Below are 56,484 nucleotides of genomic sequence, written 5' to 3'. Positions count from 1 at the left end.
ACGGTCAAGGAGGACGGCGGCCTGCTGTGCGCCATGCTCGGCCTCTACGCGCTGCTCAACCGGCGGTGGAAGCACGGCGGGTTCCTGATCGCCTGGGGCGCCTCGTGGTTCCTGGTGACCCTCAAGTTCATCATCCCGAACCTGAACCCGGGCGGCTTCACCTACGCCAAGGACTACCAGGCGAGCCTGCACGCGGACGGGATCTTCGCCGGCATCCCGTACATGATCACGCACCCGCTCGAGATCCTGAACCTGATGACCGACCAGCCCGCCAAGCTCACCACCTGGGAGCAACTGTTCATCCCGGTCGGGTTCGCGGCGCTCGCCTCCCCGCTGATCCTGATGATCGCGCCGGTGATGCTGAGCCGGATGCTGTCGTCGCGCGACACCCAGTGGTCCTCCGAGCTCTACTACGACATGCCGCTCATCCCGATCATGTTCGCCGCGGTGGCCGACGGCTTCCGCCGGATCGGCAGCCTCGTCGACCGGGCCCGCGGCCTGGGCCCCGACCCGGATCTCGCGATGGCGCCCCGCAGCGCGCCCGTCGAGGAACCGAAACGGCCCTGGTACCAGTTCCGCACCGCGACCGTGATGGCCGCCATCGCCGCGCCGGTGTTCATCTTCTTCGCCGTCCAGGACCTTCGAGATCACAAGATCGTCGACTGGTACGAGGGGACGGCGGCTCCCTTCAACAACGCCACCGTGGTCGGCGAGGCCACCGACGCCCTCGAGCGCATCCCCGAGGGCGTCACCGTCCGGGCCACCAACAACCTGCTGATCCCGCTGCTGCCCACCAACGAGGTCACCCTGATCGGCTCGAACGTCGACAAGGGCGACTGGGCCGTCGTCGACACCTGGAACCCGAGCTGCCCGATCGGCCGCACCGAGATCCCCCAGATCATGAAACAGCTCGACCAGATGGGCTTCCGCCAGGTCTACAACGGCGGCCGCATCATCGTCCTCCAGCGCACCGCCCCCGCCACCCAGCCGATCCGCGGCACCGGCACCGCCAGTTGACGCCGGAGAAGTGTCGTAGGGGCGTGCCAGGATGGCGGACATGAAGCGGAGTGCGGTGCTGGACCGGCTGCTGGCCGAGGCGGAGGCCGACGCCGGCGTGCGCGGGGTGGTGCTGACCGGGTCGCACGCCCGCGGCATGGTCACCGCCCACTCCGACTGTGACGTCACCGTCGTGGTGGCCGGCCCGGCGCTGGCCCGGTGGCAGCGGGTGCGGTCGTCCGAGCTGGACCAGGCGGTCGTCACGGTCGAGGCGCTGGCCGACACGTCGATGCACTGGCCACGCTACGGCTACCGCGGCGCCCGGGTCCTGCTCGACCGGCTCGGCGGCGGCATCGCCGACCTGGTCGAGCGGCAGGCCACCCCCACCGACGCGGAGGCCCGCACCTGGTCACGCGACTTCCTGGACGCGTATGTGAACCAGCTCTACCGGGCGGTGAAGAGCCACCGCGACGGCGCGGCGGCGGCCGGCCTGCTGGACGAGCTGGAGAGCGTGCCGTGGCTGCTGTCGACGGTGTTCGCGCTGCACGGACGGTTGCGGCCGTACAACAAGTACCTGACCTGGGAGCTGGCCACCCACCCGCTGCCGGGCCGGTGGAACGCCGCTCTGGAACCGGGGCGGCTGCCCGGCCGCGCGCTGAGCCTCTTCCCGGCGGTCGCCGACCTGGCCCGCGCCCGGGGCCACGGCGACGTCCTCGACGGCTGGGGCGCCGACATCGCCCTGATCCTGCGGCAGGCTAGGAGGTCCGGTGTCAGCGGTCGTTGAGTCGCCGCGGGTGGTCACGGAAGGCCATCGGTTCCGGCATGCCCGGTCCACCCCGGCAAGGCGGGTCTGACATGAGCACGGTGACGAGGTCGTTCCCGGAGACGTTCGCGCAGCTGCTCAAGGCCCGGTTCCCGGTGCTCTACCTGGAGACCCACGAGGAACAGCGCGCCCTGCACAAGATCTCGCTGATCGCCGGAAACCCGGAACTGGTGCGGGTGCCCCGCCCGGTCTGGTCGTGGACGATCACCGGCGGGCTGATCCAGCCGGACGGGGAGGTCCGCTCGAACACCGGGCGGGTCATGGACGCGCTCAAGATCGTGCACCGGCTCGACGAACCGGGCGTGTTCGTCCTGCGTGATCTGCACCCGCTCACCGTGGACGGGCAGTACCCGCAGAACATGGAGGTGGTGCGCATGCTGCGGGACATCGCGCACGCCTTCCGGACCGGGCGGCACCCCCGGACGCTGGTGCTGCTGTCGCCGGTGCTGAGCCTGCCCGCCGAGCTGGCCAAGGACATCACCATCGTCGACTTCCCGCTGCCGGGCGAGGCCGAGCGGGGCGCGCTGCTGGACGCGATGATCCGCGCCAACAGCGCGAGCGGCCGGCTGCGGGTGGATCTCGACGAGACGGGGCGGGAGCGGTTCGTCGCGGCGGCGGCCGGGCTCACCATGCAGGAGGCGGAGAACGCGTACGCCCGGGCGATGGCCGACGACGCGGTGCTGGACGTCGGCGACGTCGACATCGTCCACGACGAGAAACGCCAGACCGTCCGGAAGTCGGGAGTTCTGGAGTTCATCACCGCCGGCACCGTGCTCGACGACGTCGGCGGGCTCGGCAACCTCAAGTCCTGGCTGGTCAAACGCAACGGCTCGTGGCTGCCCGAGGCCGCCGAGTACGGCCTGCCCGCCCCACGCGGCGTCCTGATCACCGGCGTGCCGGGGTGCGGCAAGTCGCTCACCGCCAAGGCCATGTCGACGGTGTGGGGCCTGCCGCTGCTGCGCTTCGACATCGGCCGGGTGTTCTCCGGGCTGGTCGGGTCCAGCGAGCACAACATGCGGACCGCGCTGCGGATCGCCGAGGCCGTCGCCCCGTGCGTGCTGTGGGTCGACGAGATCGAGAAGGGTTTCGCCGGCGGGACCGGCGACTCCGGCACCGGCGCCCGCGTCTTCGGCACCTTCCTCACCTGGATGCAGGAGAAGAGCCGGCCGGTGTTCGTGATCGCGACCGCCAACGACTTCGACGGGCTGCCACCGGAGTTGTTGCGCAAGGGCCGGTTCGACGAGACGTTCTTCGTCGACCTGCCGAGCCGCGCGGAACGGGTGGATGTGTGGCGGGTGCACCTGCTGCGGGCGCTGCGCCATCCCCGGGTGGCGGGCGAGCTGCCGGTCGGCGCCGACCTGCTGGACGAGCTGGCCGGGCTGACCACCGGCTACTCCGGCGCCGAGATCGAGCAGGCCGTCACGGTCGCCCTGTTCGACGCGTTCTCCGAACGCCGGCCATTGAGCCGCGACGATCTGGTGCGCGCCGTGATGAGCATCGTCCCGCTCAGCGTGACCCAGGCCGAGCGCATCGACGGTCTGCGCGCCTGGGCCCGCAACCGTGCCGTGTCCGCGACCAGCACCGATGACTGGGATCTGACCGACCGTCCCGGAGCACCGGGACGGTAGGGTGTCCGCACACCAACGAAGAACGGGGGGTTCTCGTGAGCGTGTCACTGTTGCTGGTCCCGTTGGCGATGGCCGGCGCGGCCGCCATTCAGGCCCGGGCCGCCGGGCAGTCCGACGGCGTCTGCGACGTCCGGACCCGGATGCGTGACGTCACCCTGCTGGGCGAGGCGCTGCGCGACACCGGCGCCACCGTCGTCACGTCCGGCGAGACGCTGACCGCCGTCTGGGGTGGGACGAAGGCGTCCGCCACGTTCACCCGCGACACCGAGGGCATCTGGGGCGCGCACTTCACCGGCGTCCAGCAGGAGCGGGCGGTCGAGCTGGTCACCGCGGTCGACGAGGCCTACGGTCGCCGGGTGCAGCGGGCGGTTCTGGAGCGGCTGCGCGACCAGGCGCCGGCGGCCGGGCTCCGGCTGGAGTCCGAGTCGGTCACCGACGGCGCCGTCCAGCTGGTCTTCGAGGTGGAGCGGGAGCGGGCATGAGCAGGCCACGGATCGTCGTCACCGTCAACGGCGACGGCACGGTCAGTGCCGAGACCCTCGACATCCTCGGTGACCGGTGCCTCGACTACATCGCCGTCCTCGAGGACCTGATCGGCGGGAAGGTAGAGTCCAGCGCCTTCACCGACGACTACACGCGCCAGCACCACACAGCACAGGAACAGCAGGTGAACCGTGACGTGGACCCCGCCTGACCAGGGTTTCCCACCGTCGAAGCCGCAAGGCCCGGCGCGGCTCTCGTGGCGGCTCGGCCACAGCGCCTGGGTGCTTCTGCCGATCCTCAGTTTCGGCTGCCTGAGCGCCGCCGGGTTCCTCTATGTCGGTGTCCGGGCGCGCCGCCATGCGTGGTCGATCGCCGGCATCGTCTACAGCGTCCTCGCCAACGCCGCGTTCTTCACCGGGCCGACCCTGCCGAAGGACGGGGTGGCCTCCGACCTCACCGTCGTGGCGCTGCTGATCGTCTGGATGATCTCGGTGGTCCACGCGCTGGTCATCAACAGCTCGTGGTTGCAATGGCGGGCCGGCCACCAGCCGTGGTACGCGCAACAGACCGCCGCGCCGTGGGCCGGTGTCCCGGCTCCCGGGCCGGTTCCGCCCCAGGTGCAGGGTCTCGTGCCTCCGCCGAGCCAGTACTACGGCGCCCAGCCGTCGACGCCCCAGCCGTATGCCGCTCCCCCGCAGGCGTCCGCGGCGCAGCAGGCGCATGCGGCGCCGTACGCCCCGATGGCGCCACAGTCTCCTTTCGCGCCGCCTGCTCCTCCCGTGCCGGATGTTCCTTCGGCGCCACCCGCTTCTTCGGCGCGGCTGGAGGTCAACAACGCCACCGTGGCGCAGCTCGCCATGCTGCCGGGTGTCGGTCCCGAACGGGCCGAGCGGGCCGTGGCCGCCCGCGACTCCCGGGGCGGATTCGCGTCGCTCGCCGAGTTCGCGGACGCCGCGTCGCTCGCCCCGCACGAGTTCGTCGCCGTCCGCGACCATCTCACCTGTGCTCCTCCCCCGGCCCCGCAGCACGACCACGACCAGCCGTTCGGGCGCATCGTCGATGTCTGAGACGCCGCTCGTGCGGGTGGCGCGTTTCCTCGACCGGACCACGGCCGAGGGCCCGGGCGAGCGGAGCGCGATCTGGGTGCAGGGTTGCTCCATCCGGTGCGCCGGCTGTTTCAACCCACACCTCTTCGGTCCGCGGGGCGGCACGCCCACCACCCCGGAGAGCCTGGTGGAGCGGGTGGTGGCGGCCGGCACCTCCGGCGTGACGCTGCTGGGCGGGGAGCCGTTCGAGCAGGCCGCGGGCTTGGCGGCGGTGGCGGCCGGGGTGCGGCGGGCCGGGCTCACCGTCATGACGTTCTCGGGGTACGAGTACGCGTACCTCCGATCGTCGGCGGACGAGCATGTGGCCGCCCTGCTCAGCGCGACCGATCTCCTGGTCGCGGGCCCGTTCCGGCAGGACCTGATCGATCGTGACCGGCCGTGGGTGGGCTCCACCAACCAGGAGTTCCTGCACCTGACCGGCCGTCTCGCCGACGTGACCGGGCCGGACCGCATCGAGGTGACCGTCTCCGCGACCGGCGACATCGCCGTCAACGGCTGGGCCGACTCCGACACCCTCGACGCCCTGCTCGCCGGCCTCCCCGCCGGCCGCGCCCGCCCGTCAGCACGCTGACCCGGCTCCGCTCTGCCTTTCGGCCGAGTCGGCTGCTCCGAAATCGTGCTGGAGACAGATCCTCGCCAGGCGCCGGCCCGCCTAGGGTCGGCGCCATGAAGATCAGCCAGGGCGTGGGGACGACGGCTCCGGTCGCGGGTTTCCTCTTGGGATTCCTCGACTTCGTCTGGATCAAGTACGTGCCGTTCCCGTTCGGCGGGCTCGGGAACTCGATCGCCGTCTGGGCCGTGGCCGCGTTCCTGCTCACGTTCCACTCTCGCTGGAGTCTGCCGCGCGCCGTCGCCGGGGCGGTGGTCTTCCTCGTCGTGGCCGTGCCGAGTTACTACGTGGCGGCGGCTCTGATCCAGAACGACGACTGGGCCAACGTCTACTCGTCGTACGCGCTTCTGTGGATGGTGCTCGGCGTGGTCGCCGGTGCCGTGTTCGGCGCGGGCGGCGGCATCGCCCGGACGCCTTCACGCTGGCGGATCCCGGCGCTCGCGCTACCCGCCGCGGTCCTGTTCGCCGAGGCCGTCCTCCAACTGTCGCGTCTCGGCGGTCCCGGCGTCGTGCTCTCGGAGACCCTCGGCTACGTCGCGATCCTGGTGGCGGCGGCGGCCGGGGTCACCCTCGTCGTCGCGCCGGCCTGGCGGGTACGCGCGCAGGTCCTGGCGTGCGCGGTGCCGCTGACCGCGGCCGGAGGCGTGCTGCTCGTCGCGAGCGGATTCCGCTGACCGACAGCGCGGCGGTCCATGAAACCCCGTAAACCACGTCGCCGCGGCCCGCTCTCCTTACCAGCCAGTGAACGCGGCGGGCGCCACCGCCCAGGTGTAGAGGGTGCTTCCCAGGTAGATCAGGGTGACGACGACACCGAGGGCGCCCTCCTTGAAGAATGTGTCCCGGTGCAGCGGGTCGGTCGCCCGCCGTGCCCGGGCGAGGGTCCACACGTTGTGGGCGAATCCGACGGCCGGGACGATCAGACATCCCCAGGCGAAGAGGGTGAGCTGAAGCCGTCCGGTGATCACCATCGTCGCGAGGAGCATCAGCGTCAGCAGGTAGCCGCCGGAGATCAGCCGGGTGGCCCGCTCAACGAGAACCCGCCGAGGGCTCACCGTGTCCGTCTGCCCCATCGGGTCCTCCCTCATCCTCCGCATGTGAGGGTGTACCGGCCCGGCAGGCACCCGGTTCGAGCCATCACGAAAACGGCCCGCCACCGCGAGAAGCAGGTGGCGGACCGTCGGGGGTGGGTGTGTCAGGCGGGGATGGGGCGGCGGCCTACGGAGAGGACGTCGAGGAGGAGGGCGGCCAGGGCGACCACGCCGAGCAGGGCCAGGCCGAGGGCGTACGACTGGAAGTGGCCGTAGATGGCGCCCATGAGCAGCGGCGGGATGAATCCGCCCAGGCCGCCGGCGGCGCCGACGATGCCGGTCACCGCGCCGACCTGGCTGGCCGGGGCCAACTGGGCTACCAGGGCGAAGGTGGCGCCGGAGCCGGCGCCCAGGGCGGCGGCCATCGTCAGGAAGGCGATGGTGCCGAGCGGGGCCAGGTCGGGGGTGAAGGCCTGCATGATCGCGCCGGCCACCACCACGCCCAGGGAGACCGCCAGGACGCGGCTGGGGGCGACCCGGTCGGAGAGCCAGCCGCCGACGGGGCGCATCGCGACCGCCAGGAGGACGAAGCCGGCCATCCGGTTCGCGGCGTCGGTCTGGGTGAGGCCGTAGGCGGTCTTCAGGTAGGCGGGCAGGTAGACGGAGAAGGCGACGTATCCGCCGAAGGCGACCGCGTACAGGGCGGAGGCCTGCCAGGTGACGCGGAGGCGCAGGGCCGAGCCGAGGCGGGCGCCCAGGGAGGTGGTGGGGACCGCCCGGTCGGGGGCGTCGCGCAGCACCAGCCAGGAGACGCCGGCGTAGACGGCCAGGACTCCTGCGGTGATGACGAACGGGGTGGCGGTGCCGTTGGCGTCGACCAGCTTGACGGTGGTGAGGGCGCTGATCGCGGTGCCGCCCATGCCGACGCCGAAGACGCCGACCGCGAAGCCGCGGCGCGACGGCGGGAACCAGGCGTTGACGAACGGGACGCCGACCGCGAAGGCGGTGCCGCCGATGCCCAGGAAGAAGCCGCCGACCAGGAGCGAGACGAGGGCGTCGTGGCCGAACAGTCCCAGGTAGAGGACCGGGACGATGGTGGTCAGGGAGATCAGCGGGAACATGATCCGGCCGCCGTAGCGGTCGGTGAGCGCGCCGACCGGGATGCGTCCGACGGAACCGACCACCACCGGTACGGCCACCAGCAGCGCCTGCTGGAAGGGGGTGAGGTCGAGCGCCGCCTGGAACCTGGTGGCGAGGGGGCTGAGCAGCGCCCAGGCCCAGAAGTTGACGGCGAAGCCGATCGTCGCCAGGGCTAGCATCAGTCCTGCCGGGCGAGGGCGGGCCTGGGGTGCGCTCATGATCCAACTCCGTGGTCCGGGGGTTCCGACAGCTCTCAGCCTTCCGGTCGGCAACCGCCGCGGACAGGGACCTTGGACCCGTTCGGAGTAGGCCCTGCTCCCCGGGCCGGTGGGTCAGCGCAGCACGGCGACCAGGAAGTCGGAGTCGGGGCCGAAGGGCCGGAGGTCCCAGGTTCCGAGCAGCAGGTCGGGGGTGAGGCCGGCGGTGGCCGCGTCGGTGAGGAACTCGTCGAACTCGTAGCCGCGCCCGGCCCCGAAGCCGATCACGGCCCGGCCGCCGTCGGCCAGGTGGGCGGCGAAGCGGCGCAGGATCTCGACCCGGGTGGACGGGCCGGCGAAGGTCATCACGTTGCCGGCGCAGACGATCACGTCGTACCGGTCGGGGAGGTCGAGTTCGCTGAGGTCGCCGACCTGCCAGTGGGGGCCGGGATGCTGCGCCCGCGCCTCGGCGATGAGTTCCGGGTCGAGGTCGACGCCGGTGACGTCGTGGCCGGACGCGGCGAGGTGGCCGCCGACCCGGCCGGTGCCGCAGCCGGCGTCCAGGATCCGGGCGCCGCGCGGGACCATGGCGTCGATCATGCGGGCTTCGCCGGCCAGGTCGTCGCCGCGGGCCGCCATCGCCCGGAACCGGTCGATGTACCACCGGGAGTGGCCCGGGTTCTCCGCGATCTTCTGCAGCCAGAGGTTGTCGGTGCTGGTCATGGTGCGGTGGCTACCTCTTCTATCCAGCCGAGGGCGGCGATCGCGGCCGGGAAGCCGCAGGTGGTGACGGCGGCAAGCGCGACGGCGCGGACCTCGTCGAGGCTCGCGCCGTGCTTCAGTGCCTTGCGAACGTTGGAGCGTACCGCGCCCTCGGCCTCGGCGCCGACCGCGATGGCCAGCTTGATCAACCGATCGGTACGGCCGTCGAACGGGTTGCGTTCCCGGATGGTGCGGGCCAGGTGGCCCTGCGCCTCGGCCACCTCCGGGAACCGTTCGAGGAACTGCTGGTAGATGCCGGGCAGGTAGTCGTCGCTCATGCTTTCACGGTAGGACGATCGGGCTGATCGGAAGGCTGAACGGCGGGCCGGACGGACGGCTGGGCGGATGGGCGGGCGGCGGAGACGGTCCGGACCGCGGACGGGGCGGGCTGCGGCGCGGGGGCGGGCCCACGGCGGCCGCGGTAGACGACGTAGGGCCGCCACAGGTAGGCGAGCGGCGCCGACCACACGTGCACGAGCCGGGTGAACGGCCACATCGCCAGGAACAGGAATCCGCCGATGGCGTGCAGCTGGAACACCAACGGCGCGCCGGTCATCAGTGACGGGTCGGGCTGGAGGTGGAAGATCTGCCGGAACCAGACGGCCAGCGTCTCCCGGTAGTCGTAGCCCTCACCGAACAGGTTGATCACGACGGTGCCGCTCATCCCGAGCACGACCATGGCGGCGAGCGCGGCGTACAGCACCTTGTCCATGGTCGTGGTGACCCGCCGGATGCGGCCGCTGACGAACCGCCGGGCGATCAGCAGCGTCAGGCCGGCGACCAGCATGACGCCGGTGACGACGCCGCCGGTGACCGACACGAGGTGGTAGACGTGCTCGGAGACGCCGAGGGCGTGGGTCCACGAGGCCGGGACGAGCAGGCCCATCGCGTGGCCGGCGATCACCCCGAAGGCGCCCAGGTGGAACAGCGGCGAGCCGAGCCGCAGCAGCCGGTTCTCCAGGATCTGGCTGGTGTGGGTGGTCCAGCCGAACTGGTCGTGCCGCCACCGCCAGATGTGCCCGCCGACGAACATGCCGACGCACACATAGGGGACGACGATCCAGACGAACGTGCTCATCGGCACACCTCCGCGTAGGGAGCGAGGTTGGGACCGCGGCCCACCGTGTCGAGACCGACGGTCTCGACCGGCGGGCCGTCGAAGGCCAGGGCGGTGAGGGCTTCCCGGTCCGCGTCGGTGAGCTGCGGCAACAGCTCGCAGACGACATCCAGGATCGATGCGTACGGCGTACGCGTCTCGTGCAGTGCGGCTCGCAGCAGTTCGATGCCCTGCCGGTGCTGGCGCAGCGGGGCCTCGCCGTCGCCGGGCCCGGCCGTGGCCGCGAATTCGAGCACGATCGGCAGCAGGTCGGGCAGTTCCCCGTCGGCGAGCCGCAGCCCGTGGGCGCGGTAGCGCTGTTTGAGCATGAGCAAAGCCATGCCCCGTTTGCGGGTGTCGCCGTGCAGGTAGTAGGTGAGGTAGAGCCCGGAGCGGCGGCGCAGGTCGAACGTCTGCACGTAGTGCCGCTGCACCTCGATCGGGCTGGTGGCGAGCAGCCAGTCGACGAAGTTCGCCAGGCCGTCGACGCCGGCCGCGGCGGCGCGCAGTTCGTCACCGGCCGCGAGCAGTTCCTCGTCGGGGTAGGTGAGCAGCAGCGACGCGAGCTGGAAGATCCGTGAGCGGTCCATCACTGCCCCCGACGGGTGCTGAGGATGACCGGCACCGGGCCGCCGCCCATGCCGGGGCCGCCGTCGCCGTCGAGCGAGCAGCCGCCCAGGTCCTCGAGGGCGGCGGCGGTCTTGGCGTGGGCGGCCGGGATGACGTACCGCTCGTCGTATTTGGCGATGGCGAGCAGCCGGTACATGGCCTCCACCTGGTCGGCGGTCATGCCGATGCCGTCCAGCAGTTCCCGCGCCACGGTGCCGTCAAGGGTGCGGGCCCGCATGTAGGCGCGCATGGCGGCCAGTTTCATCAGCACTCCCCCGGCCACCGCGGTGTCGCCGGCGGTGAACAGCGACGCCAGGTAGGCGACGGGGATCCGCAGGTCGTCGATGGTGTGGAAGATGTCGTCGGCGTCGGTGTCGTCGCGGCCGGCGGCGCCCGCGGCGTCCAGCACCGGCGAGAGCGGCGGCACATACCAGACCATCGGCAGGGTGCGGTATTCCGGGTGCAGCGGCAGGGCGATCCGGTATTCGCTGATCAGTTTCCAGACCGGGGAGGCCATGGCCGCCTCGATCCACTCCTCGGGGTGGCCGGCGTCGCGGGCGGCCTGCTGCACGGCCGGGTCGAAGGGGTCCAGGAAGACGCCGCGCTGGGCGTCCAGCAGCTCCTCGTCGGGCACGGTCGCCGCGGCGAGGACGGCGTCCTCGTCGTACCAGAGAATGCCGAGGTAGCGGAGGCGGCCGACGCAGGTCTCCGAGCAGATGGTGGGCTGACCGGCCTCGATGCGCGGGAAGCAGAAGGTGCACTTCTCGGCCTTGCCGGTGGCGTGGTTGACGTAGACCTTCTTGTACGGGCACGCCGACACGCACATCCGCCAGCCCCGGCAGCGGTCCTGGTCGACCAGGACGATGCCGTCCTCCTCGCGCTTGTACATGGCGCCGGACGGGCAGGCCGACACGCACGCCGGGTTGAGGCAGTGCTCGCAGATCCGCGGCAGGTGGAACATGAAGGTCTTCTCGAACTCGAACTTGACCTTGTCGGCCAGGCCGCGCAGGTTCGGGTCCTGGTCCATGGTGTCGCCGCCGAGGGAGTCCTCCCAGTTGGCGCCCCACTCGATCGACATGGGTTCGCCGGTCAGCTTCGAGTACGGCTTCTTGACCGGGGTGTCGGTGAGCCCGCCCGGCGCGCTGACCAGGATGTCCTTGTCGAAGGTGGCCGGCTCGTAATAGTCGTCGATGGCCGGCAGGTCCGGGTTGGCGAAGATCCGGCTCAGCCGTTTGGCCCGGCCGCCGGAGCGCAGAACCAGACGGCCCTTGCCGTCGAGTTTCCAGCCGCCCTTCCAGCGTTCCTGGTCCTCGTAGTGCTTGGGGTAGCCGATGCCCGGCTTGGTCTCGACGTTGTTGAACCAGACGTACTCGGTGCCCTCCCGGTTGGTCCACGTCTGCTTGCACGTGACCGAGCAGGTGTGGCAGCCGATGCACTTGTCCAGGTTCATCACCATGGCGACCTGTGCTCTGATGCGCATCAGTACTCCACCTCCTGCGTGCGGCGGCGGATCACGGTGATCTCGTCGCGCTGGCTGCCGATCGGGCCGTAGTAGTTGAAGGCGTAGGTGAGCTGGGCGTGCCCGCCGGCCAGGTGGGTGGGCTTGACCAGCAGCCGGGTCATCGAGTTGTGGTAGCCGCCGCGCCGGCCGGACTTCTCGGCCTTGGGGACGTTCACCGTGCGCTCGGGCGAGTGGTACTGGAAGACGGTGCCCTCGGGCATCCGGTGGCTGACCACGGCACGGGCCACGACGACGCCGTTGCGGTTGTGGGCCTCGATCCACTCGTTGTCGCGTACCCCGATCTTCTGGGCGTCCTGGACGCTCATCCAGATGACCGGGCCGCCGCGGGAGAGCGCGAGCATCAACTCGTTGTCGTGGTACATCGAGTGGATCGACCACTTGGCGTGCGGGGTCAGGAACCGGACGGTCACTCCCCCGTCCACGGCGTCGCCGGGTTTGCCGAAGTGGCGGGCCATGTTCAGCGGCGGCCGGAAGGCGGGCAGCTGCTCGCCCAGTTCGGCGACCCAGTCGTGTTCGACGAAGAAGTGCTGGCGGCCGGTGATGGTGTGCCACGGCTTGAGCCGCTCGACGTTGATGGTGAACGGCGAGTAGCGGCGGCCGCCCTTCTCCGAGCCGGACCACTCCGGGCTGGTGAAGACCGGCTGCGGCGCCTCCTGGGTCTCGGAGTAGGTGACCCGGTCGTTCTCGTGGCCCTCGATCAGGTCGGTGAACCGCTGCCCGGTGCGCTTCTCCAGTTCCTGGAAGCCGGCGTACGCGACCCGGCCGTTGGTGGTGCCGGAGAAGGAGAGGATCGCCTCGCACATCCGGTCGGCGGTGGCCAGCGACGGCCGCCCGTCGATCACCCCGTTCTGGTGCTTGAGGTAGTCGACCTCGGGTTTCACGTCGACCGTGATCGCCTTCGTGGTGGTGCCGAGCTTCTCCATGAGCGGGCCGACCGTACGCATCTTCTGTCCGATGAGGGTGTAGTCGCGCTCGATCTCGATGAGCTTCGGCATGGTCTTTCCGGGGACCGGGTCGCACTCGCCGAACTTCCAGTCGCGGACCCGGCCGCTGGGCATGGCCAGCTCGTCGGGGGTGTCGTGCTGCAACGGCGCCGCGAGGACGTCGGTGCGCACGCCGAGGTGGGTCACGGCCAGCTCACTGACCTTGTCGGCCAGGGCCAGGAACGCGTCGTAGTCGGTGTGCGCGTCGGCGGGCGGGTCGACGGCCGGGCTGAACGCGTGCACGAACGGGTGCATGTCGGTGGTGGAGATGTCGTGCTTCTCGTACCAGGTGGCGGCCGGCAGGACCACGTCGGCGTGCAGGCCGGTGTTGGTCATCCGGAAGTCGATCGCGGTGAGCAGGTCGAGTTTGCCGACCGGGGCCTCGTCACGCCACCTCACGTCGCGGGGCCGGTTCTCCGGGTCGCACTCGGTCGCCGTCTCCAGGGAGGAGACGCCGAGCAGGTGGCGCATGAAGTACTCGTTGCCCTTGCCGGACGATCCGAGCAGGTTGGCCCGCCACAGGGTCAGGCAACGGGGGAAGTTCGCCGGGTCGTCCGGGTCCTCGGCGACCGTGCCCAGAGTGCCGTTCTCCAGGTTCCGGAGCACGTAGTCCTGGACGGTCTCCCCCGCCGCCGCGGCCTGATCGGTCAGGTCGAGCGGGTTCCGGTTGAAGAACGGGTGCCCCGGGCTCCATCCCATCCGCTGCGCGGCGGCCACCGTGTCGGCGAACGCCATCCCGGCGAACCGCCCGGTGCCCAGCGGGGACGCCAGCTCGCCGGCCGGGACCCGCTCGTAGCGCCACTGGTCGGTGTGCAGGTACCAGAACGGGGTGGACGCCTGGTGCCGCATCGGCCGCTGCCAGTCGAAGGCGAAGCTCATGTGCTGCTGGCCGGTGACCGGGCGGGCCTTCTCCTGGCCGACGTAGTGTGCCCAGCCGCCGCCGTTGACGCCCTGGCAGCCGGTGAGCGTGACCAGGGAGATGAAGGCGCGGTAGGTCATGTCGGAGTGGAACCACTGGTTGGCGCCGGCCCCGAGGACGATCATCGACCGGCCGCGGCTGCGCTCGGCGTTGCGGGCGAACTCCCGGCCGATCTTGATGGCGAGCCGGGCCGGGACCCCGGTGATCCTCTCCTGCCAGGCCGGGGTGTTCGGGCTGTCGGCGTCGTCGTAGCCGGCCGGCCACTCGCCGGGCAGGTCGCCGCGACGGACCCCGTACTGGGCCATGACCAGGTCGAACACGGTGGTGACCAGATGTTCCCCGACTCGCCGGACCGGGACGCCGCGGCGGATCGTGGAGCCGCCCTCGGTGTCGCCGACGTCGAAACGGGCCAGTTCGACCTCGACCGCCTCGTCGCCGCCGGCGCTCAGGGCCGGGACGACGTCGCCGAGATCCAGGTTCCAGCGGCCCGGCTCGGCGTACCGGAAGCCCAGCGAGCCGTTCGGGACGACCAGCTCACCGGTGTTCTCGTCGATCAGGACCGTCTTGTGTTCCCCGTCGTCGAAGCCGAGATCCGCGGCGGTCAGGAAACGGTCGGCCTTACCGTCCACGATCGTCACCAGGAACGGCAGATCGGTGAAACTACGGACGTAGTCGGTGAAGTAGTCCACCTGCCGGTCGCGGAAGAACTCGGTCAGGACCACGTGGCCCATCGCCATGGCCAGCGCGCCGTCGGTGCCCGGGTGCGGCGCCAGCCAGTCGTCGGCGAACTTCACGTTGTCGGCGTAGTCCGGCGACACCGCCACGACCTTGGTGCCCTTGTAGCGGGCCTCGGCCAGGAAGTGCGCGTCCGGCGTACGGGTGACCGGGATGTTGGAACCCCACATCATCAGGTAGGTGGCGTTCCACCAGTCGCCGGCCTCCGGCACGTCGGTCTGGTCGCCCCAGATCTGCGGCGAGGCGATCGGCAGGTCGGCGTACCAGTCGTAGAAGCTCAGCAGGGTGCCGCCGAGCAGCGCGTGATAGCGGGTGCCGGCCGCGAACGACGCCATCGACATGGCCGGGATCGGCGAGAACCCGACCACCCGGTCCGGCCCGAACGTCTTCACCGTGTAGACGTGCGCGGCCGCCATCAGCTCGATCGCCTCGTCCCAGGACGCCCGCACGAAACCGCCGCGCCCCCGCTGGCTCTTGTAGGCCATCGCCTTCAGCGGCGTCTCCACGATCTCGGCCCACGCGGCCACCGGGTCACCCAGCCGCTGCCGCGCCTCCCGGAACATCTCGGCCAGAACACCACGGAGGTACGGGTGACGCACACGCGACGGCGAGTACTCGTACCAGGAGAAGGAGGCCCCACGAGGGCAGCCGCGCGGCTCGTAGTCGGGCGCGTCCGGCCCCGTCGTCGGATAGTCGGTGGCCTGGTGCTCCCAGGTGATCAGCCCGTCCTTGACGAACACGTTCCACGAGCAGGAGCCGGTGCAGTTGACGCCGTGGGTGGAGCGCACCACCTTGTCGTAGCGCCACCGGTCGCGGTAGAATGCGTCCCACTCGTTGCCGTCGACCTGGTGCAGCGTGCGCCCGTGGTCACCGATCGTCTCTCGGGTCAGGAAGCGTCGCGCGCCCAGCAGGGGGCCGGTCCCGGGGTCCAGTGACACGATCTTCGTCCTTCGGCCGTGATGGTGGCCGGGCGATCACCCGGCACGCCCCAACCCTGTCGAAACGTGAGGCCCTCCGCCTGAGCCTCCGGTCCCGGAAGGCCCGGGACCAAAGTCCCGGGCCTTCCGTGTTCAATGGCGGGATGACGCGCCCCGATCTCGCCGAGGTGGCCCGCCGCGCCGGGGTGTCGGCCGCGACCGCCTCCCGGGTGCTGTCCGGCCGCGGGCCCGCCTCCACGGCCAGCCGGGACGCGGTGCGCCGGGCCGCCGCCGAACTCGGGTACGTGCCGCATCCGGTGGCCCGCCGCCTGGCCCGGGGCGCCGGCACCCGGATCCTGTTCGCCGTCCGGGACCGCCGGGCCGGCATCCTGCACGACCCGTACGTCGCCCGGGCGGCCGCCGCGATGGCCGCCGCCGTCGATCCCGACGGGCTCGGCGTCAGCCTGCGCCGGCTGCCGCTGGCCGCGACCACCGCGCTGGAGGCCGTCGCCGCCGACCGCAGCGTCGCCGCCGTGGTGCTCGCCGGCCACGACCGGGGCCTGCTCGACCACCTGCCGGCCGGGTTGCGCGGCCGGACCGCGGCCATCGGCGCCGGCGGCACGGACGTGGACAGCGCCGCCGGGATCGGCGCCCTGCTGCGCCACCTGCACGACACCGGGCGGCGGCGGATCGCCCTGGTCAGCGGGCCGCGGTGGCTGGCCGCGTCCGGGGCGCCGCTGCGCGCCTACACCGAGCTGACCCGGGCCGCCGGGCTGCCGTCACGGGTGGTCACCGGGGACTTCACCGCCGAACGGGGCCGGGCCGCCGCGGCCACGGTGCTGCGCCGCTGGCCGGACACCGACGCGATCGCCACGGTCAGCGACGCCACCGCCCTCGGGGTGTTGCAGGGGCTGGCCGCGGCCGGGATCCGGGTGCCGCAGGACGTCGCGGTCACCGGGTTCGACGACATTCCGCTCGCGTCCGCGTACCCCGGATTGTCGACCGCCACCCACCCGGTCGAGCCGATCGCCCAGGCCGCGGCCCGCGCGGCTCTCGGCGCCCCCGCGCCGCGGCGTCTCTTCCCCAGCCGCCCGGTCCTGCGCGCCACCACCTGACCCTTGCGGTGAAAGCGTTTCCACCGGTTAGCGTCGGCGGCGTGCCAGAGATCCGCCCCTACCGGCCCGGCGACCGCCGCGCCCTCTACGACATCTGCGTCCGCACCGCCGACGCGGGCGGCGACGCCCGCGGCCACTACGCGACCGACGACCTGATGGGCGACCTGTTCGCCGGCCCCTACGCCCACCTGGAACCGCACCTGGCCTTCGTCGTCGACGACGGCGGGGAGGCGGTCGGCTACGTGGTCGGCACGTCGGACACCGCCCGGTTCGCGCAACGCTACCGGGACGAGTGGATCCCGCTGCTCGGCGACCGCTACCCGGTGCCGCCGCCCCCGCCGCGCACCCCCGACCAGGACATGCACTGGCTGCACCACCACCCGGAGCGGATGCTGGTGGCCGGCCTCGACGGCTTTCCCGCCCACCTGCACATCGACCTGCTGCCGCCCTATCAGGGCCGCGGGCTCGGCCGCCGTCTGATCGACACCTTCACCGGTACGGTCGGCGCGCCCGGCGTCCACGTCGGCATGGTGACCGCCAACACGAAGGCGCGCGGCTTCTACGACCGGCTCGGCTTCACCGTGCTCCCGGTCCCCGATCCCGGCCCGCTCACCTATCTAGGACTGTCCATCCCGTAGTTCGCGCGATAACGTGGTCCGACCGTTCCATGGCGATCACTGTGTGTCACGCGAGGCATGATGAGTAGACCTGTCCAGATCCAGTTGCCGACCGGCGAGATCGTCTGGGCCCGGCTCGACACCGCGGGCTCCGGGCCGTCCGACGTGTCCTCGGTCAACAAGGTGCTTCAGGTCGATGTGGACGAGTTCCGCAACACGATCCGGGGTGTGTCGCACAGCCTGCGCGCCGCCATCGACGACCTGGTGCCGGATCAGGTGCAGATCGAATTCGGCCTCGAACTGGCCGTGAAGACCGGCAAGATCACCAGCATGCTGGCCGAGGCGGGCGGCAAGGCCACCGTCAAGGTGGCTCTCAGCTGGTCCGGCAAGGCCCCCGCCGAGGCCGTCGTCACTCCCCTGCCGACGGCCGACGACGAGGACGCCTGAGCCTTGACGTCCGCCCGGGCCGAATCGCGGGACGTCCGCCGGTAAGCCCTGTGTCGTTGGCGAAACGAGCCTTCACCGAACAGGTGATGTCGGCGGCAGCGTGTCTCAGCGACGTACGAGGGACCGGGTGTCGAGCCCGACCCGGAACGGCTGCTCGGAGGTCAGGATCGCGCCGGTTTTCACGACGGCTTCTTCGACGTAGCGCTGGTCATCGAGACGGTTGAGCCGCAGTGTCAGCGAGTCCGGTGCCTCGTGCTCGACCAGGAGGTACCACCCGATGCCGGCGGCGGCATAGAGCTGCATCTTGAGCACCCGGTCCATGGCGGCGTTGCTCGGCGAGACGATCTCACCGACCAGAAGCACCCGAGAGGCGTCCGCGGTGACGTCCTCCTCATCCAGGTCCACTACGACCAGGTCGGGGGGAATCACGATGCGTCCGGTGTGCAACCGAACGTTGATCGCCTCATAGACGAAGAGCCCGGCCGGCTCGGCACCCTCCTCCAGCGCGTTCGCCAGACGACGGGAGAGTCGCTGACGGCTCATGCTCGGGGCGGGGCTGACCACCAGGCTCCCATCGATCAGCTCGATCCGGTTCGTCGTCTCACCGAGTGCGAAAAACTCGTCCTCAGTCTATGGACCGACGTGGTCGACCACTCCCACGCTCATCGACGACGTCACCCCCGGCAGCGGCTCATGAGAAGAAGCCTCCGTCCACGTTACGGCATCTCAGGCGGCACGGCGTCGTGGGAGAGCGGCGTCGCGCGTACCGGAAGGAAAGGCCACGGTGGGTGACGGAATCCCCCACCGTGACCAGGCAATCAGTCGCCGGAGAGGTCGCGGCCGATGCGCCAGGCGGCGATCGGCAGGGAGGCGGCCGTCCAGATGGAGACCCAGAGCAGGCCGCGGGTGGAGCCGCTGGCGGCGGCCAGGAAGGCGCTGAAGACCATGTCGCCTTCGAGCTGGTAGAGGATGCCTTCGACGAAGAGCAGCCAGCCCAGCCAGCCGGCGATGAGCCAGAGCGGCTTGCGGACGACGGTCGCGTTGGCCACGCCGAAGATCGCCAGCAGTGGGGAGACCGCGAGGGTGTGCAGGTAGCGGTCGGATTCGCCGGAGGCGACGACCGCGATGCCGCTGACCGCGACCAGGACCACGCCGAGGAGCACCGCGACCAGGGACTGTGCGGCCAGGATCCGGAGGCGGTGGGGTTCGCCGAGGAAGAGCAGCATGGCGGTGCGGTGCTGGTAGTGCTGGCAGGTGACCATGACGGCGATGCCGAAGGTGCCGATGCCGGCCATCAGGGCCCAGAACTCGTCGCTGAGGTAGCCGGCGCTGGCGGCCACGATCCCGAGCCCGATCAGGGCGAGCACCGAGGCGCGGACGGTGGCGGTGCGGTAAAGCTCGCTGCGCAGTACGGCGATCATTTGGCCTCCGCCACGCTCAGGAAGACGTCTTCGAGGTGCTGGGTCTCGGCGACGAGTTCGTAGATCGGGATCCGCTGTTCGAGGGCGATGTCGCCGGCCTGTTCGGGGCTGATCCCGGCCACGTAGAGGTTGCGGCCGTCGGTGGCGATCGAGGCGCCGGCCTGCTCGTACGCCGCGGCGAGCCGTTCGTGGTCGCCGCCGCGGACGCGCAGCTGGGTGCCGGCGCGCAATTCGTCGAGGGGGCCGGCGCGCAGCATCCGGCCCTCGCCGATGATGACCACGTCGTCGACGAGCAGTTCCAGTTCGCTGAGCAGGTGGCTGGAGATGAGCACGGTGCCGCCGGCGTACGCGTGGTCGCGCAGCAGCCCGCGCAGCCAGGCCATGCCGGGCGGGTCGAGGCCGTTCGCCGGCTCGTCGAGGATCAGCACGGACGGGTCGCCGAGCAGGGCGGTCGCGACGGCGAGGCGCTGGCGCATGCCGAGCGAGTACTCGCCGGAGCGTTTGCCGCCGGCGTCCTCGAGGCCGACGTAGTCGAGCAGCGCGACCGCCCGTTCCCGGGATGCGCCGCTCAGTTTCGCCTGGGTCATCATGTGGGCGTAGCCGGTCTGGCCGGGGTGGCTCAGTCCCTGTTCGAGGACGGCGCCGACCTGCCGTAGCGGGTTCTTCAGGTCCCGGTAGCGGCTGCCGTTGATCAGGGCCTGGCCGCGGGTGGGCCGGGTGAGGCCGAGCAGCATCCGCAGCGTGGTGCTCTTGCCGGAGCCGTTGAGCCCGAGCAGGCCGGTCACCCGGCCCGGGGCGGCGGTGAACGTCACGTCGCGGACGGCGTCCACCCGGCCGTAGGTCTTCGTCAACTCACGGGTCTCGATCATCGCGAAGATTATTAAGGACCCTGTCAAGTCACCTAGCGTCACGAATCGGTAACGACTGCTTTCAGGAAGGCGTCGACGATGTCGTCCAGGGTGGGCAGAGCGCCCTCCGTACCGGGGATCCGCGCGATCGTCGTGGTGTCGCGGATGGCGGCCAGCGCGAGCAGCAGCGCCTGCCGGAAGCCGGGGGTGCGAGCGTAGCCGGGCAGGGCCTGCTCCGCGACCCCGACGATCCGGTGCGTGACGGCGGTGAGCGTCGCGGCGGTCATGGCGGCGGTGCCCGGATGGGTGCGGGCGAGCACCAGCAGCTCGGCCACCACGGCCAGCACCGGTGACGAGTAGCTGTCCCACATCCGGCGCAGCAGCAGCTCGGCGCGCCGGCGCTCGGTGGCGCCCTCGACCGGCCGGGACGCCTCGTCGAGCAGCCGGGTGGCGAGCCGGTTGATGGCCGCGTCGATGAGCGCCGTCTTGGTCGGGAAGTAGTGCTGTTGCAGGCCCTGGCTGACGCCGGCGCGCTGGGCGACGCCGCGCGTGGTGGTGGCCGCGAACCCGGCCGTGGCCAGGCTCTCCAGGGTGGCGTCGAGCAGCGCCTCGACGGCCTGCTCGCGGCGCTCGGCCCGGGATGCCATGCGGAGATCGTAGCTTTTCAAGTCACGTGACTTGGTTTAGCCTCCCGGGCAGACTCGTCGAGGAGGAACCCATGGGCGCCGGACTGTCCCGCCTGAGCACCATCTACCGCCAGGGCGCCCTCGGGCGGCGGCCGGCCGTGCCGGCCGACTTCGCCGAACTGGAACGCCGCGCCGAGCGGGCCAGCAGCGCCAAGGCGTGGGCGTACGTGGCCGGCGGCGCCGGTGAGGGCCGGACCATGCGGCGCAACCGGGCCGCCTTCGAGCGCTGGGCCATCGTGCCGCGCATGCTGTCCGGCCATGTCGAGCGGGACCTGTCGGTGGAACTGCCCGGCGGCCGGCACGACACGCCGGTGCTGCTCGCCCCGGTCGGGGCGGGCGCGCTGATGGGCGCCGACAGCGACCTCGCGATCGCCCGGGCGGCGGCCGCCACCGGCACCGCCTACGTCTTCTCCAACCAGGGCTGCAACCCGATGGAGGACTGCGCCGCCGCGATGGGTGACGCGACCCGCTGGTTCCAGCTCTACTGGAGCAAGGACGAGCAACTGGTCGACAGCCTGATCGCGCGGGCCGAGGCGGCCGGGGCGGCGGCGCTGGTCGTCACCCTGGACACCACGGTGCTCGGCTGGCGGCCGCGGGACCTGAACCTGGGATCACTGCCGTTCAGCCGCGGTCAGGGCATCGCGCAGTACACCTCGGACCCCCGGTTCCGGGAGATCGTCGCCGGGCGGCCCGCGCAACCGGCCGGCCAGGTGACCCTCGGCGCGATCCGCACCCTGCTCGCGATGACCCGCAACCACCCCGGCCGGTTCTGGGGCAACCTGCGGTCGCCGGCGCCCCGGGCGGCGGTCGAGACGTTCCTCGACATCTACTCCAACCCCGGCCTGAGCTGGGACCATCTGGCCACGCTGCGGGGCCGCACCCGGCTGCCGATCGTGCTCAAGGGCATCCTGCACCCGGACGACGCGCGGCGCGCCTGCGACGCGGGCGTGGACGCGATCGTGGTGTCGAACCACGGTGGACGGCAGATCGACAACGCGATCGCCTCGCTGGACGCGCTGGTCACCATCCGGGCGGCGCTCGGCGCGGCGCCGACGCTGCTGCTGGACAGCGGCATCCGCACCGGCGCCGACGTCTTCACCGCGCTGGCGCTGGGCGCGAACGCCGTGCTGCTGGGCCGCCCCTACATGTACGGGCTCGCCCTCGCCGGCCAGAGCGGAGTCGAGGACGTGATCCGCAACGTGATCGCCGAACTGGACCTGACGATGGCGCTGGCCGGCGTCCCGGACATCGCGTCGATCAACCGGGACTGCCTGGTCGCAGCGTGACCCGGGACCTCCGGATCGCCCCGGCGCCGGCGGCCACGAACGCGGCCAGCGCCACCGGGATCCACAGCGCGGCGCTCAGGCCGACGACGGTGGCCGCCGCGCCGATGACGATCGGGCCGATCAGGAAGCCGAGGTAGCCGATGCTCACCACGGTCGACAGGGCACGCCCGGCCCGCGCCGGATCGATGCCGGCGGCGGCCGAGAAGAACTGCGGCGCCACACCGGACAGGCCCAGCCCGAGCAGCCCGAACCCGGCCACCCCGGCGGCCGGGCTCCCGGCCAGCAGCCCGGCGCCCAGCCCGGCCGCGGCGACCACCCCGCTGGCGCGGACCAGGGTGACCGGCCCGAACCGGGCGGCCAGCCGGTCACCGAAGACCCGGCCGGCGGTCATCATGATCGCAAAGGCGGCATAGCCGTAGGCGGCGAACGCCTCCGAACCGCCGAGCTCGTCACGCAGGTAGACGGCGCTCCAGTCGGCCGCCGCGCCCTCGCCGACCAGGGTGCACAGCACCACCACACCGAAGAACAGCAGCCACGGGTCGCGGCTCCGCTCCGCCACCGGGGCGGCGGGCGCCGGGGTGGACGGCAGCACCCGGCGGGCCGACCACGCCGCCCCGGCCAGCACCACGAGGCCGACGGTCAGCAGGGTGGCGCCCACACCGGCGCCGAGGTGGGCGGAAAGGCCGCCGAGCAGGGCGCCGGCGAACCCGCCGATGCTGTAGACGGCGTGGAACGACGTCATCACCGGCCGCTCCATGGCGCGCTCGACCTCGGCGGCATTGGCGTTCATCGCGATGTTGAGCGTGCCGTGCCCGGCGCCGAACGCGAACAGGGCGATCGACAGGGTCACCGGGCCGCCCGCGAACCCGGGCGGGATCAGCAGCAGACCCTCCAGGATCGCGGCCGGGACCAGCACCCGGGAGCTGCCGAACCGATCGGTGAGCCGGCCGATCAGCGTCATGCCGGCGATGCAGCCCGCCGCGAAGGCCAGCAGCGCGACGCTGAGCCGGCCGTCGGTCAGCCCGAGCTTCTCCTTGACCGCCGGGATCCGCGCGGTCCACACGCCGAGCGCCACCCCGAACAGCAGGAAGATCAGCGAGGTGGCGATCCGGCCACGGCGTACGCGATCCATGGCCAGCACAGTAGACGGACCCTCCGACAGAATCGCCGCATGCCGACCGGCCGGTCGCTGGCGCCGGTCACCGGCCGCGAGCGGGACGCGCCGCGGCTCACCTCGGCGATCCGCGGACGGGCCGCCCGGCTGTCACATTCCGGGTGATCCACATCGTCCTCCCCCCATGAGACTCTTCTCGATCGGCGCGGGGCCACCGCTGGTCCTGCTGCACGGTCTGGGTTCCACCCGGGCCGCCTGGACACCGGTGCTGGACCGGCTCGCCGCCACCCACACCGTCCACACCGTCGACCTGCCCGGATGCGGCGACTCGCCACCGCTGCCGGCGGGCGTCACGCCGACCCCGCGGCGCCTGGCCGAGGCGGTGGCCGGCCTGCTCGACCGGCACGGTGTCGGCACCGCGCACGTCGCCGGCCATTCGCTCGGCGGCTGGGTGGCGCTGGAACTGGCGGCGCTGCGCCCGGTCGCCTCACTGACCCTGCTGTCCCCGGCCGGCCTGTGGCGGCGGGGCAGCCCGGCCTACTGCACGGCCAGTCTGCTGCTCACCTGGGCCGGCTGCCGGTACGCCCACCGCCCCCTGACCGCGCTGGCCGGATCGGCGTGGGGCCGCCGCCTGCTGCTGTGGCAGTTCCACGCCGCCCCGGGGCGGATCGATCCCGAGGTTGCCCGGCGGGGCATCGCCGATCTGGGCCGCGGCCCCGGTTTCCGGTCCACGTTGCGGGCCACCCGGCGGATCCGGTACCGCGCCACCGAGCCGCTGACCATGCCGGTCACGCTGTCCTTCGGCGCGCGCGACCGGCTGCTGCTGGCCGGACAGTCCCGGCACACCGACCAGTTGCCGGCGCACACCCGCCGGGCCGACCTGCCCGGCGCCGGTCACGTGCCGATGGACGACACTCCCGAACGGGTCGTCGCGGCGATCCTGGACACGACCGGCGCCCGGCGGTGACCGCCGGCCCGGCCGCCGCCTGGACCGCGGCCCGCCCGCGCCTGGTCCGGGTCGCCTACGCCATCCTGGGTTCGGTCGCCGAGGCCGAGGACGTGGTGTCCGAGTGCTGGTTCCGGCTGGCCCGGGCCGGGCCGGTGCACGACGTCGAGGCGTGGGCCGTGGTGGCGGTGGCCCGGGCGGCGACCGACGTGCTGCGGTCCGCCCGGATGCGGCGGGAGACCTATCCGGGGCCGTGGCTGCCGGAACCGGTGGTGACCGCGGACCCGGCCGACCGGGTCACCCTGGACGAGCGGATCGGGTACGCGCTGCTGGTGGTCCTGGAGTCGCTGACCCCGGCCGAGCGCACCGCCTGGGTGCTGCACGACCTGTTCGGCCTCACCTTCGCGGAGGTGGCGGCGGCCGTGGGGCGGACCCCCGCGGCGGTCCGGCAGCTCGCGGTCCGGGCCCGGCGGCACGTGCGCGACCGTACCCCTCGTGTCGACACCGACCCGAACCAGCACCGCCGGGTGGTGGAACGCTTCCTGGCGGCCGCCGCCGGCGGCCGGCTCGGCGACCTGGTCGCCATGCTCGACCCGGACGCCGTGGTGACCAGCGACGGCGGCGGCCGGACGGGCACCGCACGCCGGCCGGTGCACGGCGCCACCCGGGCCGCCCGTTTTCTGCTGGGCCTGGCCGCGAGGGGCGAACCGCTCACGCCGGTCACCGTGAACGGCCTGCTCGGCATGGCGGTGCACCGCGACGGCCGGGTCGACACGGTGATCGCCTTCATGGTCGCCGCCGGCCGGATCCGGCGGGTCGACCTGATCCGGGCCCCGCGGAAGCTGGCCCGGATCGGGGTGCCGGAGCCCGGCCGGCCCTCGCGGCCCCCGGCGATTTGATCTTCGTACACTTGATCGACTAGTTTGCCTGTGTGATTACTGTGCGCATTGCCACCGCCGTTCTCGCCGGCGCTTCCTTGCTGGGTCTGGCCGCTTGCGGCGACGACAAGGCGGCCACCACCGCCGAGCCGGCCGCCCCGGCCGCGACCGCGACCCTTCCGGAGGCTCAGGCCACCACCGCGCCCGCCGCGGCCGCGCCCGCCGACAAGGTGATCTGCGAGGACGCCAACAAGGCGAGCGAGTCGTTCCGGAAGGCGCTGCTCACCATCATGAGCACCACCGGCGGCGACGTGCCGAAGAAGGACGCCGCGCTGATGCTGAGCGACTTCGCCGCCAACCTGGAGAAGGCGGCCGAGGGCTCGGACACCGCGGTCGGCACGGCCCTCAAGGCCAACGCCGCCGAGGCCGCGAAGGCCGCCAAGGCCGACGACCCGGTCAACGCCGCCGACAACCCGGAGTCGGCCAAGGCCGCCAAGGAGTTCAACGCCGCCTGCAAGGCCGTCGGCGTCAAGACCAACCTCTGACCGGTCCCTCACGATGTCCCGGCGTGCGCGGCACGCCGGGACATCGACGTCTCAGGGGTTGGCGAACAGCGGGGTGCTCAGGTAGCGCTCGCCGGTGTCCGGCAGCACGACCACGATGGTCTTGCCGACGTTCTCGGCCCGCCAGGCCAGCTCGCGGGCCGCGTGCAGGGCCGCGCCGCTGGAGACGCCGGCCAGGATGCCCTCGGTGCGGGCCAGCTGGCGCCCGGCCTCCCGGGCCTGCTCCACGTCGACCTTGACCACCTCGTCGTAGATGGTCGGGTCCAGCACCTCGGGCACGAACCCGGCGCCGATGCCCTGGATGCCGTGCGGGCCGGACGGGCCGCCGGACAGCACCGGCGACTCGGCCGGCTCGACCGCGTAGACGCGCAGCTCGGGCCGCTTCTCCTTGAGCACCTGGCCGACACCGGTGAGGGTGCCGCCGGTGCCGACACCGCCGACGAACAGGTCCACCTGGCCGTCGGTGTCGTTCCAGATCTCCAGGGCCGTGGTACGCCGGTGCATGTCCGGGTTCGCCGGGTTGTCGAACTGCATGGGCAGCCAGGCCCGCTGCTCCTCGGCGATCTCCAGCGCCTTGGCGACGGCGCCCTTCATGCCCTCGGCCGCCGGGGTGAGGACCAGCTTCGCACCGTACGCCGCGAGCAGCGCCCGCCGTTCGGCGCTCATGCTGTCCGGCATGGTGAGGGTGAGCCGGTAGCCGCGGGCGGCCGCCACCAGGGCCAGTCCGATGCCGGTGTTGCCGCTGGTGGCCTCCACGATGGCGGAGCCGGGGCGCAGTTCCTCGGTGGCCTCGGCGGCCTCCACCATGGCGAGGGCGATCCGGTCCTTGACGCTGCCGCCGGGGTTCGCGGACTCGAGCTTGGCGATCAGCTTCGCCGGCAGCCCTGGCTCGAAACGGGTCAACCGCACCATCGGGGTGCGGCCGATCAACTCGGTGACGTCGCTGTAGATCATTTCCTCGCTCCTGCGTTCTGTGGGAAAGAGTCGGGGACGATTTCTGCGGCCGGGGCCCGCAGCCGGGCACCGGCCGGAACGTCGGAGACGACCAGGGACATGGCGCCGATCTCGGCGTCCGCCCCGATCCGGACCGGGCCGAGCACCGTGGCGCCCACCCCCAGGGTGACCCGGTCACCCACCTCGGGGTGACGACGGCTGCCCTTGGCGTCCCGCGCCCAGCCGCGCCCGCCCAGGGTGACCTGGTGGTACATGGTGACGTCGTCGCCGATCCGGGCGGTCTCGCCGATCACCACACCGGCGCCGTGGTCGATGAACAGCCGCCGCCCGACGACCGCCCCCGGGTGGATCTCGATGCCGGTGACGAAACGCATCACCTGGGAGAGCAGGCGCGGCAGGAACGGGATGCGGGCGCGGTGCAGCAGGTGCGCCACGCGGTGACCCCAGAGCGCCCACAGGCCGGGGTAGAGCAGCACCTCGGCGACGCGGACGCCGTACAGGGCGGGGTCGCGCCGGCAGTAGGCGCGGATGTCTTCCAGCAAGGGGGGATCCTCGGTCGGAGCGTGCGTGGCGGAGGGCTCGGCTTCAGCGGCCGAGACAGCGCTCGTCGAAGACCCGGCGCACGTGCGGGCCCGCCATCGGCACGGCGAACCGGTATCCGGCCATCCGCCGCTGGGCCTCCCGCTCACTCATGGCGGCAAGGCTAACCGATCGCCCGGGCCGCCGGTCAGAGCCGAAGGTAGTGGCGAGGGTGACCTTCGGTCCTGGGCACGGGTCCCGTCCGGCGCCTAACGTCGGTCCCGTGAGCACCACCTCGACACGGCCGGCCCGCCGCACGATCCGGCAGTTCGTGCCGCCGCAGCACGGCGCGTGGGCGATGCTGCTGCTGCCCTATCTGGCCGGGCTGCTCGTCGCCGGGTTCCGCTGGCCGGACCTGCCGCTGCTGTGCGCCTGGCTGGCCGGCTACCTGCTGTCGTACTACGTGTTCCTGGCGGTCAAGTCGCGCCGGCCGGGCCGCTACCTGCCCCAGTTCCGGCTGTACGGGCTGGTCGCCGTCCCGGCCGGCGCGATCGTGCTGGCCGCCGAGCCGCGGCTGCTGTGGTTCGCGCCGGTCTACGCCGTCCTGCTGGCGGTCAACGCCTGGTACGCCTGGCGCCGCCGGGAACGGGCCCTGCTCAACGATCTGGCCTCGGTCGCGCAGAGCTGCCTCGTCATCGGCGTGGTCACGGTGATCGCCGGCGGCCGGCCCGCCGACACGTGGGCGGCGTCCGTGCTGGTGCTGCTCTACCTCACCGGCACGGTCCTCCACGTGAAGACGATGATCCGGGAGCGCGGCAGTCGCACGTACCGGACGGCCTCGGTCGGCTATCACCTGGCCGCGCTCGCCGCGGTGACCGTGATCAGCATTCCGGCCGCGTTGGTCTTCGCGCTCCTGACGGTCCGCGCGTGGGTGCTGCCCGGCCGGTCGCTGACACCGAAGCGGGTCGGTTTCGTGGAGATCGGCGCGAGCGTGCTGGTGCTGGCGGCCGTGGCTCTGGTGGGGCGGCCGCCGTTCGCGATCTGAGCCGGAGACGCTCTCAGCGCCGCTGAAACCCGGCCGATAGGAAGAGGACGACTGTCAAGCGGGGGCGGCGATGACGACCGGTTACGGGCTTTCCCTGGCCCGGAGCATGTTGTTCGCTCTCGTCTACGCCGCCGCGTGCTACATCGGCCGTAGATTCTGGCTGGGTGACCAGGTGAACCTGGTCTGGCCGGCCGCCGGTGTCGCCGTGGTCTGGTTCTGCGCCCACCGCCGGGCGCCCACCCGGCGCCTGGACATGCTGCTGCTCGCCCTGATCCTCGGCACGACGAACTGGCTGACCGGAGCCCCGGCGGCGGGCTCCGTGGTGGCCGCGTTCGTCGGCCTGATCGAGGTCACCGTCTTCCTCGGGCTGCTGCGCCGGTGGGGCCCGCACCTCTGGGGCACGGGCGGCGACGCCTCACTGCGCAGCCCGCGGGACCTGTGGATCCTGCTCGGGGCCGGGCTCGGCGCGACCCTCGTCGCCAAATCCGTCAATGTGCTGGGCCAGGGGCTGGTCTCCCCCGACGGGTTCCCGGTCCTCGTCTCGGCCATGTCGATGGCCCGGCACATGGCCGGCATCCTGATCATCGGAGCCGCCGGGATCTACGCCGGCGCCGCGGTCAGCCGGTTCCGGGCCGGGAACGGCTCGATCACCGGCAAGTGGCGCCGCCCCCGCCCCGTCTCGCTCTGGCGGATCGCCGAGGTCACCGGCATCGCCGTTCTCGGCATCGCCGCCTACCTGACCGTGTTCGCGTCCGACAGTCACCTGCCCCTGGCGTTCACCCTCCTCGGCTTCACCGTTCTGGTGGGCACCCGCCTCAGCACCCCCTGGGTGCTGGCGTACAACGCCGTGGTCTACGTCGTCGTGTCGTGGTGCACCCTGGCCGGTTCCGGCCCGTTCCCCCTGGTCGGCGTCCCGGTGGTGCGCGCGGGTGTCATGCAGCTCTTCGTCGCCCTGGTGGCCCTGGTCGGGCTGGTCCTGGCGCTGGGCCGCGACGAACGGCGCACGCTGCTGGACGCCCTGGCCCAGGAGAAGGCCGAGCTGGCCGCCCGGCAGGTGCAACTGGCCGCGCAGAAGGCGGAGATCACGCACCACGCCGACCTGCTCGCCGCGATCATCGACTCGATGGGCGACGGCCTCGCGGTGATCGGCCCGGACGAGCGGGTGACACTGCGCAACCCGGCCGTCGTCAAGCTGTTCGGTGACGGCGCCGGCTGGGCCGGCCTCCACCACGTCGACGGCACCCGGCACGCCGAGGGCGAGCCGGCCTACCTGCGGGAACTCGCCGCCGAGAGCGACCCCAAGGTGGACATGCTGGTCCACCACGAGGAGACGCCGGACAGCCGGGTGGTTCAGGTGACCGCCACGAACCTGCCGCACCCCGACGGCACCGTCAGCACGGTGGTGCTCTTCCACGATGTGACCGCCGAACGGCGGCACCGCGACGAGCTGATCAACTTCGCCGGCGTGGTGGCCCACGACCTGCTCAACCCGATCGCCAGCGTGGACGGGTGGACGATGGCGGTGCGGTACTCGCTGGACGGCGTACCCGATCATCCCGATCTCGCCGAGGCGCGCGGCGGCCTGGACCGCCTGGCCCAGGCCTCCGCGCGCATGCACGGCCTGATCGACGGTCTGCTGTCCTACGCGACGGCGCGGGAGGCGACGGTCGTCCCGGTCCGGGTGGACCTGGGCGAGGTGATCGCCGACATCGCCCTCGCCCGCGCGGACGCGGCGGTGGCGTCCGGCCGGCCGGAACCGCGCTTCAGCATCGGCGAGCTGCCGTCGGTCCAGGCGGATCCGGTGCTGGTCCGGCAGCTGATCGACAACCTGGTCGGCAACGCCGTCAAGTACACGGCGCCGGGCGTGGTCCCCGCTCTGCGGATCACCGCGGAGCAGGGCGAGACGATGGTCACCGTACGCATCGCCGACAACGGCATCGGCATCCCCGAGGGCCAGCACGAGGCGATCTTCGGCAACTTCCACCGGGCGCACGTCGGTGGCGGCTATCAGGGCACCGGGCTGGGGCTCGCGATCTGCCGGCGCATCGTGGAACGGCACGGCGGCACCATCACCGCCACCGACGATCCGGCGGGCGGCACCTGCTTCACCTTCACGCTGCCCAACGGTCTCGCCGCCGTCCCCGCGGCGGCCGCCGCACTAGGACAGTAGGGTCCGCACGCCGGACACATAGGTGTGCCGGTCGGTGCCGCCGAGCAGCACCTTCTGCAGGATGTAGCCCTGCACCAGCCCGAAGAACGCCGCGCCGGCGCCGGTGACGTCGGCGTCCGGCGGCAGCCGCCCGGCCGCCCGGGCCCGCTCGGCGATCAGCACGGCGCGGTCGCGGACCCGCCCGTAGATCTGTGTGACCAGCGCGCCGACCTCCGGATCGTGCACCGCCTCGCCCCACACCTGCACGGCGATCCGCACCGTGCCGTCGTGGTCGGCCGCGGCGTCGACCAGCTCCAGCAGGCGTTCCAGGATCTCCGGGATCGGTGGCATCGGGTCGAGGGCGAGCAGAGCGTCGAGCAGCCCGGTGGCCTGCGAGATCTTCTCCCCCGCGATGGCCGTGATCAGCTCGTTCTTGCTCTTGAAGTAGCGGTAGAAGGCCCCGACCGAGAGCTCGGCCTCCTTGATCACATCCTGCATGGACGTCTGGTGGAACCCGTTGCGCACGAAACACCGGGCGGCGGCGTCGAGGATCTGCCGGCGGCGGGCGGCGAGGTGGGCTTCGGAGACGCGAGGCACCCCAAAACCTTAAACAACCCCTTTCCCGGTACGCGTGACCCCGTCCCGCCGGACGGCGGCCGTCCCGCCCGGCCGGCGCGAGCCGGCTGCCACCGCGGCCTGTGCCGCGCCCGCCGGGCGTAGATCGGTGGCCGGGCGGATCAGGTACGGGCCGGCTCCGGATGGTCCGTGCCGCCGGGGACTCCGGTGAGGTGCGCCCGGCGGGTGAGCAGCCCCAGCGTGAGGGTGCTGCCGACCATGACCGCGCCGGCCAGCAGGAACGGCACGCCCAGGCCCAGCCGGTGTGCGATCGCGCCGCCGCCGATCGCGCCCAGCGGCAGCGAGCCGAAGCCGATCAGCCGGTAGATGCTGGTGACCCGGCCCATCAGGGCGTCCGGGGTGATGCTCTGCCGCAGCGAGCGGCCGACGATCGAGAACGACACCCCGCAGAACCCGGCCAGGAACTGGAAGACGCCGATCAGCCACACCGAGCCGGTGAGCGCGACACCGGCCGTGGCCAGCCCGGCCACCAGGCTGGCGGCGATCATCGTGGGGACCCGGCCCAGCAGCCGGACGGTGTGCGACACGGCGGCCGCGCCGGCCAGCCCGCCGACGCCCGCGCAGGTCAGCAGCAGACCGTAGGCGCCGCCGCTGAGGTGCAGCTTCTCGACCACGTAGAGGACCAGGGTGGCGTTGGCGGCGGCCACCCCGAGGTTCATGGCGGCCGCCCACACCGCCTGGGTCCGCAGGGTCGGCTCCCGCAGCAGATAGGTGAGCCCGTCCCGGGCCTCGGCGGTCAGCGACCGCCGGACCGCGGGCTCGGCGACCCGGCCGGGCACCCGCAGCCGGGTCAGGAAACCCCAGCTGGCGGCGAGCGTGCCGGCGACCGCCACGAAGGGGGCGAGCGGGTTCCAGGCGAACAGCACGCCGCCGGCGGCCGGGCCGGCGAAGTCCTCGCCGACCGACTGGGAGGCGGTCAGCCCGGCGTTGAGCTTCTCCAGCCCGGCGTCCCGGACCACGACCGGGGTGAGCGCCTGCACCGCGGTGTCGGCCGCGAGTTCGGCGGTGCCCAGCAGGAACGCCGCGACCAGCAGCATCGGCAGCGTGGCCTGGTCGACGGCGACCGCGCCGACCAGGACGAGCATGAGCGCCAGCCGGATCAGCTGGGTACGGCGCAGCAGCCGCACCCGGTCGAACCGGTCCACCACGGCGCCGACGTGGAAGCCGAACAGCAGGTGCGCCGCGGAGAGGGCAGCCGCGACGGCGGCGACGCTGACCGGGTTCCTCGTCACGTGCACGGCCAGCAGGGGCATGGCCGCGTAGCGGATGCCGTCGCCGAGGCTGGCCGCGGCCCCGGAGGCGAACAGGTAGGTGGACGGCTGCCACCTCATGACGCGACCCAGACGGGCGAGGGAGCGTACCCGGAGAAGGGGTTGATGTTGATCGTCCCGGTGTTGTTGACGGCGTAGCGGCGCAGCACCGCCACCGCCGCGTTCTCCACGATGAACACGCCGTTGACCGAGGGGGTGACGATGCTGGTGACGCGGGCGTGCTCGTCGGTGAAGGCGACCGGCAGCGGATCCGGGTCGACGAGCTCCTGCACGATGTACGGGTGATCGCCCGCCCCACCGCGCACCCCGGCGGCGAGGACCTCGGCCCACACCTCGGGCGACACCTCACGGCCGACGGTGACGCCCTTGCCGGCGTGGCCGCGGACCGGTTTCACGATGAGCCGGTCCTTCTCCCGTTCGGCCCACGGCAGCAGGTCGACCTCACGGCCGTCGAACAGGGTCCGGCGGGGTTCGAGGATCCGGGTCCACGGCACGTGTTCGGCCAGCCGGGCCCGCAGCGACCGCGGGATCCCGGTCGCGGCGGACAGCACCGCGAGCGCCGCCTTGGACGCCAGCACCTCGGCCCGGTAGCCGGTGAACAGGCCGACCCGGCCGCTCTCGGCGATCCGGAACAGGGTGTCGAGCACGGCGAACTCGTCGTCGGCGCCCGGTTCCGGTGACTCGAAGTAGCGGTAGACGACGCTGACCTCGCGGCCCTCGTGCCGGACGCCGTCGTCGGAGAGTTCCAGGTCCTCCAGCGCGCAGTGCACCGCGTCGATGCCGTGGCGGCGCAGTTCGCGGGCGAACAGCTCGTACTGCCAGTCGACCGGCCCGGCGGCCTGCTCGTGCCGCCAGTAGCAGATGGCCACCATGCCGTCGAACGCGCCGAAGCTCTTGGTGAGCCCGGCGAGCAGGCCGTGCATGGCCACGGCGGGCCGGGCCAGGGTCGCCGACGGCGGCAGGAAGGCGGTCTGCGCGCGGGTGATGATGTCGTGCAGGCCGAACAGCCCGGCCGGCGAGTCGCCGTTGATCTCGATGACGACCGTGCGGCCGTCGGAGGAGATGACGTCCGGGCGGGCCACCGTGGACCAGTTCTGGTGCGGCTGGCGGGTGAGGAACCGCAGCTCGGGCGCGGTGGCGCGGCACAGCCGGGCCATTCTCGACACGTCGCCGCCGCAGAGGTCGCGCAGCACCGCGTCGAGCCCTTCGAAGACGGTCTGGCAGGCCTGTTCGAGCTTGCGCACCCGCTCGGCGCTCTCGATCGGCGGTTGGAAGATCAACCGCTCCCTCGCGTACGGGGCGGACAGTTCCCGCAGCTCGGCGGTGGCGTCCCGGAACCGTTCGGCGGTCGGCGCGACGAAGCCGGTCATGATCCCTCCGTGAACTTGCGGATCAGCGCGTGGGTGGCGTCGGGTGCGTCCCAGATCGCCTGGTGGCTGGCGCCCGGCACGACGTGCAGCTCGCCGGTGCCCGCGGGCAGGCTGTCCACGGTCTCGGCGGCCACCTCGTACGGGATCAGCGGGTCGTACTCGCCGACCAGCACCATCACCGGGCGGCGGGCGGCGGCCAGGTCGGGCCGCAGGTCCAGGCCGGACAGTTGGGAGATGAACCCGGCGTTGATCTCCGGCGTGCTGATCCGGTCGCGGACCGCCCGCTGGTAGTCGTCGTCCGGCGCGCGGCGGATGGCGAGCGGCCCGCACACCTCGGCCCATTCGCGTTCCGCCTCCGGCGAGTGGTCGGTGAGCGAGCGGCGCATCACGTCGGCCGCCCGGTCGCCGCCGAGCACCCGGTGCCGTTCCACGATCTCGTCGTGGCTGGCCTGCCGGGCGCCGGTGCCGATCAGGATGGCGCCGGCGAGGGTCTCCGGGTGGCGCGACAGGAACCGCTGCACCACGAAACCGCCGAACGAGGTGCCCAGCAGGTACGGGTTCGGCAGTCCCAGGGTGTCGACGAGGGCGGCCAGGTCGTCGGCCCACACGTCGAGGTTCCAGTCGGCCGGTTCGCCGCGGTCGCTGCGGCCGTGCCCGCGCAGGTCGGGGACGATCACGTGGGCGTAGTCGGCGGCCGGCCGCATGGTCAGGCGCAGCATGGAGCCGTCGATGCCGGGGCCACCGTGCACGGCGATGATGTCGGGCCGCCGCGACCCGTCGTGCCACTCGTTCCCCAGGGTCGTCACGTGCAGGCGTACGTCTCCGGCCCGAACTCGCATGTGCAGTCCTTCCTCAGTCGGTGCGGGCCACGCTCAGCGCCAGGCCACGCGGGTACATCGTGGAGTCGGTGTCGGCGACGACCACACTGGACACATCCTCCAGCCGGAACCTCCGGAACACCTCCACGGCGGTGGTGAGCTGCGCCTTCGCCAGGTGGGTGCCGACGCACCAGCGCGGTCCGCCGCCGAACGGCAGGTACGCGCCGGCCGGCAGCCGGGCGCCCGTCCAGCGCCGCGGGCGGAACTCCTCGGGGTCCGGGAAGTGGCGCTCGTCGCGGTGGATCGCGTACGGGCTGATCATCAGGGCGGCGCCGGCCGGGAACCGCCACCGGCCGCTGACCTCCTCGCCGTGGGTGGCGCGGTGCATCAGCCAGGTCGGCGGGCGCAGCCGCAGCACCTCGTCGACGATGTGCGACGGCTCCCCGTCCGGCGCGTGGACGGCCAGCGCGTGCAGCAGCCAGCCGTTGGCGGCGGCCGGCACCAGGCGGGCGGCGATGGTGGCCGACACCAGGATGCGCACCAGCGGATCGGTGGGCACGCCGGCGTCGCGCAGGATCGCGATCAGGCCGCCGTCCGGCGGCCGGTTCACCAGCGCCCGCAGGGCCGCGTCCAGACGATGCTGGGCCCGGGTGGCGCGCCGGCGGCGGGCGGTGAACCGGTCCAGGAACCAGGGCAGCTCGAACGACGAGCGGACGATCGGGTTGAGCGCGCCGAGCAGGTCCGCGACCAGGGCGGAGAGGCCGTCGCGGGTGTGCCGGGCGGTGCCGGGGCCGACGCAGAGGCGCAGGAAGGCGTCGGTGCTCAGGTGCACCAGCGGCGGCATCGGGTCGCCGGTGCGGCCGGCGTCCGCCCAGGTGTCCATGAGGGTGGTGAGCTCGGCGTCGTACCACCGAAGGTGTTCCTCGACGAGGCCGCCGGAGAGGGCCGACAGCATGGCGCGGCGCGCGTGCATCCAGCTGTCGAGGGCGTCCTCGCCGCGGCGGCTGCCGGTGGGTCGCCAGGCCCGGTCGCGGTCCATCAGGAAGTCGCGGTTGGTGCGGCGCAGCACGTCGTGGGCGATCTCGCCGTCGCTGATCAGCACGGTTCCGGGGCTGAGCTCCACCACCGGCCCGTAGCGGCGGGCGGCGCGCAGGACGAAACCGGCGCGGTCCCGGTCGTAGTCCTCCAGCAGGTCGGCGCGGGACAGTCCGGCCTGCACCGGCGGTGCGACGCTCACCGGCCACCTCCCTCGGGGTGTTACGAGGGGGCCGGAACCGTTCGGGTGGTTCCGGCCCCCGTCATCGATCAGTGCCAGGGGTACGCGCCCGCGAGGGCCTTACGCGCGAAGCGCGCCTTGATTCGCTGGATCATGCAGAACACCTCCACTCCTCGTCGACAGTGATGTCCATGGCGGTACGGACCACCAGGTCTGGGGGGACGTCGCGCAGGCTGCTCACACCGAGCTGCCTCGCCACGTCCAGGAGTTCCTGCCGGAGCACGTCGATCACGTGGAACACGCCGTCCTCGCCGTCGGCGGCCAGGCCCCACACGTACGGGCGGCCGATGCACACGGCCGTCGCGCCCAGCGCCAGCGCCTTGATCACGTCGGCGCCGCTGCGGACGCCGCCGTCCATCAGCACGGGTATCCGCCCGGCCGTGGCGGCGACGATCGCGGGCAGGGCGTCGATCGCCGCGACCGTGTCGTCCAGCTGCCGGCCACCGTGGTTGGACACGATCAGCGCGGACACCCCGCGAGCGGCCAGTTCGCCCGCGTCGGCCGGGTGCAGCACCCCTTTGACGACCACCGGCAGGCCGGTGCTGTCCCGGATGAAGTCCAGCTGCTCCCAGGTGAGCGGCCAGCGCGGCAGCCGGGTGTCGGGTGGCACCCAGCCGTCGGAGAAGCCACTCTCGGAGTGGATGCCGAACCGCACCTCCGGCGGGGTGGCGAACCCGGCCCGCAGCATGGCGAGCCGCCGCGACGGATGGCTGTTGTCGACGGTGACGACCAGGGCGCGGGCGTCCAGGGACTCGGCGAGCCGGATCGTACGGGTGACGTCGTCCCGGCTGCCGTAGCAGTACAGCTGGAACCAGAACGGCCCCTGCCCGGCGATGTCGGTGAGGCTGTGGTGGCTGTCGTTGCTGACGATCGGCAGCACCCCGGCCCGGTCGGCGGCCCGGGAGACCGGCAGTTCGGCCTCCGGGTGGAACAGCCGCAGCGGGCTGGTCGGCGCCAGCAGCACCGGCAGGGTGGCCTCGAACCCCAGCACGTCGGCGCCGGTGTCCGGGTCGGCCACCCCGTTGAGCGGGCGCGGCCGCAGTTTCCAGCGGCGCAGGGCGGCCTCGTTGTGGCGGACGCCGTCGTCGCGGCCCGCGCCGCCGGACAGGTAGGCCCAGCGGGCGTCGTCCAGGACGGTCCGGGCGGCGCGCTCGAAGTCGTCGAGGTTCAGCAGGCGATCGGTGATCATGAGGCCACCGCCTCGGCCAGCGTACGGATCCCGGCGCTGTCGGGTTCGAGCCCGTAGCGGGACATCAGCCGGGTGACGTCGCGCAGCACGTAGGTGCGCAGCAGCCAGCGGTCGCGGGCGTCGTAGCGGGCCGCGAACGAGTCCCGGCCGTGCAGGCAGCGGCTGTTGGAGAAGGCCACCAGGCTGCCGGGGCCGAGCCGCACATGGTGGGCGACGCTTTCCGCGGACTCCAGGAAATCGGTGACCGCGGCCCGGCGACGGGGATTCTCCGCGACGATGGAACTGTGCCAGCGAATCGTCGGCCAATCGCCGGATCCACCGATCGGGACGACGTCGCCGATGATGCCGGCCTGCGCGAAACTCTCCGGGGCGGCGATCCGGAAATGCTGCTCGCGCAATTCGCGAACCGTCTCCGGACGGCATTTCCGAATGGCGTCGGCGATCCGGACGAGGCGGGTGGCCGGCCGCGGCTCCGGACTGCGCACCCCGTAGAGGACCACGAAATCCGGGCGGATGTCGTGGAAGGCCACCTCGGTGTGCAGCGACAGGTCCACCGCCGAGGACGCGTTCGACTGGGTGGCCGCGCCCTCCGGGCGGGGCCGGACGTCGTGGACGAGGTCGCCGTCCTTCTCCGCCCGGTACCCGTACTCGTGGCCGAGCCGCCGGGTCACCATGCCCAGCCAGGTCCAGCCCAGCACGGGCACGGCGGGCTCGTCGGCCGGCAGGCCGTGGACGACGACCGCGTCGGCGGCGCCGTCGCGCAACCGGTCCAGCGCGTCACGGACCCGCTCCGGCAAAAGCGTGTCGTTCAGCGCGGCGACCCGGAAATGCTCGCCGGTGTCCCGGCGGTCGGGGTGCCCGGAAACGCGGCCGACGACCCGTTCCCGTGCCCGCCGGGCCATTTCCGTGGCCTCGGAAACGGAGATCGATTCCGTCAGCACACCGTTCGGTGACGCGGTCACGCCCTCCACCTCCCTCGCATTTCCGTTGTCCCGTCGCCGAGAACGTTACGGATGCGAGGAATGGCTGGGCAATATCGGACGGCCGGGATAGGGGTTCTTGATCGAGAACCCCTATCCCGGCCGCCGGATTCTCGTCAGGGGCGCATTTCGTACGCGTCGACGAGGCCGAGGACGTGCTCCCAGACGGCCCGGGTGGTGTCCGCGTTCTCGACCGGCCGGCGGATGTGGGCCAGCGCCCAGGCCGCCTGCGCCTCGGTGGTGGCGGTCTTGCCGTGCAGCTCGGTGGCGTAGGCGGAGAAGTCACGCACCAGGATCCCGAAGATCGCGTCCACTCGCTGGTCGTCCAGGCCGGTCAGGGCGGCCTGCTCCAGGATCAGCTGTCCGTAGACGATCAGCGCGAACAGGTGGCCGACGGCGAGCAGGAAGTCCAGGTCCTTCTGCTGCTCCGCACTCGGGGCGTGCTCACGCAGCAGCGCGCAGAACCCGTCGGCCTGCTCCCGGAACCGGGCGACGTTCGGAATCGCGGCGGCGGCGTCGTACGCGGTCCGCCAGTCGTGGAAGCGGATGGCGCCGAGCCCGCGCGCCGGGCCCTGCCGGAACAGGAACTCGTCGTCGGCCGGGTCGTGCCGGGTCGCGACCGGCTCGTAGGTGGCCGGATCGAACAGGTAGTTCGGCATGAACTTGAGGATCAGCGCCAGGTTGACGTGCACCGTGCCCTCGAGTTTCGGCAGGCCGCGGATGTCCATGGCGGCCTTGTCGAAGTAGGTGTCCGCCTCGAAGCCCTTGGCCGCGATGACGTCCCACATCAGGTCGACGACCTTCTCGCCCTCGGTGGTGACCTTCATCTTCGTCATCGGGTTGAACAGCAGGTAGCGGCGGTCGTCCGGGCCGGCGCTGCGGAAGTAGTCGACGGCGCGGTCGCTGAACAGCTTCATGGCGACCAGGCGCAGGTACGCGTCGGCGAGCTCGCGGCGCACGTGCGGGAAGTTCGTGACCGGCTTGCCATAGAGCATCCGCCGGTGTGCGTGGGTGACCGCCTCGTACATGGCGTGTTCGCAGATACCGATCGCGGCCGTACACAGGTTGAACTTGCCGACGTTGACGGTGTTCAGCGCGGCGTCGAAGGCGGCCTTGCCGGTGTGCAGCACGTCCTCGGCACGGACCGGGTAGTCGGTGAGCTCGAACGTGCTCACGTACATCTGCTTGTTCACGACGTTCTTGATCAGGTGGTAGTTCTCGTGCCGGCTGTCGGCGGCGAAGAACACGTACCCGTCCGGGCCCTCGACGTCGGAACGGCGGCCGAAGACCGACACCAGCCCGGCCACGTTGCCGTTGCCGATGTAGTACTTGGTGCCGCTCGCGGTGAACCCGCCGTCACCGGTCGGCGTGAGGATCATGTCGGTGGCGTAGATGTCGGCGCCGTGGCCGCGCTCGGACAGCGCGAACGCCATCACGTGACCGTCGCCGAGCAGCTCGGCGGCCCGCTTCCGCTGGACCTCGTTGGCGCTCTGCCACACCGGGCCGAGACCGAGAACGGTCACCTGCCACGTGTACCAGTAGTCGAGCCCGTAGAAGCCGAGGATCTCGCTGAGCGCGGCGTTGCGGGCGGTGTCCCAGCGCTTGTCCGGGTCGCCGGCCGCGTCGGCGGACGGGGTCAGGAACGTCGCGAACAGGCCCTGCTTCGCCGAGAACTCCAGAAAGTCGGCATACCAGGTCCGGTCGATGTAGCTCTTGACCAGCGCGTTCTTCCCGCGTTCCTCGAAGAAGGCGACCAGTGCGCGCAGCAGCCGGCGGCTCTCCTCGTCCAGGTGCGCGGGGTCGTAGGTGGTGGGGTTGAGGAGCACAGGGGTTTCCTTTCAGAGTGCTCGGAGCGTGTGGAGGACGTCGTCGAGCCAGTCGAGCAGCATCCGCTCGTAGGCGATGCCGCCGCGCAGGACCACGTGCTGGAGCCGCTGCCCGACATCCAACGCGCCCGGATCCGGAAAATCTCGCTTTTCGCCATTCAGGTACGTCGCGAGCAGCGCCTCGTGCTCGGCCCGGTACCGCGTCACCTCGGCGAGCAGCTCGGCCCGCCCGGCCGCGTCGGTGAACGCGGCGCCCCGGATCTTCACGGCCAGCTCGTGCCGCACCGCCTCCGGCTGCACCGGCGCCCGCAGCCACTCGGCGAGCGTGCTCCGGCCGAGGCCGGTGACCGAGAAGCTGCGCTTGTCGGGCCGGCCGTCCTGGCCGACCTCCTCGGCCACCACCCAGCCGTCCGACTCCATCCGCCGCAGCACGCGGTAGATCTGCTGGTGCGTCGCGGTCCAGAACCGGCCGATCGAGCGCTCGAACCGCCCGGCCAGCTCATATCCGGACCCGGGCCGCTCGAGCAGGGAGACCAGGATCGCGTGTTCCAGCGCCATGCCCGCATCATGCTATGCAACGAGTTGCATAGCAAGCGGCCTCTCCGGGCCGGGTGGAGTCGGCTGGCAGCGCACGGTCAGCGAGGTCATCGGCGTTCCCGCCGCCTGAACGAACAGAGATATAGGTGTTTCGATATCTTGTGGCTGATGGCATGTTCCTGTTCTCCTACGGCCGGCCGTGAATCGGCCTCGACCTTAGGAGCCCCCATGAGACTCAGAACGGTGACGGCAGGACCTGCCCTAGCTGTTTTCGTCGCGGCGACGGTGGCGCTCGGCGCCCTGCCGGCGCCGGCGTCGACCGGCGTGCGGTCGTCCGGCTCATCGGTGCCGGCGGCCAGTGCCTCCCTGGCAGCCCCGCCGACCGTCGCTGTCGCCAATGTCAACGCCCACCTGCAACAACTGCAGACCTTCGCCACCAGCAACGGCGGCAACCGGGCCACCGGCACGGCGGGGCACACCGCGACGACGACATATCTGCAGCAGAAACTGCAGGCGGCCGGTTACACCGTCACCGTGCAGACCTGCACCACCTGCAACGGCTCCGCGAAGAACATCATCGCCGACTGGCCGGGCGGCGACACCGGCAACACCTACATGTTCGGAGCCCATTCCGACGGCGTGTCGGCCGGCCCGGGCATCAACGACGACGGCTCCGGCACGGCCACGCTCCTCGAAGCCGCGCTCCAACTGGCCGCGAACAACCCGACCATGACCAACCACCTCCGATTCGGCTGGTGGGCCGGTGAGGAGCAGGGACTGATCGGCTCCAAGTTCTACGTCAACTCGCTGACCACGGCCCAGAAGAGCGCGATCAAGGCGTACGGCACCTTCGACATGATCGCCTCCACCAACGGCGGCTACTTCGTGACCGGCACCGACGCCGTCGCCGTGAAGCTGCGCGAGTACTTCACCTCGATCAACGTACCCACCGAGACGTCGACCGAGTGCTGCAGCGACGACGGCTCGTTCCGCAACGCCGGCATCCCCTCGTCGATCAACTCCACCGGGGCCGGCTACACGAAGACCAGCGCCCAGGTGACAAAGTGGGGCGGCACCGCCGGGAAGGCCTACGACCCCTGCTACCACAAGGCCTGCGACACCTATCCGTCGAACATCAACACCACCTCGCTGGGCCGCTGGGCCAACGCCGAGCTGTACGCCGCGTGGACCCTCACCACGGGCACCTCGCCGGCGAACGACTTCTCGGTGTCACTCAGCCCGAACGCGGGCTCGGTGGCCCCGGGCTCCTCGGCCACGGCCACCGTGAACACCGCCACCACCTCCGGCAGCGCGCAGACCGTCGCGCTGACGAGCTCCGGTGCTCCGGCCGGCGTCTCGGTGAGCTTCAGCCCGGCGTCGGTCACCTCCGGTGGATCATCGACCATGACCGTCGCGACCACCACGGCCGCCGCGGCCGGCACCTACACCATCACGGTTACGGGAACGGGCTCGGCGGCCCACAGTGTTTCGTACACCCTGACGGTCACCGGGACCGGCGGGTGCACCGGCGCCGGCCAGAAGCTCGGCAACCCCGGCTTCGAAACCGCAACGGCACCGTGGACCGCCTCCACCGGCGTCATCGGCGCGAACACCGGCGACGGAGCACCGCGAACCGGCACCCGTGACGCATGGCTCAACGGCAACGGTTCGACGAACACCGAAACCCTGTCCCAGTCGGTGACCCTTCCCACCGGCTGCAGCACCTACACGCTGTCGTTCCACCTGAAGATCATCACAACGGAGACGACCACGACCACCCAGTACGACAAACTGACCGTGAAGGCCGGCAGCACCACGTTGCAGGTGTTCTCCAACCTCAACGCCAGCGCGTACACGTTGCGCTCGTACAACCTGGCCGCTTTCGCCGGGCAGACCGTCACCCTCACCTTCACCGGCGTCGAAGACTCCTCACTGAGGACCTCGTTCGTCATCGACGACACCGCGCTCACCGTCAGCTGACAGCAACCGGACGATGCCCTCCGGCATCGTCCGGTTCCCTGACCGGTCAGGCGAGGGTCGGGCGTCAAGGCCGGAAGCGGGTGGCGTCCGGAACGCAGAATGATGTGCCGACGGCGTCCCCGCCGGGCCGGCACTGACCATCGACAAGTGCCCTGCCCTGGAGGGGTCCACCGAGATCGACGTCGTAGGGAACCTGATCGTTGCCGGGACACGTCGCCGCGGCCGGCTGCATCGGCGCGACCGTGAACGTCACGACGACCTCCGACTCGCGTATGTCGATCCTCGGTGCCAGGACCTGACCCGTGATCCCACTGTTGCACTCCAACCGTGAAACCAGTGCGGTGAACCTCGTGGATGATGTCGCCAGGCTCTGGCCCGGCTCGAGGAACCAGACAGCAGCGGCTTCGCCGGGGGCGCTCGACTTCGCCGGTGAACTGGCTTCGGTCCGGAAGTCCCCACCGGAGCTTGCCGCGGATGGATGGGCCGAGGTCGTACAGGCTGACATCAGAGTCGCCGACACCAGGACCGAGGAGAGCCGAAGTCGCATCATCGTCACCGCCCTGAGACGTCATGGCGCCACCGCTGGTTCCGGGCCCATCCTGACGGTGACCGCCGCCGCTGATCACGGCGATCCTGCCGCCAGGGTTTTCCCGGTTCAATTCCGTGCCGGATATCTGGCACCAGGAACGCTCTTTTCATTTGAATCAACGACACCAAGAAGGCTCGAATATCGAACCATGGCGCGGATTCTAGAACAGGGTTCCGATGCCTGAGCCGGCCGAACCGGGACGCGGGGGCGGAACGGTGGAGATGAGGGGTGATGAGCGATCCAGCACAGCATCAAGATCGACGGCCGACGCCGCGGCCAGGCGGTAGGTTCCCTGAACACTGATCGCGCTCGTGAGTAGGCCGTCCGCGCTGACATGCTTGATCGGGCGCGGACCTCGGCGCGGCAGGTAGGTGAGCGTCTTCAGCATCTCGCCCGGGATCGCTCGTCCGCTGTGCACCATGGTGCCCTCCTCGCCGAGCACCACCTCGTTCGTGCAGGTCGCCGCCAGGAACCGCCAAGGGCGAAATCGTTCGTAGAACTCCTCCAGCCGATCACGGTCAGCGTCCACGATCTCCCGCACTCGCATCCGCCCGAAGACGAACAGGACCCGGCTGTGCACGCCGATGGGGTAGAGCAGGTCACCGGCAGCGACCTTCGCCCGCCGGAAACTCGGCTCGGACACATGCGGGCCGCCGAACATGACCTCGAGCGGCCGGTGCATGCCCAGCGCACGCCGCCAGCGGTCCTGCGGCCAGAAGACGGTGTACGCGTCACTCACCGGGGCACCGTAGCAAGCACCACCGACAGAATCGGAGACCCGCTCGGCTGGACGTGCCGAACTACGTTCCAAAAACGCCGGGCCGGCCACGAAATTCGGGTTGATCGGGGTGCCGCCCGTCAAACCGACCATTATCCGAAGCGACCTCGGATTGCGAATATGAACACGATCGAAAGTGACGCAACGTATTCAGATTGCGGCCCGGGGTGACATTTATCCGTGGCGGGACATCACTTATGGGGGATTCGCACTCGGTTCCAGAACTGATCAATAGGACGACTCGCCTGGCTGGCTAAGGTATCGCTGTGACCGACAGTGGTGATTCGGATATGCGCACCGATCAACAATGGACGCGCCCTCCCCGGGAGTCGATTGGTGCCCGATGGTCGAAGTGGGATCTTCTGACGAAACTCGCCGTTGTGAGCCTCGTGGTGGCTTCCGGTGGCGTGATCAGCTGGGTCGCCGACGGCTTCGCGATAGCCGATCGTTTCACCGCGAAAAGACCTGTCACCCCTTCCCCGTCGGCCATGCTGAACGTGGCGCCGGAGCCACCACCCGCAGCGTGCGGTCAGAACAACTCGCCGGACCGGTTCAGTGTCGTGATCTCCAGGGACGGCGAAGACGCGACCGGCCAATGCATCGGATACAGCGATGGCGAGGACCTGATGTTCGGCTCCGGAAAGGCCTTGCCCGAGGCGCAGAGCCGGATCTTCCGGTACAACCGCGAGGTCGAACGGATGGCGAAGGAGGGGTGGCCCAACCCCCGCGTGCGGCTGGTCATGATGACCGCGCTGACCACGAAGTTGAAACTACCGGCCGACGAGCGGTATCCGGCCGAGCGGGAGGCGATGGAAGGCATTGCGATCGCCCAGCACCTGGCTTTGAAAAACGGAAAGGACACGCCGTCCAGGCCGCTCCTGGAGGTGGTGGTGGCGAACGCCGGCCAGGGGGGAGAACATGTCGACATCCTCTTGCCGAAAATCAAAGAACTCGCCCAGAGTGACCCCACTGTCACCGCCGTCCTCGTCGCCATGGACAGCCGCACCTCAACGCGGACGGCAATGCAAGAGCTGCAGTCGTACGGGCTCCTGGTATTGACCTCCACTGGCGCCGCCGACCGTCTCGGCGAAGGGATGACACGCTTTCTCCAGCTACAGACCACGACCCGGGAGCAGTCTCGACTGATCCGTTCCTATGCGAAGCACCTCGGACTCGGCAGTATTATCAACATCTATACCATCGGCAACCCTCCGCCGACCCCGAAGAACGCGGACCTGTACGTGGACGATTTCCGCGCCGGGCTCCGCAAGGAATTCGGCGATGGCTACCAGGAGAGGCAATGGGGGGCCACCGGGTTCGATCTTCGGGATTGGTGCCACGATCGATATGACGGGATCGTTTTCTACGGCGGCCGGTACACCGAATTCGACGGATTCTTGAAAGAAGTCTACCGGACCTGCCGAAAGGGAAACCTGCCCATCCTGGTGGGCGCCGGAAACACCTCCCGATATGTCGTCGGCGATCCTGAGACCAACGGCCGGGACGTCGCCCCCAGTGACTATCCTTTCGTCTTCAGCAGCAACGGCGTCGCATCGGCCACCTGCAAACCGAAGAATCCCGGCAACCTGCAGTTCTTCCTGGAGGCCGTCAAGCAGGTGCTCGGTCGATGCCAGGACGCGACCGACGTCAAGCCGCTGGGCGTCCGGACGGGGCCCGCGTTCGACATCATCAACATCATGCTGGATTCCGTCGCCCGCCAAACCGTCGCCGGGGTCAAGGAGATCACCGGGGCCGGAATTCACACCGAAATCATGGAACGCAACAGGCAACAGGCGTTCGAGGGTGTCAGCGGCCCGATTCACTTCGACGACAATGGCGTCATCGACAGCGGCGGAGAGTCACTGATGTGCCTGCACAACATCAGAGAAGCGTATGTTCGCAACACTCGGGGCACTATCCCCTACGAGGTTGCGACCACCGGCGCGCACGGATCACCGATCGTAGGCAAAGACGACTGTCCGCATCCATAGCGCCAAAGCGGAAAGCAGCCTGCGAGACCTGGCGGCCTTGACGTCGTTGCCCGAAACGGCGGGCAGCCGAATGTTCGGGGGCAGCCAGGTGGGTTCAGATCGGCGGTGATCTCGACCGGCCGGGCGGGGACCCGTTCGTCCACGCGGGCACCGAACTGGCGGAGGCCGGTCAGAAGCATTCATCCACACCGGACGTCACGTCGACCTCCAGGTCACCGGCGAGCTCGATGGTGGCGCCGGTAGCCGGCCACGCCGTACTGCGTACGTCCTCGGTTTTGAGAGACCCGGCCTCGAGGCCGAACCGGCCCGCCGCGCCGGACACCCCCGGAACCGGTCCCGACCTTGAGCGAGATCTCGCCTGCGTTCATTCCGCGGCTGTCCTATCGGCCGCCGGCGGTCCGGGGGTTGCGCCGCCGGGCCAGCCGTCGTCGCAGGTCGTCGAGGTAGTAGTCCTTCACCGTGTCGCGCAGCCGCAGGGGCAGGCGCGGGTAGACGACCTTGGTGGTGGCGAGGAACGCGTCGAGGATCCGCTGCCGGCCCGGTGACCAGGTGTAGCCGAATCCGGCCCGGATCGGCTCCGGCAGCAGGCCGATGGTGACCAGGCGGTTCAGCGGCTTCGCGGGGCGCAGCACGGCCGGGATGTTCGTCGGTCTCATGAGCGCGGCCGCGATCTCCCGGGCCTGGTCGCTGACCTGGAGCGTGGTGACGGTGTGCTGCCAGTACGCGCCGAAGGTGGCACGGTCGGCGGGCCAGGCGTCCTCGGGGCAGCCGATCGAGGTGGCGAGCACCGCGTACTGGTGGAAGCACTCGTCCAGCTCGGCCGGGCTGAGCGGGCCGAAAATCCGCTGGTAGAGCAGGATCGCGGTGTCGTAGAGGGTGGCGTTGACCCAGACCTGGAGATCGGGGTCGTCGGCGTGGTAGCCGGGGCCGGTCACCCTGCGGTGCATCCCGGCCACGGCGCGGCTGATGGCGCGGCCCTCGTCGACGGTGCCGAAGAGCACGCCGAAGATGTAGCTCATCGTGGTGCGCAGCCGGTCGAGGGGGCGCTCGGCGAAGTCGCTGTGGTCGTACACGCCCGCGGCGACGCCCGGGTGTGCGATCTGCAGGAGCGTGGCGCGGCCGCCGCCGGCGAGCAGGAGCCCCTCTCGGCCACCCGCCGAATGACAGCGGCGTCATCGAAGAGACCGTCGTCCATGCCGTGACGGTAAACATAGATTAACTTCTTGTGAAGAGAGCCGAGCTCATCGCGCGATTTTTCCTCATCAAGGATCGCCTACTCGATTAACTTAACGACTCGATGATCTCCGCAGCTGGGGCCGGGCGGGCCGCCGCGAAACCGGTGCCGGCCCACAGGTTGAGCGCCCCCGGGTCACCCTGCTCGGCGGCCGCCGCCCGGATCGGCGCGGTCAGATGGTGTACGGCCGGATAGCCCACCGGAGCGACGGCCGAGTACTCGTCGGTGAACCTGTTACGCAGCGCCCGCGCCGGCTGCCCGGTGAACGCCCGGGTCACCACCGTCTCGTGGGCGCCCGCGGAAAGCATGGCGGCACGCTGCGCCGGCCGGGTGCCGGCCTCCTCCGCCAGCAGGAACACGGTGCCCGCCTGCACCGCGGCCGCACCCGCCGACAGCAGGCCGCGCACATCCCCGGCGGATCCGGCGCCACCGGCCACGATCACCGGCACATCCGTCACCGAACGAATCGCGGCCAGAATCTCCGGGGCCGTCGTGGCACCCCGATAGCCGGCCGGGCTGGTCGTGGAGGCGTGGCCGCCCGCCGTACCGGCCTGGGCGATCAGCAGGTCCGGGGCCACGGCCAACGCCGGTGCGGCTTCCGCCGCGGACGTCACGGTCACCGCGACGAGGCTTCCGGCAGCCTGCAACGCGGCCACCACGATCCGATCCGGTACGCCGAACGTGAAGCTGACCAGCGACGGCGCGTACGCGGTGGCGAGGTCCACCTTGGCGTCGAAGTGGTCGTCGTCGCGCAGGCGCAGCGGGGGCAGGTCCACCCCGTACCGGTCGGCCTCGGCCTGAAGCAGGCGACGGTAGCGCTCCAGGGCAGCGATGTCGGACGGTGGGCGCGACGGGACGAAGATGTTCAGCCCGTACCCGATCCCCGCGGACCGCACCGCGCGCAGCTCGTCCTCCACCGCCTCCGGGGTCTTGTACCCGGCCGCCAGAAGACCGAGAGCGCCGGCCCGCCCGGCGGCGATCACCAGAGCGGGGGTGGACGGGCCGCCGGCCATCGGGGCGACCAGCAGGGACGGGATCGGAGCACGCATCCGCCGACCCTATTACGCCTGCTCAACACCGGGCGAAGGCGTCGCGCAACGCCCACACGACAACGTCACGCAACGCCCACACGACAACGTCACGCAACGCCCACACAGCAACGCCCCGCGACAACGTCACGCAACGCCCACACAGCAACGCCCCGCGACAACGTCACGCAACGCCCACACAGCAACGCCCCGCGACAACGTCACGCAACGCCCACACGGCAACGTCACGCAACGTCCACGAGGCGGCCTGGCCGGCTCAGCGCGCCGAGAATCGGGCTGCTGTCGCTCGCCGGCTGATCCGCGGTCAGACCCGTACCAGGTCCGGGAAGGACTTCCCGGCGCGCAGATCGTCGATCAGCCCCGACACGGCGGCCGGTCCGCCCCGTGCACCGGCCCAGCGGCTGACCACGCAGGCGGCTTGCATGTAGGTGCGCTCGGTGGCCTGGTCGCGGCTCTCCTCGACCACCCGGACGGCCTCGTCGTAGGGCATCCGGCAGCGGTCGGCCTCTCCTTCAGCCCTCAGATACCGGACATCACCGGAGACCAGCACCGCCAGGCCCTCGTTGAACCAGTACGGCACCTGCCCGATGGCGTCACCCAGCCGCTGCCGCAGCTCGGTGTGCGCCAGCTCGTGCGCCGCGATGGTCTCGTCCGCGCCGGCTGGGGAGAGCATCAGGGCCCAGGTACGCAGGGCTCGCCCCTTCTCCGCGCCGCCACCGATGCGGTGGTAGCACTCGGTGGTCGCGCAGATCAGGACCCGTGGGCTCGATGTGCGGCCGCCGTAGAAGCCGGCGACACGCTGATTCGCCGCCTCGATCATCCGCCGGTAGGCGTCCCCCGCCGTGTCGTCGCCGACCTCGGCATAGACGCCGTCGCCCAGGGAGGTCAGGCCGTAGCACTGCGGACAGGCGACCGCCGTCACCGCGGGCGCGGCCACCGCCACCCCAGCGACCGACAGGCCGAGCACCCCGATGACGACCCCCGCGATGATCCATCGACGCCTGAGCATCCCGCGATGGTAGGCGCTACCCACAGCCCAGCGCCGCCGGGCCGTGGAACGTCCCACTCTCCACAAAGCGAAAGCCCCACTCACGGCCGCGACAGCGGCCCGCCGTCACCGCACGAGAGCGGCCCGCCGTCACCGCACGGAAGCGGCCCGCCGTCACCGCACGAGAGCGGCCCGCCGTCACCGCACGGGAGCGGCCCGCCGTCACTGGGCGGGGGCGGCCGCCTCCAGCGGGATGCGGATCGTCTCGATCCAGGACGGTGGGTCGTCGCCGCCCTCGCCGATCACTCCGGCGATGACCCGGACCTGGCCGGGCTGGACTTCCGGCCACGGGGTGTAGCCGTCCGTCAGGACGATGACGATGTGTGGTCGTTCCGGCCCTTTCAGCGCCTGCTCGATACCGACCCGCATGTCGGTGCCTCCACCCCCGGCCAGGACGACGTCACCGACCGTGGCGGCCCGGCGCACCGCGTGCACGTCGGCGTCACAGGCCAGCACGGCGACCCGGTTACGGCCGATGCCGACCGCCCGGAGCACCCCGGCGACCTCGCCCAGCACCGCGCGGAGTTCGTCGTCGCCCATCGAACCGGAGGTGTCGACGACCACCGCCACCCGCGGCATCGGGCGGCGCAGGCTGGGCAGCACCACACGGGGAACGGCCGCCCCACGCCGGGACGGGCGCTGATAGGTGTAGTCGACCGCCCCGGAAGCCCAGGACGCGGCCTCCCGGACGGCGCCGGTGAGTGCCCGCCGCCAGTCGACGGTGGGTTCCAGGATCTCGTCCGCCCAGCGGCGCCACCCCGCCGGGATCCGGCCCCGGGCCTTGGCCTGGGCCCGCAGCTCCTGCGCGGTCTGCCGGCGGATCGCGGCGGCCTCGACCGGGCTGACCCGGGCGGCGTCCGACGACTCCCAGGGCTGCGGCCGGCCGTGCGCGCCGGATCCGCACTCGTGGTGCCGGTGACCCGCCGGGATGCCGGGAAGGTACTGCTCGAACAGCTGCCCCTCGGGCAGGCCGAACATCTCCGGCCGCATGGCGCCCGACGGCAGCGACGACAGATCGTCGTTGATCTCGCAGTCCTGGGCGATGTTGACCCGCCGGTGATCGTGCCGGTATTCGGGTACGAGCAGCGCGGCTCGCGCGTGATGGTCGCGCAGCAGGTGGGCGACCTCGTGCACCCAGACGGCGGCGAGCTCGTGGACCGGCGTGGCCTCGACGAACCCCGGATTCACATAGCAGCGCCAGTGCCTGTCCACACCCATCGTGGGGACGTCGATGCTCGGCACCACGGTCAGGCTGTAGAGCGCGGACGCCAGATAGGGCTGGCTGCCGGCCGCTTTGAGCCGCGCGGCCAGCAGCTTCGTCCGGTCCAGCCGCCGCGCCGCCTCCCCGGCCCGCTCCCGCCCCGAGGATTCCCGCCCGGCCGGCTCACCGGTGTCTTCGCCCGTGCCGGACGCCACCGGACGACCCGCCGCCGGATGACCCAGCGCGGGAACAGCCGACGCGGGAACAACCTGCGCAGGAACAACCGGGTCAAGCCCGGGCACCACCCCGCCGGCCGGCGCCGGGGCGGCGGGGTTCGGGTCAGGCGCCACTCAGCATCCCGGAAGCGGTGAGGACGTCCAGGAAGGCGTCGATCGACGACGGGACCGGCCACTTCGGGTCCCGCATGCGGGCCAGGTCGAACGCGGCCCGGGCGGCCACATCGGGCACCCCGGCGTCGACGGCCTTCGCGAGCACGGTCCAGCCCGCCTCCCAGCGGTCCCGGGTCACCGAGGCCTCGATGGCGGCCACCACCGCGGTGAGCAACGCCAGCTGGCGGTCACCCCGGTCGGGCAGGGCGAACGCGGCCGGGTTGGCGAGCACCCGCTCCGGGTCGGGCAGGTCCAGCTCGTCCAGGTAGGTGGTCAGCTCCAGGCCGGGACCGTCACCGACCGCGCCGATGATCGCGGTGGCCAGCGCCTCCCGCCCGGCGCCGGCGCAGAAGTGGAAGACCAGCAGGCGCAAGGCCATGTCCCAGGTCCGTGGGGAGGGCCAGGCGCCGCCGCGCGCCTCGGCGTCGGTGGGCAGGTGGTGGGTGAGCCCGGGGCGGGCGGTCAGGAAGCCGGCGATCACACCGCGGGCCCGTGCCAGCGCGCTGGGCGCCCGGTCCAGCGACACGGCCGGCACTTCGATCCGTGGCCACACACCGGACAGTCCTCGCGCGACGACCCGTGGATCGTGCGCCCAGTGCAGGTGAACGAACCGGTTGGCCAGCGGCGGGCTGAGATGCCAGCCGTCGGCGGCGCTGGACGGCGGGTTCGCGGCGGCCACGATCCGCACCTCGTCGGGGAGGACGAGGCTGCCGACCCGCCGCTCCAGCACCACCCGGAGCAGGGCGGCCTGCACGGCCGGCGGCGCCGACGACAGTTCGTCGAAGAAGAGCAGGCCGCGTCCGTGCCGGGCGAGCCGGACCGCCCAGTCGGGTGGCGCCATCGGCACACCCTGAACGGCCGGGTCGTCGCCGACGATGGGCAGGCCGGCGAAGTCGGACGGCTCGTGCACGCTGGCGATGACCGTCTCCATCGGCGCGTCCAGGCCCTCGGCGAGCTGGGCGAGGGTCGCCGACTTGCCGATGCCCGGCTCGCCCCAGAGCAGCACCGGAAGGTTCGCGGCCACGCACAGGGCCAGCGCCGCGGCCCGGTGGTCGGTGACCGGCTCGGTCCGCGTGACCCTGATCTGGCGCAGCAGTTCGTCGGCGGCGTCGAGCCCGGTCGTCATGCCTTCTCCTTGAGGTAGTTGAGTACGGCGGCGCGGTCGGGTGTGAGGTCCCGTGGCCGGAGCCTTTCCAGGAACCGGATCGGCGAGACGCCCTGCGCCTCCATCCGAGGGCGGGCGCCCGCCTCGACCAGAGCGACGATCAGGTGTAGCGGCCAGCGCCAGAGCACCGCCTCGTACAGCGGGGTGACGCCCTGCCGGTCGCGCGCGTTCACGTCGAGGCCCGCGGCGAGGAGCCGGGCCAGCACCGCCGGGTCGCCGAAGGCGCCGAGCAGGTGCACGAGGGTCCGGCCGCCGCCGTCCCGCAGCCGTGGTTCGAGGCCGGCGTCGAGGGCCGCGACGACCACGCGCGAGCCGCCGAACTCCAGCCGGAGCCACAGGTCCTTGCGGTAGTCGCGCAGCGCCCTCGGCAGCCATTTCGCCTGCCCTCGCCAGGCCAGGTCGGCGGCGAAACAGCCGCTGATCTCACCGCCGAACGCCCGCAGGGACAGCTCCCGCTGCCGCTCGGCCTCGCTGTGCTCGGACAGCTCGAGCCGGCCGGCGCGGACGGCCACCCAGTGCCACACCCCGCGGCAACGGACCCGGAAAACCCGCTCCTCGGTGAACACGGCCGGCAGGACGGAGGTGTCGAGCTCGCCGGTCGCCGCGGGCGCCAGCGCCGCGCGGACCAGGGGATGGAGGTCGGCGGGATCGACCTGACCGGATCGAATCAGCGCCAGGTCGATCGGCGGCTGCAGCGCCTCGGCCAGCAGCCGCAGTTTCACCGCATCGGTGCCGGCGGCCGCTTTCGTCGACGTGGTGACCCGGAGCCGGTCCCCGGAACTCTCCAGGCGTACCTGGCTGGCATCCCACCGGCCCTGCACCTCCCACGACCGGTGGCCGAACTGCGCGGGGATCCGCCGCAGCTCCCGGGCGGCGAGCACCGGGTCGATCCCGCGCAGCAGCGCGACATGCCATGACTGCCACGAGCCGAACCCGCCATCGTCGAGCTCCCAGCCGGCCGCGGTCCATCGCTCGGCCAGGGCGGCCCTGTCGGTCGTCGGCTCGGTGGGCATGACGGTCGGCAGGTCGGCGGCCCGGCGGGCATCCCACAGCCACGGCGGAAGCGGGTGAACCGGGCGGCCCCCGAGGTCGTCGGCCCGCACCGCTTCGAGGCTCATTCTGTTCGCCCCGCATTGGACGTCCGGCGTCCGGACGAGCAGGACCATGGTGTCCGGCCCGATCGGCCCGTCACCGGCCAGCAGATAGGTCCGCCACCCTCTGACATGGACCGAGCCGCCGAGTGTCCGCGGAAGGTGCCATCGCAGCAGGTCCGGCGCGAACCCGGCGAGCAGATCGGCGACCGGCGCGGGATCGTCGACGGCGACGTCGAACAGCGCCGCCTCGCAGGCCGCCCGCCAGTCGCCGCGCTCGCGGGCCGCGGCGCACTCGGCGATCATCCAGCCGGGGACCGCATATCGCCGGACCCGCTCCCAATCGGACAGCTCCAGCGGATCGTGACGACGGCTCACCGGGACACCCCGGACCGATGACTCGTCCGGATCATTCCGGTGCCCTCCCCCGATCGGTTCTGCCAGGTGGCGAGGCCGACCGGAGTCGAACCGGCGTCCTCCCGGTTGATGCCGGGCGCGACGACCTCTGCGCTACGACCTCGCCGCGCCGGAGCATACGCGAGCCCTACGACATTTCCGCCGGCATTTGCGGGGCGTCAGGGCGGCGGGGCGGCCCACTCGGCCGGGTCGGTCAGGGAGAGCTGAGGGTACGCGCCGGCCGCGTTCAACGCCTGGAGCAGCTCAGCCGGAGCGGAGTGGACCAGCGCCTCGCACATCGGCGTCCAGCCCCGCCGGCTGACGGCGTTGACGTCGAGGCCCGCGGCGAGCAGCCGGGGCAGCAACTCGGTGTGGTCGAACAGGTGGATCCGGTGCAGCAGGGTCCGCCCTTGACCGTCGCGGAGGTGCGGGTCGAGCCCCGCGTCGAGCATGGCGAGCACCACCCGGCTGCCGCCGTGCTCCATCCGCCGCCACAGGTCGCGCCGGTGCTCGAGGAGGCCGCGTGGCACGGCGCCGTCCCCGCCGTACCACGCCGATTCGGCCCGGAAGCATCCGGCGAGTGACCCGCCGAAGGCGCGGAGCGCCTGTTCCCGCATCCGGTCGGCGTCGGTGTGCTCGAGCAGGTCGAGATCGTTGCCGCGAAGACCGACCCAGTGCCACCGCCCACCGCAGCGAACCCTGACCCGGACGTCGTGGGCGTGCCGCCGAGGCGGCACGGAACCGGCCGGAGCATCCGGGAACAGCGCCGCCCGGACCAGCGGATGCACCTCCCGAACCGCGATCCGCCCCCGCGCGACCAGGCCGATCTCCACCGGCCGCCGCAGCAGCACCGGATGCAGGGATGGTCGCGCCGGCGTCATCCCCGGCTGCGGTGGGTCCAGCAGGGACCTGGTGATCCCGTTCCGCTTCCCGGCCACCTCGAGCCGGACATGGCGCACCGGCGACCGCGGGTGACCGTCCGCCCGTACCGGAAAGGACCAGCCCCGGAATCGGTCGGCGATCCACCGCAGCGTGCGCGCGGCCGTCCACGGATCCATCCCGTCCAAGGTGGCCCGATCGGCCCGGGGCCAGGATCGGGCGTCCGCCTGGTCGATCAACCACCCGGCCGAGGCCCACAGATCGATCGTCCCGGCCCCGCGTGGTCGCGCGGTCGGGGCCACCGCCGGGAGATCGGCTGTGTCACCCGCCGCCGGCGCACGCAGCTCGGCGGATCGGCGGGCGTCCCACAGATGGGGCGGAAGCGGGAAGACCGGCCCCTCCTCCAGATCCCCGGCACGGGCCGCTTCGAGGGTGAGCCGCTGGGTCCCGGTCACCCACCGGGGCGAGCGCACCACGAGGACCCAGGTGTCCGGTGTGATCGGCCGATCGGGGGCCAGCAGGAACCGCATCCCGGTGGCGAGAGCGGCGTTTCCGCTGGACGACCGTGGCAGATGCCAGCGCAGCAGGTCGGGCGCGAAACCGGCGAGCAGGCCGGCGACCGGCCCGGCGTCGGTGAACGCGACGTCGATCCGGGCCGCGGCGCAGGCGGCCCGCCAGTCGCCGCGCTCCCGGGCCGCCGCGCACTCGGCGATCATCCAGTCGGGGACCGCGTAGCGGCGGACGAGCCGCCAGTCTCCCAGAGCAGAAATCGGTCCACCCCCGTGTCGTTGCTGAGGTGGCGGAGCCGACCGGATTCGAACCGGCGTCTTCCTGAATGTCTTCCCGGCGCGACGACCTCTGCGCTACGACTCCGCCGCGCCGGAGCATACGGCGACCCACCGACATTTTCGGCGGGTCCTCCCAGCGCGTCGAACCTCTGCGCTACGACTCCGTCGCGAACGCACCTCCGTGCCTCCTGAGGAAGTCGATCACGGCGAGCGCCTCCGCGGGCCGGGGTTCGGACCGCATCTGATCCTGGAGACCGATGGCTTCGAGAAGGGTGAGGTCCTTGTGGTTGTACGCCCGGCAACCGGGATCCGCCCCGGCCGCGACCAGCGCCTCGATCAGGCCGAGCGGCCAGCCCTGGGCGACACCGGTGGCGAGCGGCGTGTTGCCCTCCCGGTCGGGGGCGTCGACGTCGGCCCCCGCCGCCAGCAGCCGCGGCAGCAGACGCTCATGGTCGAAGGAGCGGAGCAGATGCATCAGGCCACGACCGCGCCCGTCGCGCAGACCGGGGTCCATCCCGGCGTCGAGCAGTTCGAAGACCACCCGGCTTCCACCGTGCACCATCCGAAGCCAAAGATCATCGCGTACGGCGCGCAGCCGTCGCGGCAGCCGCCCGGTATTCCCGGTCCACGCCTGTTCGACGGCGAAACACCCGGTCACCGCCCCGCCGAAGGCCCGCATGGCCCGTTCCCGCCGCCGCTCGGCACCGTCGTGGGAGAGCAGAACGAGACGCCCGTCGCGGCTCTCCACCGCATGCCACCGCCCGCCACACCGCACCCGGACCGCTTCCACCCGCGAGAAGGGATGAGACGCGGGCGCTCCTCGCGGCGATAAAGAGGATGAGGTGAGCGGAGCGGTTCCGGCAGGCGAGGGGCCGATCATCGGAAACAACGCCGACCGTACGATGGGATGCAGTTGAAACGGTGTGAGCAGTCCATTCCAGACCAGGTCGAGGTCGACCGGCGAGCGCAGCAGCGCGGGATGCAGGCGCGGCAGCAGGCGGATCGGCGCCGTTTGCTCCCACCAGTTCGCCTCGACCACCGTCGCCTGGACAGCGTCCCCGTCGACGTCGATCCGCAGCGCCCGCGACCGGTCGTACCACAACGCCCACGACGGCTCGCCGAACTGTGCGGCGAGCCGCCGGACCTCGAGGCGCAGCCGCAGCGGATCGATGGCCGCGGCCGTGCGGCGGAGCCGGTCGACGGCCCGGCCGAAAAAGGGGTCCTTGAAGTCGCCGTCCACGACGATCCCGGCCGCGTCCCACGCCGCCGGGGTGCCCCGGTCCAGCAGGACCCGCTCGGCCTGCCCCGGCCGGTCGGCGCGCCGCCCCAGTTGGGCCGGCGGGAGCCGGTCCCCGGCCGGCCCGAACCGCGGGACCCGCCGCTCGTCACCGCCGACCGCGGCCCGCAGCTCACCGGCCCGCCGGACGTCCCACTGCCACGGCGCGAGCCGGACGACCGTGGGCTCGTCGAGGTCACCCATCCGGGCGGCGCCGAGCCGCAGCCGCTGCGACCCGAGCACCGACGCGGGCGCGGTCAGCCGGAGCACGACGGTGTCCGGGCCGACCGGACCGTCCGGAGCCAGCACATACTCGAGACCGGTGGCCAGCGTGGTGTGCCCACCGAGTGCCCGCGGCAGATGCCAGCGCACCAGATCGGGAGCGAATCCGGCGAGCAGCTCCTCGGGAAGGCGCTCCGGCCCGGGGACGACGTCGATCTCACCGGCCACGCACGCGGCCTGCCAGTCGCCTTTCGCCCGTGCCGCGGCGCATTCCTCGATCATTCTCTCCGGTACGCCGTAGGCCCGGATCCGCCGCCACTGTGGAAGGTCGGTCACGCTTTCCCGCGGACGTACTCGACGGCG

General features: G+C 71.6%; 54 protein-coding genes, 1 tRNA gene and 1 pseudogene (2 of these 56 cut by a window edge). 20 read left to right on the top strand and 36 right to left on the bottom strand.

The genetic code is table 11. The features are described 5' to 3' along the window. The 8 genes from J5X75_RS17535 to J5X75_RS17500 form a co-directional block, all read left to right on the top strand. Positions 1-1,017, top strand: the 3' portion of a protein-coding gene (locus tag J5X75_RS17535; protein WP_208468472.1) for a DUF2079 domain-containing protein. The gene continues 534 nt to the left of window position 1, outside the view; only the last 1,017 of its 1,551 coding nucleotides appear in the window; its start codon lies beyond the left edge, outside the window; its stop codon occupies positions 1,015-1,017. A gap of 40 nt (positions 1,018-1,057) precedes the next feature. Continuing rightward, positions 1,058-1,780, top strand: coding sequence for a nucleotidyltransferase domain-containing protein (locus tag J5X75_RS17530; protein ID WP_208468471.1), 723 nt, complete (start codon positions 1,058-1,060; stop codon positions 1,778-1,780). A 71-nt stretch (positions 1,781-1,851) separates the two neighbouring features. Continuing rightward, positions 1,852-3,447, top strand: coding sequence for a Ycf46 family AAA ATPase (locus J5X75_RS17525; RefSeq protein ID WP_208468470.1), 1,596 nt, complete (start codon positions 1,852-1,854; stop codon positions 3,445-3,447). Between the two features lie 35 nt (positions 3,448-3,482). Next, on the top strand, positions 3,483-3,929 hold the full coding sequence (locus J5X75_RS17520) for a hypothetical protein (RefSeq protein WP_208468469.1): 447 nt from the start codon (positions 3,483-3,485) through the stop codon (positions 3,927-3,929). Further along, on the top strand, positions 3,926-4,141 hold the full coding sequence (locus J5X75_RS17515) for a DUF2997 domain-containing protein (RefSeq protein ID WP_204294411.1): 216 nt from the start codon (positions 3,926-3,928) through the stop codon (positions 4,139-4,141). Before J5X75_RS17520 ends, J5X75_RS17515 begins: the two co-directional genes overlap by 4 nt. Further along, entirely contained in the window at positions 4,122-4,997 is an 876-nt protein-coding gene (locus J5X75_RS46005; protein WP_208468468.1) for a helix-hairpin-helix domain-containing protein, read from the top strand. The genes J5X75_RS17515 and J5X75_RS46005 overlap by 20 nt, the downstream gene beginning before the upstream one ends. Beyond that, entirely contained in the window at positions 4,990-5,607 is a 618-nt protein-coding gene (locus tag J5X75_RS17505) for a 4Fe-4S single cluster domain-containing protein (RefSeq protein ID WP_208468467.1), read from the top strand. The genes J5X75_RS46005 and J5X75_RS17505 overlap by 8 nt, the downstream gene beginning before the upstream one ends. 95 nt (positions 5,608-5,702) lie before the next feature. After that, a complete protein-coding gene (locus J5X75_RS17500; RefSeq protein WP_208468466.1) occupies positions 5,703-6,320 on the top strand; it encodes a DUF6518 family protein in 618 nt (205 codons plus the stop codon). A gap of 57 nt (positions 6,321-6,377) precedes the next feature. On the opposite strand, the gene J5X75_RS17495 is transcribed toward J5X75_RS17500, so the two are convergent. From J5X75_RS17495 to J5X75_RS17460, 8 genes are all read right to left on the bottom strand, one after another. Then, complete coding sequence (locus tag J5X75_RS17495; RefSeq protein ID WP_208468465.1) at positions 6,378-6,716, bottom strand: hypothetical protein; 339 nt, start codon at positions 6,714-6,716, stop codon at positions 6,378-6,380. A 122-nt stretch (positions 6,717-6,838) separates the two neighbouring features. Further along, a complete protein-coding gene (locus J5X75_RS17490) occupies positions 6,839-8,032 on the bottom strand; it encodes an MFS transporter (protein WP_208468464.1) in 1,194 nt (397 codons plus the stop codon). A 114-nt stretch (positions 8,033-8,146) separates the two neighbouring features. Further along, positions 8,147-8,734 carry a class I SAM-dependent methyltransferase gene (locus J5X75_RS17485; RefSeq protein WP_208468463.1) on the bottom strand — a complete coding sequence of 196 codons (588 nt, stop codon included), beginning with the start codon at positions 8,732-8,734 and terminating at the stop codon, positions 8,147-8,149. Then, positions 8,731-9,051 (bottom strand): carboxymuconolactone decarboxylase family protein, encoded by a 321-nt coding sequence (locus J5X75_RS17480; RefSeq protein WP_208468462.1) that lies wholly within the window; start codon positions 9,049-9,051, stop codon positions 8,731-8,733. Before J5X75_RS17480 ends, J5X75_RS17485 begins: the two co-directional genes overlap by 4 nt. Continuing rightward, positions 9,048-9,851, bottom strand: a complete 804-nt coding sequence (narI, locus tag J5X75_RS17475) for a respiratory nitrate reductase subunit gamma (protein WP_208468461.1) — start codon at positions 9,849-9,851, stop codon at positions 9,048-9,050. Before narI ends, J5X75_RS17480 begins: the two co-directional genes overlap by 4 nt. Further along, on the bottom strand, positions 9,848-10,459 hold the full coding sequence (gene narJ, locus J5X75_RS17470; protein ID WP_208468460.1) for a nitrate reductase molybdenum cofactor assembly chaperone: 612 nt from the start codon (positions 10,457-10,459) through the stop codon (positions 9,848-9,850). Before narJ ends, narI begins: the two co-directional genes overlap by 4 nt. Next, positions 10,459-11,958 carry a nitrate reductase subunit beta gene (gene narH, locus J5X75_RS17465; RefSeq protein WP_208468459.1) on the bottom strand — a complete coding sequence of 500 codons (1,500 nt, stop codon included), beginning with the start codon at positions 11,956-11,958 and terminating at the stop codon, positions 10,459-10,461. Before narH ends, narJ begins: the two co-directional genes overlap by 1 nt. Further along, positions 11,958-15,548, bottom strand: a complete 3,591-nt coding sequence (locus J5X75_RS17460; protein ID WP_208468522.1) for a nitrate reductase subunit alpha — start codon at positions 15,546-15,548, stop codon at positions 11,958-11,960. The genes narH and J5X75_RS17460 overlap by 1 nt, the downstream gene beginning before the upstream one ends. A gap of 170 nt (positions 15,549-15,718) precedes the next feature. On the opposite strand from J5X75_RS17460, the gene J5X75_RS17455 reads away from it, so the two are divergent. From J5X75_RS17455 to J5X75_RS17445, 3 genes are read left to right on the top strand one after another with little or no spacing between them, the layout of a single operon-like run. After that, positions 15,719-16,669 (top strand): LacI family DNA-binding transcriptional regulator, encoded by a 951-nt coding sequence (locus J5X75_RS17455; RefSeq protein WP_208468458.1) that lies wholly within the window; start codon positions 15,719-15,721, stop codon positions 16,667-16,669. 41 nt (positions 16,670-16,710) lie between these two features. After that, positions 16,711-17,307: a GNAT family N-acetyltransferase gene (locus J5X75_RS17450; protein WP_208468457.1), complete on the top strand. Its 597-nt coding sequence runs from the start codon at positions 16,711-16,713 to the stop codon at positions 17,305-17,307. Between the two features lie 60 nt (positions 17,308-17,367). After that, positions 17,368-17,733, top strand: a complete 366-nt coding sequence (locus J5X75_RS17445) for a CU044_2847 family protein (protein ID WP_208468456.1) — start codon at positions 17,368-17,370, stop codon at positions 17,731-17,733. 105 nt (positions 17,734-17,838) lie between these two features. Here the strand turns inward: J5X75_RS17445 and J5X75_RS17440 are convergent. The 4 genes and pseudogenes from J5X75_RS17440 to J5X75_RS17425 all read right to left on the bottom strand — a co-directional run. Then, positions 17,839-18,345 (bottom strand): annotated as a pseudogene (locus J5X75_RS17440) (Uma2 family endonuclease); the annotation flags it as partial. 206 nt (positions 18,346-18,551) lie between these two features. Beyond that, positions 18,552-19,154 (bottom strand): hypothetical protein, encoded by a 603-nt coding sequence (locus J5X75_RS17435; protein WP_208468455.1) that lies wholly within the window; start codon positions 19,152-19,154, stop codon positions 18,552-18,554. Then, entirely contained in the window at positions 19,151-20,023 is an 873-nt protein-coding gene (locus J5X75_RS17430) for an ABC transporter ATP-binding protein (RefSeq protein WP_208468454.1), read from the bottom strand. The genes J5X75_RS17435 and J5X75_RS17430 overlap by 4 nt, the downstream gene beginning before the upstream one ends. A gap of 38 nt (positions 20,024-20,061) precedes the next feature. Next, positions 20,062-20,649: a TetR/AcrR family transcriptional regulator gene (locus J5X75_RS17425; RefSeq protein ID WP_208468453.1), complete on the bottom strand. Its 588-nt coding sequence runs from the start codon at positions 20,647-20,649 to the stop codon at positions 20,062-20,064. A gap of 71 nt (positions 20,650-20,720) precedes the next feature. On the opposite strand from J5X75_RS17425, the gene J5X75_RS17420 reads away from it, so the two are divergent. After that, a complete protein-coding gene (locus J5X75_RS17420; protein WP_208468452.1) occupies positions 20,721-21,974 on the top strand; it encodes an alpha-hydroxy-acid oxidizing protein in 1,254 nt (417 codons plus the stop codon). Here J5X75_RS17420 and J5X75_RS17415 read toward each other — a convergent pair. After that, positions 21,946-23,106 carry an MFS transporter gene (locus tag J5X75_RS17415; RefSeq protein ID WP_208468451.1) on the bottom strand — a complete coding sequence of 387 codons (1,161 nt, stop codon included), beginning with the start codon at positions 23,104-23,106 and terminating at the stop codon, positions 21,946-21,948. The two genes, J5X75_RS17420 and J5X75_RS17415, sit on opposite strands and share 29 nt — an antisense overlap. Before the next feature lie 166 nt (positions 23,107-23,272). Between J5X75_RS17415 and J5X75_RS17410 the strand changes: the two genes are divergently transcribed. Genes J5X75_RS17410 through J5X75_RS17400 form a run of 3 tightly spaced genes read left to right on the top strand, consistent with a single transcriptional unit; the run spans position 23,273 to position 25,457 of the window. Next, the gene (locus J5X75_RS17410; RefSeq protein WP_208468450.1) at positions 23,273-24,055 is read left to right on the top strand and encodes an alpha/beta fold hydrolase; all 783 of its coding nucleotides are present in this window, start codon (positions 23,273-23,275) and stop codon (positions 24,053-24,055) included. Next, on the top strand, positions 24,052-24,933 hold the full coding sequence (gene sigJ / locus J5X75_RS17405; protein ID WP_208468449.1) for an RNA polymerase sigma factor SigJ: 882 nt from the start codon (positions 24,052-24,054) through the stop codon (positions 24,931-24,933). The genes J5X75_RS17410 and sigJ overlap by 4 nt, the downstream gene beginning before the upstream one ends. Positions 24,934-24,965: 32 nt before the next feature. Beyond that, the gene (locus J5X75_RS17400; protein WP_208468448.1) at positions 24,966-25,457 is read left to right on the top strand and encodes a hypothetical protein; all 492 of its coding nucleotides are present in this window, start codon (positions 24,966-24,968) and stop codon (positions 25,455-25,457) included. A gap of 51 nt (positions 25,458-25,508) precedes the next feature. On the opposite strand, the gene cysK is transcribed toward J5X75_RS17400, so the two are convergent. Both cysK and epsC read right to left on the bottom strand, forming a co-directional pair. Further along, a complete protein-coding gene (cysK, locus tag J5X75_RS17395) occupies positions 25,509-26,429 on the bottom strand; it encodes a cysteine synthase A (protein WP_208468447.1) in 921 nt (306 codons plus the stop codon). Next, positions 26,426-26,971 carry a serine O-acetyltransferase EpsC gene (gene epsC, locus J5X75_RS17390; RefSeq protein WP_208468446.1) on the bottom strand — a complete coding sequence of 182 codons (546 nt, stop codon included), beginning with the start codon at positions 26,969-26,971 and terminating at the stop codon, positions 26,426-26,428. The genes cysK and epsC overlap by 4 nt, the downstream gene beginning before the upstream one ends. A gap of 260 nt (positions 26,972-27,231) precedes the next feature. Between epsC and J5X75_RS17385 the strand changes: the two genes are divergently transcribed. Next, a complete protein-coding gene (locus J5X75_RS17385) occupies positions 27,232-27,993 on the top strand; it encodes a YwiC-like family protein (protein WP_307798126.1) in 762 nt (253 codons plus the stop codon). Between the two features lie 70 nt (positions 27,994-28,063). Further along, positions 28,064-30,163 carry a sensor histidine kinase gene (locus tag J5X75_RS17380; protein WP_208468444.1) on the top strand — a complete coding sequence of 700 codons (2,100 nt, stop codon included), beginning with the start codon at positions 28,064-28,066 and terminating at the stop codon, positions 30,161-30,163. On the opposite strand, the gene J5X75_RS46000 is transcribed toward J5X75_RS17380, so the two are convergent. The 9 genes from J5X75_RS46000 to J5X75_RS17335 form a co-directional block, all read right to left on the bottom strand. Further along, the gene (locus J5X75_RS46000; RefSeq protein ID WP_208468443.1) at positions 30,152-30,739 is read right to left on the bottom strand and encodes a TetR/AcrR family transcriptional regulator; all 588 of its coding nucleotides are present in this window, start codon (positions 30,737-30,739) and stop codon (positions 30,152-30,154) included. The genes J5X75_RS17380 and J5X75_RS46000 overlap by 12 nt on opposite strands. 140 nt (positions 30,740-30,879) lie before the next feature. Next, a complete protein-coding gene (locus tag J5X75_RS17370) occupies positions 30,880-32,109 on the bottom strand; it encodes an MFS transporter (protein ID WP_208468442.1) in 1,230 nt (409 codons plus the stop codon). Continuing rightward, positions 32,106-33,419, bottom strand: a complete 1,314-nt coding sequence (locus J5X75_RS17365; RefSeq protein ID WP_208468441.1) for an ATP-grasp domain-containing protein — start codon at positions 33,417-33,419, stop codon at positions 32,106-32,108. The genes J5X75_RS17370 and J5X75_RS17365 overlap by 4 nt, the downstream gene beginning before the upstream one ends. Beyond that, positions 33,416-34,258 (bottom strand): alpha/beta fold hydrolase, encoded by an 843-nt coding sequence (locus tag J5X75_RS17360; protein ID WP_208468440.1) that lies wholly within the window; start codon positions 34,256-34,258, stop codon positions 33,416-33,418. Before J5X75_RS17360 ends, J5X75_RS17365 begins: the two co-directional genes overlap by 4 nt. Positions 34,259-34,271: 13 nt before the next feature. Further along, a complete protein-coding gene (locus J5X75_RS45495) occupies positions 34,272-35,474 on the bottom strand; it encodes a cytochrome P450 (protein ID WP_208468439.1) in 1,203 nt (400 codons plus the stop codon). Between the two features lie 130 nt (positions 35,475-35,604). After that, positions 35,605-36,702: an alpha-hydroxy acid oxidase gene (locus tag J5X75_RS17350; protein ID WP_208468438.1), complete on the bottom strand. Its 1,098-nt coding sequence runs from the start codon at positions 36,700-36,702 to the stop codon at positions 35,605-35,607. Then, the gene (locus J5X75_RS17345) at positions 36,699-37,664 is read right to left on the bottom strand and encodes a Fe(II)-2OG oxygenase family protein (RefSeq protein ID WP_208468437.1); all 966 of its coding nucleotides are present in this window, start codon (positions 37,662-37,664) and stop codon (positions 36,699-36,701) included. The genes J5X75_RS17350 and J5X75_RS17345 overlap by 4 nt, the downstream gene beginning before the upstream one ends. Positions 37,665-37,798: 134 nt before the next feature. After that, the gene (locus tag J5X75_RS17340) at positions 37,799-39,508 is read right to left on the bottom strand and encodes an acyl-CoA dehydrogenase family protein (protein ID WP_208468436.1); all 1,710 of its coding nucleotides are present in this window, start codon (positions 39,506-39,508) and stop codon (positions 37,799-37,801) included. A 12-nt stretch (positions 39,509-39,520) separates the two neighbouring features. Continuing rightward, entirely contained in the window at positions 39,521-40,066 is a 546-nt protein-coding gene (locus J5X75_RS17335; RefSeq protein ID WP_208468435.1) for a PadR family transcriptional regulator, read from the bottom strand. Between the two features lie 207 nt (positions 40,067-40,273). Between J5X75_RS17335 and J5X75_RS17330 the strand changes: the two genes are divergently transcribed. Continuing rightward, positions 40,274-42,025 (top strand): M20/M25/M40 family metallo-hydrolase, encoded by a 1,752-nt coding sequence (locus J5X75_RS17330; protein ID WP_208468434.1) that lies wholly within the window; start codon positions 40,274-40,276, stop codon positions 42,023-42,025. Between the two features lie 302 nt (positions 42,026-42,327). Next, positions 42,328-42,798: a hypothetical protein gene (locus J5X75_RS17325; protein WP_208468433.1), complete on the top strand. Its 471-nt coding sequence runs from the start codon at positions 42,328-42,330 to the stop codon at positions 42,796-42,798. Here the strand turns inward: J5X75_RS17325 and J5X75_RS17320 are convergent. Further along, complete coding sequence (locus J5X75_RS17320) at positions 42,775-43,353, bottom strand: hypothetical protein (RefSeq protein ID WP_208468432.1); 579 nt, start codon at positions 43,351-43,353, stop codon at positions 42,775-42,777. The two genes, J5X75_RS17325 and J5X75_RS17320, sit on opposite strands and share 24 nt — an antisense overlap. A 305-nt stretch (positions 43,354-43,658) precedes the next feature. Between J5X75_RS17320 and J5X75_RS17315 the strand changes: the two genes are divergently transcribed. Then, a complete protein-coding gene (locus J5X75_RS17315; protein ID WP_208468431.1) occupies positions 43,659-45,383 on the top strand; it encodes a hypothetical protein in 1,725 nt (574 codons plus the stop codon). A gap of 169 nt (positions 45,384-45,552) precedes the next feature. On the opposite strand, the gene J5X75_RS17310 is transcribed toward J5X75_RS17315, so the two are convergent. From J5X75_RS17310 to J5X75_RS46400, 11 genes are all read right to left on the bottom strand, one after another. After that, complete coding sequence (locus J5X75_RS17310; RefSeq protein WP_208468430.1) at positions 45,553-45,705, bottom strand: DUF6230 family protein; 153 nt, start codon at positions 45,703-45,705, stop codon at positions 45,553-45,555. 58 nt (positions 45,706-45,763) lie between these two features. Beyond that, positions 45,764-46,483 carry an oxygenase MpaB family protein gene (locus tag J5X75_RS17305; RefSeq protein ID WP_307798131.1) on the bottom strand — a complete coding sequence of 240 codons (720 nt, stop codon included), beginning with the start codon at positions 46,481-46,483 and terminating at the stop codon, positions 45,764-45,766. Positions 46,484-46,664: 181 nt separating this feature from the next. Then, positions 46,665-47,666, bottom strand: a complete 1,002-nt coding sequence (locus tag J5X75_RS17300) for a nitronate monooxygenase (protein WP_208468429.1) — start codon at positions 47,664-47,666, stop codon at positions 46,665-46,667. Between the two features lie 304 nt (positions 47,667-47,970). Continuing rightward, positions 47,971-48,675, bottom strand: a complete 705-nt coding sequence (locus J5X75_RS17295; protein ID WP_208468428.1) for a hypothetical protein — start codon at positions 48,673-48,675, stop codon at positions 47,971-47,973. A gap of 201 nt (positions 48,676-48,876) precedes the next feature. Continuing rightward, the gene (locus J5X75_RS17290) at positions 48,877-50,130 is read right to left on the bottom strand and encodes a vWA domain-containing protein (protein ID WP_307798125.1); all 1,254 of its coding nucleotides are present in this window, start codon (positions 50,128-50,130) and stop codon (positions 48,877-48,879) included. Positions 50,131-50,254: 124 nt separating this feature from the next. Continuing rightward, positions 50,255-51,430: an AAA family ATPase gene (locus J5X75_RS17285; protein WP_208468427.1), complete on the bottom strand. Its 1,176-nt coding sequence runs from the start codon at positions 51,428-51,430 to the stop codon at positions 50,255-50,257. Beyond that, positions 51,427-52,938 (bottom strand): ankyrin repeat domain-containing protein, encoded by a 1,512-nt coding sequence (locus J5X75_RS17280; RefSeq protein WP_208468426.1) that lies wholly within the window; start codon positions 52,936-52,938, stop codon positions 51,427-51,429. Before J5X75_RS17280 ends, J5X75_RS17285 begins: the two co-directional genes overlap by 4 nt. Before the next feature lie 67 nt (positions 52,939-53,005). Beyond that, a tRNA-OTHER gene (locus tag J5X75_RS17275) sits at positions 53,006-53,080 on the bottom strand. A gap of 55 nt (positions 53,081-53,135) precedes the next feature. Further along, the gene (locus J5X75_RS17270; RefSeq protein ID WP_208468425.1) at positions 53,136-54,551 is read right to left on the bottom strand and encodes an ankyrin repeat domain-containing protein; all 1,416 of its coding nucleotides are present in this window, start codon (positions 54,549-54,551) and stop codon (positions 53,136-53,138) included. Between the two features lie 226 nt (positions 54,552-54,777). Continuing rightward, entirely contained in the window at positions 54,778-56,457 is a 1,680-nt protein-coding gene (locus tag J5X75_RS17265) for an ankyrin repeat domain-containing protein (protein ID WP_208468424.1), read from the bottom strand. Beyond that, a protein-coding gene (locus tag J5X75_RS46400) for an ankyrin repeat domain-containing protein (protein ID WP_372450896.1) crosses the window boundary here: on the bottom strand, positions 56,454-56,484 show its final stretch. It continues 1,784 nt past the right edge of the window; the window shows 31 of its 1,815 coding nt (coding positions 1,785-1,815); its start codon lies beyond the right edge, outside the window — the gene reads right to left on this strand; the stop codon is at positions 56,454-56,456. Before J5X75_RS46400 ends, J5X75_RS17265 begins: the two co-directional genes overlap by 4 nt.

It is taken from the genome of Actinoplanes flavus, from assembly GCF_017592555.1.
In the GTDB taxonomy this organism is placed as follows: Bacteria; Actinomycetota; Actinomycetes; order Mycobacteriales; family Micromonosporaceae; genus Actinoplanes; species Actinoplanes flavus.
The sequence above is the reverse complement of the archived record's forward strand: the minus strand, read 5'-3'. Positions and strand labels throughout refer to the sequence as shown.

Bases quoted from the DNA above. Each gene is read 5' to 3' on its own strand.
- J5X75_RS17530 (WP_208468471.1), top strand. From the start codon at position 1,058: ATGAAGCGGAGTGCGGTGCTGGACCGGCTGCTGGCCGAGGCGGAGGCC.
- J5X75_RS17525 (WP_208468470.1), top strand. From the start codon at position 1,852: ATGAGCACGGTGACGAGGTCGTTCCCGGAGACGTTCGCGCAGCTGCTC.
- J5X75_RS17515 (WP_204294411.1), top strand. From the start codon at position 3,926: ATGAGCAGGCCACGGATCGTCGTCACCGTCAACGGCGACGGCACGGTC.
- J5X75_RS17505 (WP_208468467.1), top strand. From the start codon at position 4,990: ATGTCTGAGACGCCGCTCGTGCGGGTGGCGCGTTTCCTCGACCGGACC.
- J5X75_RS17500 (WP_208468466.1), top strand. From the start codon at position 5,703: ATGAAGATCAGCCAGGGCGTGGGGACGACGGCTCCGGTCGCGGGTTTC.
- J5X75_RS17495 (WP_208468465.1), bottom strand. From the start codon at position 6,716: ATGGGGCAGACGGACACGGTGAGCCCTCGGCGGGTTCTCGTTGAGCGG.
- J5X75_RS17490 (WP_208468464.1), bottom strand. From the start codon at position 8,032: ATGAGCGCACCCCAGGCCCGCCCTCGCCCGGCAGGACTGATGCTAGCC.
- J5X75_RS17485 (WP_208468463.1), bottom strand. From the start codon at position 8,734: ATGACCAGCACCGACAACCTCTGGCTGCAGAAGATCGCGGAGAACCCG.
- J5X75_RS17480 (WP_208468462.1), bottom strand. From the start codon at position 9,051: ATGAGCGACGACTACCTGCCCGGCATCTACCAGCAGTTCCTCGAACGG.
- narI (WP_208468461.1), bottom strand. From the start codon at position 9,851: ATGAGCACGTTCGTCTGGATCGTCGTCCCCTATGTGTGCGTCGGCATG.
- narJ (WP_208468460.1), bottom strand. From the start codon at position 10,459: ATGGACCGCTCACGGATCTTCCAGCTCGCGTCGCTGCTGCTCACCTAC.
- narH (WP_208468459.1), bottom strand. From the start codon at position 11,958: ATGCGCATCAGAGCACAGGTCGCCATGGTGATGAACCTGGACAAGTGC.
- J5X75_RS17455 (WP_208468458.1), top strand. From the start codon at position 15,719: ATGACGCGCCCCGATCTCGCCGAGGTGGCCCGCCGCGCCGGGGTGTCG.
- J5X75_RS17445 (WP_208468456.1), top strand. From the start codon at position 17,368: ATGAGTAGACCTGTCCAGATCCAGTTGCCGACCGGCGAGATCGTCTGG.
- J5X75_RS17435 (WP_208468455.1), bottom strand. From the start codon at position 19,154: ATGATCGCCGTACTGCGCAGCGAGCTTTACCGCACCGCCACCGTCCGC.
- J5X75_RS17430 (WP_208468454.1), bottom strand. From the start codon at position 20,023: ATGATCGAGACCCGTGAGTTGACGAAGACCTACGGCCGGGTGGACGCC.
- J5X75_RS17425 (WP_208468453.1), bottom strand. From the start codon at position 20,649: ATGGCATCCCGGGCCGAGCGCCGCGAGCAGGCCGTCGAGGCGCTGCTC.
- J5X75_RS17420 (WP_208468452.1), top strand. From the start codon at position 20,721: ATGGGCGCCGGACTGTCCCGCCTGAGCACCATCTACCGCCAGGGCGCC.
- J5X75_RS17415 (WP_208468451.1), bottom strand. From the start codon at position 23,106: ATGGATCGCGTACGCCGTGGCCGGATCGCCACCTCGCTGATCTTCCTG.
- J5X75_RS17410 (WP_208468450.1), top strand. From the start codon at position 23,273: ATGAGACTCTTCTCGATCGGCGCGGGGCCACCGCTGGTCCTGCTGCAC.
- cysK (WP_208468447.1), bottom strand. From the start codon at position 26,429: ATGATCTACAGCGACGTCACCGAGTTGATCGGCCGCACCCCGATGGTG.
- J5X75_RS17380 (WP_208468444.1), top strand. From the start codon at position 28,064: ATGACGACCGGTTACGGGCTTTCCCTGGCCCGGAGCATGTTGTTCGCT.
- J5X75_RS17370 (WP_208468442.1), bottom strand. From the start codon at position 32,109: ATGAGGTGGCAGCCGTCCACCTACCTGTTCGCCTCCGGGGCCGCGGCC.
- J5X75_RS17365 (WP_208468441.1), bottom strand. From the start codon at position 33,419: ATGACCGGCTTCGTCGCGCCGACCGCCGAACGGTTCCGGGACGCCACC.
- J5X75_RS17360 (WP_208468440.1), bottom strand. From the start codon at position 34,258: ATGCGAGTTCGGGCCGGAGACGTACGCCTGCACGTGACGACCCTGGGG.
- J5X75_RS17350 (WP_208468438.1), bottom strand. From the start codon at position 36,702: ATGATCACCGATCGCCTGCTGAACCTCGACGACTTCGAGCGCGCCGCC.
- J5X75_RS17335 (WP_208468435.1), bottom strand. From the start codon at position 40,066: ATGGCGCTGGAACACGCGATCCTGGTCTCCCTGCTCGAGCGGCCCGGG.
- J5X75_RS17330 (WP_208468434.1), top strand. From the start codon at position 40,274: ATGAGACTCAGAACGGTGACGGCAGGACCTGCCCTAGCTGTTTTCGTC.
- J5X75_RS17300 (WP_208468429.1), bottom strand. From the start codon at position 47,666: ATGCGTGCTCCGATCCCGTCCCTGCTGGTCGCCCCGATGGCCGGCGGC.
- J5X75_RS17295 (WP_208468428.1), bottom strand. From the start codon at position 48,675: ATGCTCAGGCGTCGATGGATCATCGCGGGGGTCGTCATCGGGGTGCTC.
- J5X75_RS17285 (WP_208468427.1), bottom strand. From the start codon at position 51,430: ATGACGACCGGGCTCGACGCCGCCGACGAACTGCTGCGCCAGATCAGG.
- J5X75_RS17270 (WP_208468425.1), bottom strand. From the start codon at position 54,551: ATGATCGCCGAGTGCGCGGCGGCCCGGGAGCGCGGCGACTGGCGGGCC.